Source organism: Prochlorococcus marinus str. MIT 9302, from assembly GCF_000759975.1.
Taxonomy (GTDB): Bacteria; Cyanobacteriota; Cyanobacteriia; order PCC-6307; family Cyanobiaceae; genus Prochlorococcus_A; species Prochlorococcus_A marinus_M.
The window spans coordinates 1-57,468 of record NZ_JNAM01000014.1 but is presented as its reverse complement, the minus strand read 5'-3'; the positions used below and the strand labels follow the sequence as shown (position 1 = coordinate 57,468).

Below are 57,468 nucleotides of genomic sequence, written 5' to 3'. Positions count from 1 at the left end.
TTGCAAATCAAGAAAATTACCTATCAATTGAAACTTGGCAAAAAGAACTTGTTTGGCGTGAATTTTATCAACATTGCTTATTCCATTTCCCAGAGCTGGAGAAAGGTCCATATAGAAAAAAATGGGATCACTTTCCATGGCAAAACAATAAAGAATGGTTTCAATATTGGAGCAACGGAGAGACCGGAGTACCTATAGTTGATGCTGCAATGCGTCAACTAAATAGTACTGGTTGGATGCATAACAGATGTAGGATGATAGTCGCTTCATTTCTGGTAAAAGATCTTATATGCAGTTGGCAAATGGGTGAGAAAAAATTTATGGAGACGTTGGTTGATGGCGACTTAGCTGCAAATAATGGGGGATGGCAGTGGAGCGCCAGTAGCGGTATGGATCCAAAACCACTTAGAATTTTCAATCCATATACCCAAGCAAAAAAATTTGATCCTATTTGCGAATATATAAAATATTGGATTCCTGAATTATCTAAAGTGTCAAATTCAGAATTATTAAATGGGGAGATATCTAATTTAGAAAAAAATAATTATTCAGGCCCTATTGTCAATCACAACATACAACAAAGATTATTTAAATCACTTTATGCTGAAATTTGAATTTCCTCTATACAATTCTTTAAAACTTTATTTAAATTTTCTGCTACATAAACTTGCTCTTCATAAGAAATTTCAGGAAACATTGGCAGACTAAGGACTTCTGTACAAATTCTCTCTGTATTTATGAGTTTTGTTCTAGAAAAATTTTTATTTTTGTAAGCTATTTGTGCGTGTATTGGAATTGGATAATAAATAATTGAATTAATACCTTTTTCAAAAAGTTGTTGTTTTACCAAATTCCTTAAAGAATAGTATTTTTTGCAATCAGTATCAAATAAATTTGAAAAATCTTCATTTAAGAAATATTTATCGTTTCTTAATTTGATGACAAATTGATTCCAAGAATGGAAAATTGAATCAGAGCTAATTTTTGGAAAACTAATAAATGGATTTTTTTCTAATAAATCAAGGTAATCATTAGCAATTTTTTGGCGATTATTAATCCACTTAGAAATATATTTAATTTTTATGTTTAATATGGCAGCTTGAATGGTATCAAGTCTGCTGTTATATCCAATTTGGGTATGGTGATATCTTATTGGGCTGCCATGAACAGCCAGTTCTCTAATTTTTTTGGCAATCTTCTGATCTGAAGTTGTTACTGCTCCACCATCTCCAGCAGCTCCTAAATTTTTAGTAGGGAAAAAGCTAAAACAACCTATATCACCTATACTACCAACTTTGGAATTTTCCCACATTGTGCATGTTGCCTGAGCACAATCTTCGATTACTTTTAAGTCATATTTTTTGGCCAAAGATTTTATTAAGGTCATATTCACTGCATTCCCAAATAGATGAACTGGCATAATTGCCTTGGTATTAGAATTTATTTCTTGTTCTATTAGTTCAGTATTAATAAGATAAGTTTCTGGATCTATATCTACCAAAACAGGATTAGCACCAACTGCACTAATAGCCTCTGCAGTTGCAAAAAAGCTAAAAGATGAGGTAATAACTTCATCACCCACACCAATATCTAATGCGCGCAAAGCTAATACTAAAGCATCAGTTCCACTATTACATCCAATAGTATTTTCAACACCAATCAGACTAGAAAAACTCTCCTCAAATTTGGCAATTTCTTGTCCTCCAATATACTGGCCCCCTTTTAAAACTTTAGAAACCTCACTCTCAATTTCTGAGCCAATTTCTTGGTACTGCCTATTTAAAGTAAATGGAGGTATCTGCATAGTGAATATATTAACCCTAAACCATATTTCTATGGGTAAAAAAAATTTTAATTCATTTAAACCAACTTGGTTCTTTACCAGGAGTCCATTTTATATTGCAACCTAAAGAAGGCATCTGATTTGAAGGATAATAATTATCTTGATTCAAATCTTTTACAGCAGAGCGCAAATCTTTTCCAGAGAGAGGGATATTATTACCTAGTCTACTATCGTCTAATTGGCCATGATAAAACAATAAAAAATCACCATCTCCTTCATTTGAAAAAAGATAAAAATCTGGGGTGCAAGCCGCTTTTAATTCCTTAGCAAAATTTTGATTTTCATCATATAGATAAGGGAAACTCCATCCCTGTGATTGTGCTTGTAATCTCAAATTTTTAGGAGAATCTGAAGGATGAGTGACAATATCATTGCTAGAAATTGCAACTGTTTGAACTGTATTTTCAATTTCTTTACTTAAGGTGAAAATTTGATTCTCAATATATTTAACAAATGGGCAATGGGCACAAATAAACATTAAAAGTAAATGCCGATTATCTAGATTATGAGAATTAAAATATTCATTTTTTGAAGAATTAGCATTTAACATTTCGAAATTAGGTAATTGAAAGCCTAATTCCAAAACCATAGAATTTGTTCTTACCATGTTAAAGTTAAAAAATTCATTAATATTTGAAAATTATTGTATATTTTGCAGTAATCCGTAAAGATAGGTACTTTTATATAGGAGAATAATAGAAATAATAAACAAAATGCTTCTAAATCTAACTGGCAAAAAAATTCTTGTTACAGGAATTGCCAACAATCGTTCGATAGCATGGGGTATCGCTCAACAACTTTCAAAAGCTGGCGCAGAACTTGGAATAACATATTTGCCTGATGATAAGGGAAGATTCGAGTCTAAAGTTAGAGAACTAACTGAACCTTTAAACCCATCGTTATTTTTGCCTCTTGATGTTCAAAATCCAGTTCAAATTCAAGAAATCTTTAAAAATATAAAAGACAATTGGGGGCAAATTGATGGATTAGTTCACTGCCTAGCATTTGCAGGACGCGATGAATTGATTGGAGATTATAGTGCTACCACTTCAGAGGGTTTTGATAGGGCTCTTAATATAAGTGCTTATTCGTTAGCACCTTTATGTAAAGCAGCAAAACCACTTTTTAGTGATGGTGCTGGAGTTGTCTCATTAACTTATTTAGGATCAGAAAGGGCTATCCCTAACTATAACGTGATGGGAGTTGCTAAAGCAGCTTTAGAAGCTTCAGTAAGATATCTTTCTGCAGAACTTGGTCCCGAAAAACAAGTCAGAGTTAACGCAATAAGTGCTGGGCCTATAAGAACACTTGCGAGTTCTGCTATAGGTGGCATTTTAGATATGATTCACAATGTTGAAGAAAAGGCTCCTTTACGCAGAACAGTCACTCAAACAGAAGTAGGTAATACAGCTGCTTTTTTATTAAGTGATCTCTCTAGCGGCATTTCAGGCCAAACAATTTATGTTGATGCGGGTTACTGCATTAATGGAATGTAAACTAAGTTTTTTGCATAAAAATGTCATCTCTAAGGCAATCTGAAATAAAAAGAAAAACGAATGAAACAGATATTTCTGTATTTATAAACTTAGATGGAAATGGAATTTCTGAGATTGATACCGGGATACCATTCTTAGATCATATGCTTCATCAAATATCCAGTCATGGTTTGTTTGATTTAAAAATAAAAGCAATTGGAGATACCCATATTGATGATCATCATACAAATGAAGATGTAGGAATCGCATTAGGCAAAGCATTTTCAAAAGCCTTGGGAGAGAGAAAAGGAATAAGCAGATTTGGTCATTTCTTTGCCCCATTAGATGAAGCATTAGTTCAAGTCACTTTAGACTGCTCTGGTAGACCACATCTATCTTATGATCTTCAATTAAAAGCCCCTAGAATAGGAAATTATGATACTGAACTAGTAAGAGAATTTTTTATTGCCTTTGTAAATAACAGCGGTATTACTCTGCATATTAATCAAATACGAGGTAGTAATTCACATCACATAGTTGAAGCGTGCTTTAAAGCTTTTTCAAGAGCCATGAGAATGGCTACCGAAACAGATCTAAGAAGATCTGATTCGATTCCAAGCAGTAAAGGAATGTTAGAAAATCAATAAAATAGGAATTTTTTCGAATCAGCCACAATTCAGTTGATTTTTGGCGAAAATAGATAAAGTGATTATTTTGTTGTGACTAATTTACAAGATAAAAAAATTGATAAATTTAAAATTTTTAATAAAGAAGATTGGTCAAGTGCGTATCAAAATGTAGAAAAGGAGCTAACTAAAGCGCCTCTAAGAATTAGCAAAGGTAATAATATTAAAAATTTAAATGGAACATTATTAAGAAATGGACCAGGAATATTAGAGAGAGGTGGACAATGGGTTCATCATCCATTTGATGGTGATGGAATGATAACATCCATAAAATTCGAAAATGGTCAGCCATTCTTAACAAATAGATTTGTTAAAACTAAAGGCTATTTGGAAGAAGAAAAAATAAATAAATTTATTTATAGAGGTGTTTTTGGCACACAAAAAAATGGAGGAATTTTAAATAATGCATTAGATCTAAAATTCAAGAATATCGCTAATACTCATGTCATTAAATTAGGAGATGATATTCTTGCATTATGGGAAGCAGCCGGTCCACATGCAATGGATCCTGATAGTCTTGACACTATTGGTTTAACAACATTAAAAGGGGTACTCAAGCCTAACGAAGCATTCAGTGCTCATCCCAAAACAGACCTAAACTCAAATGCATCTTCAGAACTTTTAGTCACTTTTGGAGTACAAACCGGGCCAAAAAGTACCATTAGATTAATGGAATTTAATAATGCTGGTACAAATTCTGGAGAGCTCATTTTTGACAGAAAAGATACTTTTAATGGCTTTGCATTCCTTCATGATTTTGCAATTACAACTAATTGGGCAATATTTTTACAGAATGCTATTGATTTCAATCCTCTTCCATTTGTAATGGGTCAAAGAGGAGCAGCACAATGTCTAAAGTCAAACCCAAATAAAAAGGCAAAGTTTTTTATCATCCCCAGAGAAAGTGGATTATTTAGAGGTCAGCCACCGTTAACAATAGATGCTCCAGAAGGATTCGTTTTTCATCATGTAAATGCATTTGAAAAAGATTCCAAAATCGTATTAGATAGTATTTTTTATGATGATTTCCCATCAGTTGGTCCAGACGAGAATTTTAGGAATATTGACTTTGATAAATATCCAGAAGGAAAACTGAAAAGATCAATTATCGATCTAAAGAAAAAAACTAGTGAACTTGAAACTTTAAGTGAACAATGTTGTGAATTTGCTGTTGTTAATCCTAAAAACTTAGGATTAAAAGCAACTTTTAGTTGGATGGCAAGCACATCTCAAAAGCTGGGGAACGCTCCACTTCAAGCAATAAAAAAAATAAATTTAACTTCTAAGGAAGAGATTTCTTGGTCAGCAGGCCCAAGTGGATTCGTAAGTGAACCAATTATGGTTCCATCAGAAAACTCTTTAAAAGAAGATGAGGGATTTTTATTTATACTTCTATGGAACGGAGAAAGAAGAGGAAGCGATTTAGTGATATTAGACGCAAAAGACTTAAAAGAATTAGCTATTTATGAATTACCCATTTCAATTCCTCATGGCCTTCATGGATCTTGGGTTAATTGAATTTAAGAAAAAATTTCAATTAAATCTGGAATCATTTTTTTTAATGCTTTACCTCTATGACTACAAGAGTCTTTAATATCATTATTCATTTCTGCGAAAGTTAATCTGGTAGAACTCTCCTCAAAAATTGGGTCATACCCAAAACCACCTTTCCCTCTCGGGTTTAAAATAATATTGCCATGACATTTGGCCTCAGATTCAATAATCACTTCACCATTTGGGGAACAAACACAAATATTAGCAATAAAGAAAGCTCTTCTATTTTGAACTCCATCAAGTTCTTTTAAAACTCTCTCAATTCTTTTTTTATCATTTTCTGCATATCTTGATGAGTAAATACCTGGTTTTCCGCCTAATGCTTCAATACAAATTCCAGAATCATCTGCTATTGAGAAATTATTTGTTTTTCTGGAAACTTCACTAGCTTTTTTAATTGCATTATCTCTAAATGTCAAACCATCCTCTTCAACTTCTAATGTTTCTGGTTGAAGTAATAATTGACAATTAACTATTGCAAGCAATTTCTTATATTCTTCAATTTTTCCATTATTCTTACTTGCTAAATATAAATTTTTCATAATTATTTTCTCGCCAAATTTATAAATTTTTGGCCCCACTCTAATAACTCACCTAGATAAGATTCTTTTGGTGCCTCACAATACAACCTTAAAAGAGGTTCAGTTCCTGAAAACCTAAAAAGAAGCCAAAAACTTTTATTGATTCTCAACTTTATTCCATCAATCTTTGAGATATTAATTATCTTGTGATTATTAATCTTCTCAGGAATATTATTTATTATAAATTCTTGAACATAAGTTTTTTCTGTCTGATTTGGGAACTTAATATCAATTCTTTTATAGAAACTTGGTCCAAAATCTTTTTGGATTTCATCTAAAGTTTCACATAAATATTGAGATTTTTTAGCAATTCCATTTAGTAAAATCATTGCTGCATATAAAGCATCTCTTTCAGGCATAAAGTCACCAAAACCAACTCCTCCAGATTCCTCTCCTCCAATAAATATTTTCTCTTTAATCATTTTTTCTGCAATATATTTAAAGCCAACTGGCAGTTCAAAAACATCTCTATTTTGACTTTCTGAAATATTTTTAATAACATCTGAACCACTAACTGTCTTTAAAACTGGATAAGGATTATCTTTAATTTCTCCCAAATAGCTAATGAAGTATGGGATTAAATCTTGCGTACTACAATATCGCCCTTTTTCATCAATTACCGCAATTCTATCACCATCTCCATCAAAAATAATTCCTAAAGTTTTAACTTCATTGTTTGAATTTTTAATAAGTATTTGATTTAAATCATCTAAATAATTTAATAGAGGTTCAGGAGGTTTTCCGCCAAAAAAAGGATCAGAATCTTTTCTGATTTCTGAAACTACTTCTGAATCATTAAAAGCAAAAATCTCAGCCATGCAATTTGCAGCCGCACCATGCATAGAATCCACAAAAATTCGTATTTTCTTTTTTTTCAGTTCTTTCGCAATATATTCAATATCAAAAAGAGATTTAATTTTATCCAAATGAAACTTCTTAATATCTGCCTGCTCATATGAACCCTCTATTTTGTCAATTGAATTACCAAGCATTAATCTTTTTTCAATTTCACTTGTAAAAGATTCATCAACAGAACATCCATTAAAGCTCTTTATTTTAAGACCTAGCCAATTATATGGATTATGACTTGCTGTAATTACTAATGCTCCTAAACAACCCATTTCTTTAGCATAGAAACTACAAGAGGGTGTAGTAACAAAGCTATTAGATAAGATCGGCTCAAAACCACAACCTTTTACAAAAGGAACTATTTGCTTTGCAAATTCACTTGCCATAAATCTACGATCATATCCAATTAAAATTTTCTTTGAATTAACTGCTGTATAGTATTGATAATGCAATTCCTGGCATGCAGCCACAACAACTCTTGAAAGATTGGAAAGATTAAAATCAAATCCAATTATTCCTCTCCACCCATCAGTTCCAAATTTTATTTTATCTAATGTGTCACCTGGCAAATTTAAGAGTTCCTTGATTTATATTAATTATCTATATTAATTTATATGAGTAAAATTTAAAACACCTTTAAAAAAAATTTGAATACTATTTATTTAAAAAGTTTTATAAGATGTAAAAGAAAAGCATGGCTAGATTTCAAGGGTAATAAATCTTATGAAGTTTGGTCTCCGCATAAAGCCATATATAAAATTAAACAGTATCAAATTTTCTCTGAATTATGTAATGGTGAAATATATACAGGATTAAAAGCCTGCGAAAGGGGTTCTCAGGGTGTGATTGGATTAAAAATCAAAGGGAATTTCTTCCAAAATATTAACGCTGAAATACATCCTCAATTACTTTTAAAGACTAAAGGTATAAGCAAATGGGGATCATATAAATATTTACCTGCTGTTTATAGATTAGGCCACAAAACCACTAAAGAACATTTATTCGACTTAACTTTTAGTTCTATTCTATTAGGGACTTTTCAAGAATCTAAAATTGAAAAAGGATTAGTAATTTCAAGTTATGGTAATAAAGTAAATGTCGAAGAGGTTTATTTTAATAAAAAATTAATAAATAAAGTTTTAAATGTTTTATTAAGTTTGCATGAATCCTTGGAGGGATTTATTCCAGAAATAACTCACGATAGAAAAAAATGTACTATTTGTTCATGGCAAAATTTCTGTGACAAAGAGGCAAAAGAAAATGGATATCTAACAGATATAGATGGAATAGGATCTAAAACGGCCTCATTACTCAAAACAAATGGGATATCTAATACTCAAAAATTAGCGTCATATAACGAAAAAGAACTTGGAGATAAATTATCAATATTTAACGAACAAAAGCATGAAAAAGCGTCGAAATTTATAAAACAAGCACAAGCATATATTTATGGAGAAACATTTTGCATTTCTAATAATAATTATTCTGACGATCTTTTAGAAAAAACAGCTTCAGGATTTTATGTCTTTGATATTGAGTCAAATCCAGACGATAAGCATGATTTTTTATATGGATTTTTAAAAGTAAATAATTTACTTCAAAAGAAAGAAGAACTTATTTATGAACCTATTTTAAATCTCAAAAACAATAAAGAGGAATCTTACAGGCAAATTATTAAAATACTTTTTTCACAAAAGGAATGGCCAGTCTTACATTATGGAGAGACTGAAAAAATAGCAATAATTAATATTGCTAAAAACCTAAATTTTAGTTTTGAAGAAATTGATTCACTTACCTCAAGATTTATAGACTTACATACCTTAATAAGAAAGTCTTGGATATTACCGCTAAAAAACTATGGCTTAAAAACCGTTTCTAATTGGCTTGGATTTGAATGGGTGCAGAAAAATGTAAGTGGATCGAAAGCCCTTTACTGGTGGATTCAATATCAAATTACAGAAAACGAAATATTTTTAAAAAAAATTATCCAATATAACAAAGATGATTGTTTGGCTACTCTAAAAATTGCAGAATATTTAACCAAAAATCAATCAAAGAAAAATTGATCCTACAGATTTATTTATAATAATTTTTCCTATAATTTCTGAATAAAAATAACTTCCTTCTTCTAAATATTTTCTTTTTATCATTGCTAAGCCTTTTATTTGAGAATCTGATTTAAAAATACTAGTGATTTTGCCTACAGAAATATCTTTGGCAGAATTTATGTATAAATTTTTATCTTCAACGTCTAAATTCAAATTAGATTCAAATGATTTCCAAATTCTTATTTCCTGTTTTAAAGAAGAAACATTTTTTATTTTTGACATTGTTTCTTGTCCTAAATAGCAACCTTTATTAAAATCAATAAGATCTTTTAATCCCAGCTCAAGAGGATTATTTTTTCCGTCTATTTCCATGTCTAAAGAGGGTATTGCCTGATTAACCTTCCAAAGTTTTAAATCATTGGAATTCAGTAAATTTAGTTTATTTTTATATATTTCAAATTCTTTATCTTCTGTTTTAAAGAAAATAGGCTGGCAAGTTCTCCATGATCTAGATTCATCAATTTCCTGAATTCTATTTATCAAGAAAGGTTCACTTAAAAGTACATCATCCGCTGGAAAAATAATTTGATTAAAATAATCAATTATTTCATGAGTGTTACCCGCCAAGATAATGACTTCTAAGTTTCTTTCTAAAAAAATAATTTCAATTAATGACCTCAGAACTCCATTTGGCGTTAACCAACAAGTTTTGATAACTTTATTTTCTGAATTTAGAATATTACCAGTTGTTATTCCATTCAAAAATTTTCTGGCATCTTTTCCAGTAATAGAAAAACAATCAAATTTTTCAAGCCAAAACTTTTTTTTTATATCTTGCATTTTGAGATAATTATAAAAAGTCTTTGATTTCAAAAAGACTCTTTAATTTAACATTTTCATCGTTAAGGGCTTCACATCCCCCTTCTTGCCTATCAACTATAGACAAAACTTCCTCAACAACATAATTATTTTCTCGTAACTTTTTTATAGCTTTTATTACTGAACCAGCAGTTGTAACAACATCCTCTAAGACAGTTACCAAAGATCCTTCTTCTAATATAGGCCCCTCTATTCCAGCTTTGGTACCGTATTTTTTAATTTCTTTGCGAATGATCAAACCATTAAAGTCTATACCTTGAGAAGCTGCTTTGACGATTAATCCACTTACAAGGGGATCTGCACCTAATGTCAATCCTGCTACAGCTTTTGACCTTGAGTCCTTTAACTCGAAAAATAAATCACTTATTAAGTTTAGGCCTTCGCCATTTAGTGACACCGGTTTACAGTTCAAGTAATGAATGCTTTTTTTTCCTGAAGATAAAGTGAAGTTTCCTTTCTTATAAGATTTTTCAATTAACTGTTTTAACAATTTTGCTTTATTTAAATCATACTTTTCCGAAAAATTGCCCATTAGTAAAAGTTAAATTTATATTTAAAGATTAGAAGAAAAAAAAGAAATCTCACAAAAACTTCCTAATGAGGTGTTTTTTGAAATATTATTTTTATATTGTATATTTAAATTCAATGTAATTAAAATTACACAAACTCCCTTGGGGGTGTAGCAATCTGGTGAATGCACCAAACTCATAATTTGGCTAAGGCGAGTTCGATCCTCGCCACCCCCATTATTCATTTGTCATTGAATGAAAATAACTCTACTTTTATTCCTTTTATTTTTTCCAGCTTTTTTCGCAGCGAGTGAACTCTCTTTTTTATTAATAAGGCCAAGTAAAGTTTTAAGGTTAATAGAAGAAAAAAAGAAAGGAGCATTTTCAATTTTAAAAATTCAAAAACGCTTTAGATCTTCCTTAATTGCTTCTCAATTTGGAGTAACAATTTCATTAATTGCAATTGGATGGCTCAGCAATAACCTGGCTAATGATTATTGGAAAAGCAATGTTTTGTCAAATAGATTTTATGATCTTCTATTATTTTTATTTGTTGTTTTAGTTGTTACACTTGTTTCTGGACTAATTCCTAAAGCCCTAGTAATTAACAATCCAGAATCTGCTGCATTAAGGTTAACCACAATATTCGATGCCGTTAGAAAAGGTATGAATCCTATAGTTAGGATAATAGAATTCTTTGCTAGCGCCTGTTTAGGCTTTTTCAATTTAAATAACAAATGGGATTCTTTAAATTCGGGTTTATCCGCAGGAGAATTAGAAACTCTTATAGAAACAGATAATGTAACAGGTTTAAAACCAGATGAGAAGAATATTCTTGAAGGAGTTTTTGCTTTAAAAGATACACAGGTTAAAGAAGTAATGATTCCAAGATCTGAAATGGTAACTTTGCCAAAAAACATAACCTTTTCAGAACTTATGAAACAAGTAGATAAAACTCGCCATGCGCGCTTCTTTGTGATTGGTGAGTCTTTAGATGATGTATTAGGTGTATTAGATTTGCGTTATTTAGCTAAGCCAATCTCAAAGGGTGAAATGGAAGCCGATACATTATTGGAGCCCTTCCTTTTACCAGTGACAAAAATAATAGAAACATGTTCATTAGCTGAAATATTACCAGTAGTAAGAGACTACAATCCTTTCTTACTAGTAGTTGATGAACACGGTGGAACAGAGGGACTCATAACTGCAGCTGATCTAAATGGCGAAATAGTTGGAGAGGAAATGCTCAACAATAGAATTTATTCAGATATGAGAATGTTAGATAATTTATCCAAAAAATGGTCAATAGCTGGAAAATCAGAAATTATAGATATCAATAAAAAGTTAGGATGTTCTATTCCAGAAGGTGCAGACTACCATACCCTTGCTGGATTTCTGCTAGAAAAATTTCAAATGGTTCCACAAATTGGTGACGTTTTAGATTTTAATAACATTAAATTTGAAGTTATTTCTATGTCAGGTCCAAAAATTGATCGTGTTAAAATAAATCTTTCCTAAAGCTAAATGTTGCTCACTATAGAGGATAATGATAATTAATATATGGATTTAAAATAATGAAACCAACCTCATCACCCGTAAAGGTTGGAGTTATAGGTATAGGGAATATGGGTTGGCATCATGCTCGAGTACTTAGTTTACTTAAAGATGCAAATCTCGTTGGAGTTGCAGATCCAAATGAAGATAGAGGCAAATTAGCCATTGAGCAATTTCAATGTGAATGGTTTAAAGACTATAAAGACTTGATTCCTAAAGTTGATGCTATATGTATCGCTGTCCCAACACTACTACATCAAAAAGTCGGACTAGATTGTCTTAAGGGAGGTACCAACGTACTCATTGAAAAACCAATTGCAGCTAACGAGTCAGAAGCAAAATCATTAATAGAAGCCGCTAATGAAAGTAATTGTCTCTTACAAGTTGGGCATATTGAAAGATTTAATCCCGCTTTTAGAGAGCTAAATAAAATAGTTCACAATGAAGAAATAGTTGTTTTAGAGGCAAGGAGGCATAGTCCTAACGCAGATAGAGCAAATGATGTATCAGTAGTAATGGATTTAATGATTCATGACATTGATCTTGTTTTAGAGCTAGTAAACTCAAAAATACAAAAATTAGCAGCTGTTGGAGGTAGAAATAGTGAAGGCTTAATAGATTATGTCAATGCTACTCTAGTTTTTAAAAATAATGTCATTGCAAGCTTAACTGCGAGCAAAATGAGTCACAAAAAAATTAGAAGTTTAAGTGCTCACTGTCAAAATGGGCTAGTAGAAACAGATTTCTTAAATCACTCTCTACAAATCCATAGAAAATCTCATGAATCATATACAGCCGAGCATGGCGAATTAGTTTATAGGAATGATGGGTATGTCGAAGAAGTTAGCACAACTTCCATTGAGCCTCTTTATGCAGAATTAGAGCATTTTCTGAAATGCGTTCAAGGCAAAGAAACTCCTGAAGTAGATGGTGAGCAAGCCTCAAGAGCTTTAAAAATAGCTGATTTTATAGAATGTGCTGTAGAAAATTCTGGAGATGCGATTTTACTTGAAAATCCCTTCTAAGGCTAACTATCTAAACGAAAATAATTTTATTTAAATCCAACTGCAGCTTGCCAAACAAATACCAATAAAAAGAAAAATAAAGGTATTAGTGGAAGAACATCAACAGTTGGAGCAAAAGCCTTGTAAGCCTCAGGCAATTCAGCGAATGTATTAAATAGAATGAGCACCTTTTTAATAATTTAATTAATTATGATAAGACGTTACCACGTATGGTGAGCAATAGAGGATGTTTTCCAAGGAGCGAAATCAATTGTAAAACAATTATCTTTAATTGCAGTAGAAATAGCATTGGTGAATCTTATTAAATGAGCGATATTATGCAAACTTATTAGGGTGAGTCCTAATATCTCATCATTTCTAATTAAATGATGCAAATATGCACGAGAATAGGACTTACAGGTTTCGCATTTGCAAGTTTTGTCAATCGGAGAAAAGTCATTTTTAAATCGAGCATTTCGCAAATTAAATCTTTCATCATTAAAAAATGCAGTCCCGTGTCTTCCAAGTCTTGTAGGCAAAACACAGTCAAATATATCGAATCCTTTAGCAACAGCTAAAGAAATTTCTCTTAGAGAGCCAATTCCCATTAAATATCTTGGTTTATTTATTGGTAAGAATTTAGGGACATAATTAATTACACTATGTATGTCTTCGATTGCCTCTCCAACACTTACACCTCCTACCGCTATTCCAGGAAGATCAAAAGAACTTGTAAATTTTGCACTATATTCTCTTAATCTCGGATACTTACCACCTTGAACTATTCCGAATAATGCTTGATTTGATTTTTGATGAGTCTGAACACATTTTTGTAACCATGCATGAGTTCTTTGTAAGGATTCCTCAACATCATTTTCGCTAGCTGTGTGCGGTGGACAATGATCAAAAGCCATCGCAACATCCGAGCCAAGATCCATTTGAATCTGCATTACTTTTTCAGGTGATAAAAATACATGACTACCATCTCTTGGATTTCTAAATTCCACACCTTTATCGGAAATATTATTTAATTTGGCCAAACTAAAAACTTGATATCCACCTGAATCAGTCAGAATAGGCTTAGGCCAATTCATGAATTTATGTATTCCACCAAATTCTTTAACTAGTTTTTCTCCAGGTTGTAGATGAAGATGGAAGGTATTTGAGAGAATCATTTCTGATCCTGTAGAGGTTAACTGCTTAGATGAAATTCCTTTAACCGTTGCCAAAGTACCTACAGGCATAAATCTCGGAGTGTTTACCTGACCATTTGGAGTATGAAATATACCAGTTCTTGCCTCTGTATTACTACAATTCGATGAAATTTTAAATTCGAACACGATAAATTATAAGATTTTAATCCTTTTCTATTAATCTACCCTATTATTTAATATTGAATCTTATTTTAATCTTATCAAAAAATATTTAATAAAAAATTTGGCTGGATCTTGGATTTTCTACACGACATTTCCAAAGATACCTTTAATTAATCCCGAATTTAAAAATATTGCACAATTTGCGCCGCCTTTAGGATTTTTTATTGGAATAATACAGAGTTATATTTTTATTTTTTTAAGATCAAACTCTTGGTCCATTTATGCATCTACATTAATTTGTTTAGCTTCAGGATATTTAATTACTGGTGGTCTGCATATCGATGGTTTAATGGATACTTTCGATGGTATTTTTGCTGGCAAAAAGAAACGTTTAAAAGCTATGAAAGACAGTAAAGTTGGTTCATTTGGGGTTCAATCTTTAGTTTTTATAACTTTAATTCAGATTGCTTGCATACTCAAAATTAAAACCCAAATAATTTTTGTTTTGCCAATATGCTTATTTTGGGGAAGATTTTCAAATTTATTTTTTATAGAAAAATTTAAATATAAGAGTTATAAGAAAAAATCTATTAGTCATAAAAAGTTTTGGAATGGATTCAAAAGAGAATCTTTGATTTCCATCATTTTTCTTTCAATTTTCATAGCATGTCAATTAGTTTCAATTACATCCCAAGCAATATTAATTAAATTTTTATTTCTTATTTTGATTGGCATTTTTTTAAGTTATTCTATTCCAAACATGCTAGGGAATAAAATTGGAGGATTCAATGGAGATGCTTGCGGTGCGAGTGTTGTACTTGTCGAAACTGTAATGTTATTTATGAATGCAATTCTTTTATAGGAAGTTCTAAATAGAAAATATTTCTCTTCTTAAGATTTTTTAATTCCTCATCATGATTAATTGAGGAATTTTCAATCAACTTCAAGTCTCCCCCAATTTGCTGTGCTAATTGTCTTGCTAAAAAAAGTCCTACTCCAGTGCCGTCCTTTTTCTTAGCCGCAGATCCTCTAAAGCCTTTTTGAAAAATTTTCTCATTTTCATTTTTAGTTATTTTTTTGCCATTATCAAAGATGCCCAAACCTTTACTCGTAATTGTGAGTCCAATCTCAGCATCTTTATGGGCGTATTTAAACGCATTTTCTAATAAATTTGCCGCAATTTCAGCTATTACAGCATATTTTGCCTTTAATGGCGATAAAGTCCAATCCGGCCAAAAAGAAGGTTCAGCCCAATCTCTATTCTCTAATTTCGCATTAGCTTTCCCCCTTTCTAAAATTGGCCTCAATAAACTCTGAACAGTTATTTCCTTTTTATTATCTAAATTTGGTGGTAATAATAATCTTTCTTCTCCAATTTCTAGAGGAAATTGGATAGGTGAATTTAATTGAGCAAAAGAGTCAACGTATTGATTAATTTGTTGTTGCTCTATTATCATACGTTCGACTAATTGAATAGAGTCATCATCTGAACCAAGTCTTTTTATTAGTAATTTTGCATATGTCCTAAGAGCAGCCAATGGATTCCTCAATTGATGGATTATCACATTGACCTGATTTTTTAAATAATTTATTTCTTCATTTTTATTTTGACGTTCTAATTCGATAGAAACGCATTTAGCTAAAGATATTGAAAGCGCTTTTAATCTAGTATCAAGAGAGACTGGCCAATCCCCCCCTGTCAAATCAGTTTCTACCCTAAGGACACCAAGCAGAATATCGTTTTCTTGAAGCGGATACCATCTTCTATTTGGAGAAGAAAATTTTAGTGAAGGATCATCTTCCATTGATATTAGAAGCCTATCCTTTTTTGGCCATTGACCAATCATTTCAAATGATGCTTTAGTTCCATGCTTAGCTGAAGCAAGATACATAACTAAATGAGTCACTCCCATTGAGCAATCAAAACTCTCTAGCTGTTTTATGACTAGTTCTTCAAATTTTTTAGAGAGGTTCATCATAAATGAAATTTTGAGTAATTTTTAGAAAAAATTTCAAAAGGGCTTGAAAAATATGAAAAAAGTATTAAGATATATAAAGAGGTCTGACTTAAGCCAGCCTTAAATATGAACATTTAATCATATTTTAAGCTACATCAGGGGTTGATGGGTCCTCTATGTAATTTGAAGTGAATCAAAAATCACAGATATAAGATTAGTAAAAATAAACAAGACTAATCTCTTTAATAATTTCAGGAGTCCCGATCAATGTCAAAAAAAAGAAAAAGAATCAGCAGAAGAAGATTAGCTGGCCAAAGAGTAATGGCACATGTACCTATTTATCATATCGAAACTGGTAAACATAAACCAGTTACGGCAGCAAGAAGATTCATAGCTGAAAATGGTCTATCTGCTCCTTCAGTTTTCAACGTTCGCAGAAATGAACATACCACTGATAGGTTTTTTTGGGGTGAAAAAGGTTTATTTAGCGCTCAGTATGCTGAAGAAAATCATTTTTTGTTTCCATCATTAAAATTCGTAGTTGAAGGAATAGGTGAAGAAAAAATATTTGAAGGTCTAGAACTTACTGCAGATGATTGGGAAGAGATTGAAGAATACGAATATGCTTTCGTTTAAAAAATTTTACTTATATTTGAACTTATCAAATTAATTAAATTTAAATCAATTTGATGGAATCCATCGAATTCTAAAAATTCGCAAAATTCAGAAGACTTAGTTTTTACCTTTTCAAAAATAATCCTAGAAGCATCTATAGGCACAACGTCATCAAATAAACCATGACTAATAATCAATGGTGGGGGATTTTCTCCTGGGGCCCATTTTGGGTGAGGATAACCACTACAAGCGACAATTAATCCAAAATTTAATTTAAATCCTGCATCTATTGCCATTGCTGCTCCCTGAGAGAAACCCAACAAAATTGTTTTTTTAAGTGAAATCTGATCAGTATCAAATTTTTTTAATGTAACTAAAAGTTTATTTACCTCAATCTGAGCTCCATTCCAATCATGTGGATATAATCCATACCACTGTCTTCCCTGACCACTTGGGTGTAATCCAGGAGCTCTCAATGAAATTACCTCGAAATCAAAATTTATTTTATCTATAATCTCCTTTCCAAGAGTTAAAAGATCATCTGCATCTGCTCCCCAACCATGTATCAAAATAATTCTATGAGTTGCAGTTTGAGAGCTAATCGAGACAAATTCATGATTGATATCGTATTTCATGTGTATATTCTTAAGTAAGTAAACTTTCCCATAATGTCACCATTAGCCTTAGTAAGTGTCTCTGATAAAAAAAATATAATCCCATTTTGCAAAGAATTGGTTGAACAGTTTAATTATAAAATTCTATCAAGTGGAGGAACTGCCAAACATCTAGAGGAGGCAAAAATTCCAGTTATTAAAGTTACAGATTTTACTAATTCTCCAGAGATCCTTGGAGGAAGAGTTAAAACTTTACATCCAAAAATACACGGAGGAATATTAGCTAAGAGAAATGATGAAGAACATAAAAAAGATATAGAAGCTAACGATCTTGAATTAATTGACTTGGTAGTTGTTAATTTATATCCTTTCAAAAAAACTGTTGAACAAGGATCTAAGTGGGATAATGCTATTGAAAATATTGATATCGGAGGGCCATCAATGATTCGTTCTGCAGCTAAAAATCATAAAGACGTTTCAGTTTTAGTAGATCCTAGTCAATATCAAGAATTTCTCGAAGAAAGAAATAAAGGGAGATTAAATCAATCATATAAAGCAAAATTAGCCTTTGAAGCTTTTCAACATACAGCTGACTATGACACTGCAATATCTAATTGGATCAGTAAAGAAAGAGATTTACAGTCTTCGCAATATCTTGAATCTTATCCACTAATCAAAACCTTAAGATACGGGGAAAATCCTCATCAAAAAGCTTTTTGGTATGGTTTAAGTAATATTGGATGGAACTCAGCAGATCAACTACAAGGTAAGGATTTAAGTTATAACAATTTATTAGATCTTGAATCTGCACTCTCAACAGTTTTGGAATTTGGCTACGAAGAAAAAGATATTCTTACCAAAAACAAATACGCCTCTGTAATTTTAAAACACAATAATCCTTGCGGTGCCTCTATAAGTAATTCCTCGTCTCAAGCATTTTTAAATGCTCTAGAATGCGACCCAGTTAGTGCATTTGGAGGAATAGTTGCTTTTAATTCAAATGTTGATAGTGAAACCGCAATTAACCTCAAAGATATTTTCTTAGAGTGTGTAGTCGCTCCATCGTTTGATGAAGAAGCTTTAGAAATTTTAAAAATCAAAAAGAATTTAAGAGTTTTAAGATTATCAAACGATAAACTTCCAAAGAAGAACCAAACTTCTACTAAATCAATAATGGGAGGATTACTAGTTCAAGAAACTGACGATAGTAAAGATAAAACTGACAGTTGGATTTCAGTCACGAAAAAGAGTCCGACTAGTCAAATGAATTTAGATCTAAATTTTGCATGGAAAATTTGTAAACATGTAAAATCAAATGCCATTGTTATAGCAAAAGACCAAAAAACTATTGGAATTGGAGCTGGACAAATGAATAGAGTTGGATCTGCAAAAATTGCATTAAAAGCAGCTAAAGCATTAGCTTCTGAAGCTGTTTTGGCCAGCGATGGCTTTTTCCCATTTGCAGACACAGTAGAAATTGCAAATGATTATGGAATAAAAGCTATTATCCAGCCAGGAGGAAGTTTAAGAGACCAAGAAAGTATTGATATGTGTAATTCAAAAGGAATATCAATGTTATTTACACAAAAAAGGCATTTTTTGCATTGATTTATGATGATTTTGGATAATATGTAATCTTGTTAGTCTTCCTAAATAAAGAAAGCCTTCCAGGACCTGCGCATAGAAAATATAGAGAAATAGCACCATATATAAAGGACAATTCAAATGCATAGTTGTGAGCTTCCACTACTGCAAGAGGAAAGCCTTCAAGTCCGGTATCGAGGAAATGAAAATAAACCGCAAATGCCATTGTGGAGAATAGTCCAAAAGAAGAAAGCCTTGCAAAAATTCCTAAAGCCAATCCTACAGGGCAAACTAATTGAGTAATAGCTGCTCCAAAAGTCCAAATAACAGGATCGCCTGGCAAAAATGGGAAATACTTACCAACTACAAACTCTGCAAAACCCTGCGGATCTTGAAGTTTCTCTAGGCCGTGATGAATCATCAAAGCACAGAAACCGATCCGTAAAATAAAAATTGATAGTTCTCCAAGGATATTTACTTCTGACCCGGACGATGAATTAGCAACTACAACTTCAACCTTTTGGGGAGCTTTAGTTCTTTTCATGCTGGCTGTTTGAACCTGATTAGTTTGTGTTTTGTCTTCCATACTTCAAAATTTTTTAATTATTCTAGTTAATAAAGTAGATCTTTTGGAAAAATATGATTAATAAATTAAAAAAACTAAGCAAATTTATAGATAACATTGCAAATTCAGGAAGCAATATTAATCAACTTTTCTATAACATCCGCGACAACCTTATCAGGTGTAGATGCACCTGATGTGATTCCAACATTAATATTTCCACTAGGTAAAAAATTATTTTCCAGTTCCAAATCTGATCCTAGTGGTTTATGTAATATTGAGTTTTCTTCAACAGATATCCTTTCTGGCGTATCTATGTGAAAAGAAGAAATATTCTTAGTAATTGCTATTTCTTGTAAATGAGTAGTATTTGAAGAATTGAAGCCTCCTATAACGACAAGAATATCAAGGTCTTCATCAACCAAAGAAAACATAGCCTCTTGTCTTTCTTCAGTCGCATCACAAATTGTATTAAACGCTAAAAAGTGACTATTTAGTTTTTCTGGTCCGAATTTTTTTAACATCGTTCTTTCAAAAATCTTTCCAATTTCTTCGGTCTCGCTTTTAAGCATAGTTGTCTGGTTAGCAACTCCCACTCTATCTAAATCTTTATCGGGGTCAAATCCATCAGAACAAGCTTTAGCAAATTTGTTAATAAACTCATTTCTGTTTCCTCCGCCCATGATATATTCAGATACATAATTTGCTTCTTCTAAATCAAGTACAACTAAATACTTACCTGCAAATGAGCTTGTAGCAAGCGTCTCTTCATGCTTAAATTTTCCATGAATTATGGATGTGAAAACATGTTTTTTATGTTTCTCAACAGTATGCCAAACTTTAGAAACCCAAGGACAAGTTGTATCTATAATATGGCATCCTTTCTCATGAAGGAGTTTCATTTCTTGAACAGTAGCACCAAAAGCAGGCAATATAACTACATCCCCTTTAGAAACTAATGAGAAATCCTTAATTCCATTTTTAGCTGAAATGAACTTTACATTCATTTTTCTCAAATGATCATTAACTGAAGGGTTATGAATTATTTCGTTTGTAATCCAAATATTCTCATTAGGGTAATGTCTTCTAGTTTCATAAGCCATTGCTACAGCTCTTTCAACTCCCCAACAAAAACCAAAGGCTTTGGCCAATTTAATTTTTAGTCTACCTTTAGTGTAGGTAAAATCATTATCTCTTATAGAACTTATCAAATCACTTTGATAAGCTTCTTCTAAAGCTTGAGCTCTTTTTGTTGGAGAATCGAAACCCCTTCGATTATATCTGGCAGAATGATGAAGGGATCTTCTAAAGGCTTGAGTATCCATTTTAAGATATTACAACATTTTAAATAATTTTTAGTAAAAAAAAAGAAACCTGACATAAGTCAGGTTTCTAAAAATCAGTTTAAGTTAGATTATTTAGCAGATGCAAAGTCTGGATATGCTTCCATTCCATGCTCTCCTATATCTAGACCTTGAGTCTCTTCCTCTTCAGATACACGAATTCCTCCGAATAATCCTCCGATAACAGACCAAGCGATCCAACAAGTAACAAGAGTCCAGATAGCGTAGGCTGCTGCACCAAGTGCTTGAATAAGAAGTGGCTCAATACCACCACCATTAAACAAACCAATACCTGCTCCATCGCCTTGAACACTTGTTCCCCATAAACCAATAACAACGGTACCCCATACACCACAAACTCCGTGAACAGAGAATGCGCCTACAGGATCATCGATCTCAGCGGCATCAAGAGCTGCAACAGAGAATACAACGATAATACCGCCAACAAGTCCAGCAAACCAAGCGCCTACAAGAGTCATGTCACCACAACCTGCAGTAATACTTACCAAACCAGCAAGAATACCATTAATGATCATTGTAAGATCAGGCTTTCCTGAAGTTAAAGTGGAAACAATAGTTGCTCCAATAGCACCAGCTGCAGCTGCAAGAGTAGTTGTTACTGCAACATAGGGAACCCATTCATCCATAGCAAGTTGAGAACCAGGATTAAATCCATACCAACCTATCCATAGAACTAAAGCTCCTAATGTAGCAATAGCCATATTATGGCCAGGCATGGCTTGTGGTTTTCCGTCAGAGTATTTACCGATTCTTGGCCCAAGAAGCATAGCTCCTACTAAACCTGCCCAAGCTCCAACTGAGTGAACAATTGAAGAACCAGCAAAATCAATAAATCCAAGTTCTGAGAGCCAACCACCATTCCATTGCCAACTTCCAGCAATAGGATAAATGAATGCTGTTAAAACAATTGCAAAAACAACAAATTCACCAAATTTAACTCTTTCAGCAACAAGTCCTGAAACAATTGTTGCTGCAGTTCCTGCGAAAGCAGACTGGAATAAGAAGTCTACAGTTGGAACTAATGCCCCATCAGTAACCATATCCGCAGTTACAGTCGGATCAAAAAATAGGCCTCCAAAATATAGCCATCCGCCAGCTACGCTATCTCCATACATAAGCTTATAACCGATAACCCAATATGCGGTTACAGCTAAAGCAAATACGAATAGGTTTTTAGCAAGGATGTTTACTGCGTTCTTAGAACGGCACATACCTGCCTCAACCATAGCGAAACCAGCGTTCATAAAGATCACTAGGATAGTAGCGATCAAAAGCCATAAATTGTTAGCAAGAAAAGCTGCATTCAACTCAGGTAAATCAGCTGCGTGAGCTGAAAGATTAAAAATACCTAAACCAAACAAAGCTAAAGGAACAGTTGCAAGCCACAACATGGAGCGGTTTGAACTAAATCCTCGAATGCTCCTCAAAAGGAGCATAGGTCCATTAACAAGACTTGCATCTTGTAATCTGGACCTAGAGCGCCTTTGAGGCGTTTGCAAAGCAGTGGTCATAAAAAAAAATTAGATCTGCAAAAAAACAGTTTTTGCTGTTTCCTTTCATATTCAATTTTGCTCAAAAAACTTATTAGTGTCTAGTAGTCGTTGCTACCAATTTTATAGTTGCATCCTAAAATTATATTTGTTAAATTAAAAAATTTTTTTTATAAATATCAAAGTATCAATTTTTTAATTTATTTTAAAGGTTTAATTCCATTCCATGTTACGTGGTCTTTGTGAAATTCAAACGAGCATGGGATTGGTATCATTCCTGCACTAAAAGATTCTCTAAAAAGATTGCCATATAAGGGATCTGCATCATCTCCAGGTGAAAAGAAACAAGCGTCTTTTCTCGTAATACAAAGTACTAAAATGCTTTTACTTTCAGGAATTAATTCCTTTAATTCTATAAGGTGTTTTTGGCCTCTTTTCGTTACTGTATCTGGGAATAGAGCTACATTTCCTTTCATCCAGGTCGTATTTTTAACCTCTATGTAAATGTTACGTTTATCAGGATTTGAAGATTTTGGAGTTAAAAAAAAGTCAATTCTGCTTTTTTTATCTTTTCCATAAGGTACTTCAGATTTAATTGTCTCTATTTCTCCAATTATTTCGTTTAACAAATTTTTCTCAATAACCTTTTTGATCAACTTATTTGCGAATAGAGTATTAATTCCAACCCAAACCTCCTCATTTTTTGCATCTACAACACATATCTGTTCCCAAGTAAAAGGTAATTTTCTTTTAGGAGAAGGGGAAACACTTATTCTTACTTTTGCTCCCTCGGTCAAAAGTCCTTTCATTGGTCCTGTATTAGCACAATGAGCAGTAACTACCTCTCCAGTTTCTAATTCAATATCAGCAAGAAACCTTTTATATCTATTAATTAAAACCCCTTCAATTAATGAATCAAATTCAATTATCCGATCATTCATAAAATATGTCGTTATTTAAAAATCAAATATAATTGAAACTTAATCTTATTGAAAAATTTTTGATAAAGCCAAATGCATTCATTTTTTAAAAATAATGTTTTTTCAATTTCATTTGGTACTAGTCTTAGTAAATTAGCGGGATGTATAAGACAAATATTTATAGCTGCTGCTTTTGGGGTTGGGGTAACTTACGACGCATTTAATTATGCCTATATAATCCCTGGTTTTTTGCTAATAATTATTGGAGGAATTAATGGCCCTTTACATAATGCAGTAGTAGCAGTTTTAACTCCTCTTAACAAAAAAAGTGGAGGGATTGTTCTTACTCAAGTAAGCATAAAACTTTCAATAGTATTATGCAGTTTAGCTATATTGATTTACTTTAATTCCAATTTATTAATTGATTTATTAGCCCCCAATTTAAGTTACGAAGCTAAATCTATTGCCACTTACCAATTAAGAATACTTACACCTTGTATACCATTATCTGGCTTTATAGGTTTAAGCTTTGGCGCCTTAAATTCCCAAAGAAAATTCTTTTTATCAAGTATCAGCCCAGCAATAACAAGCATAACTACAATTCTTTTTATTCTATTTAGTTGGATATTCAACCAAGAAAATTCATCTTCAAATTTCCTCACTTATTCGGGATTACTAGCTTTTGCAACTTTGACAGGAACTTTTATTCAGTTTGTTGTTCAAATATGGGAAATAAATAAAATCGGTCTCTTGAGATTAGAGTCAACTTTCCAATTGTTTAAAGATGAAGAGAGAAGAATTTTCAAACTAATTTTTCCAGCATCTATCTCATCAGGTCTAAGTCAAATTAATGTTTTTATTGATATGTTTTTTGCTTCCAGTTTTCAAGGAGCAGCATCTGGACTAGCTTACGGAAATTTTCTTATACAAGCCCCATTAGGCATATTATCCAACTCTTTAATTCTGCCATTACTTCCAAAATTTTCTAAATTAAGAAGTTATAAAGACTCCAGAGGATTCCAAAAAAAATTAATCTCTGGAATAGAGCACTGTTTCTTGACAACTATTTTTTTAACTGGATTTTTCATAACCTTCAACAACCAAATTGTTCAATTAATGTTTCAAAGAGGAGTCTTTGATTATTCAGCTACCTTAAAAGTGAAGAATATATTAATTGCTTATGGATTTGGCATACCTTTTTATCTTTACAGAGATTTATTAGTAAGAACTTACTATTCAATAGAAAAAACAAAATTTCCTTTTAAGTTGTCATTTGCAGGGATAATATTTAACATCTTTTTTGATTGGTTTTTAATTGGTGCACCAATTAAGAACTTTGGAAATCTTTCACCATATAATTTTGGAGTTGTAGGAATAATCTTATCTTCAGTAATAGTAAACTTTATAGTTTGTATTTTGCTTTCTTTAAATCTGCGAAATGAAGATATCCATTTGCCTAACTTAGATTTATTGAAAAAAATTACTCTGATGTCATTAGCATCATTTTTAGATAGTACACTTTGTTTGACTATTTTCAAAACTAAGAATTCCTTTAATTCAGATTTTGGAGGATTTTTATTATTAATATTTGGATCTCTAACTTTTTTTGTAATTTATTTTTTACTTACAAAATGTTTGCACGTAAATAATTTTAAAATTTATCAAAAAAAGATTTAGTTATTAAAAAAACTTTCCAAAATCTCCTCTAATTCAAGAATTTGTGCGGAAGTTATGAAATTAATAAGTGGAATACTTTTAAGTCCATCTCCTACTTTTACATTAATTGCTTTCAAACTTATTTTTGCAGCCTCTAATGTGCCTTGATCTTTATTGCTTATACATTCAATAGCAAGATTTCTAGCTAGGCCAGCATCTCCAAGATATAAATTCCACTTTTCTATTTTTATATAAACCTTTTCTGAAATACTATTTTCTAGATCACTTATGCTTATCTGAGAGTCCATAAATAAAAATTGATTTAAGTTGATTGTTTTTCTAAATCTCTGGGTTTTTTTATAATTACAAAAAGTAAGTGGGAAGCTAAAATAATTGACCAGAAAATAGCAAAATTATTAAAAAAAGCTATTTCATATTTAATTTCTTTTAAAAGCCAAGTACCACTTACAACCGAAGTGAATATCATGCAGTGAATCACAAAATTTACTATTCGAGAAAAATGCTTGTATGTCGGATCTTCTAAATCGCCGTTTCCGTACCACTTTATGGGCATATTAATAATTAAATTGTTAATAATAGATATTTTACCTGAAATCTAGTTGACTAAGATACCCTGAAACAGAGATATTACAAATTATGCGCCTGTAGCTCAGTGGATTAGAGCACCTGACTACGGATCAGGGTGTCGGGAGTTCGAATCTCTCCAGGCGCGTTTAAAATTATGAAATATTCTTTTTATATTTTTCTAATAAATATCGTCTATATTAGTTAGTATTACTTATCAAATTTAATGAATATTCTTCAAAATCTTAAAGAAAGTGATCCAGTAATATCCAATTTTATTAACTCCGAAAAAAATAGACAGGAAACTCACCTTGAATTAATAGCAAGTGAGAATTTTGCATCAATTGCTGTCATGCAGGCTCAAGGATCTGTCCTTACTAATAAATACGCGGAAGGATTACCTCAAAAAAGATATTACGGGGGATGTGAATTTGTTGATGAAATAGAAGAATTAGCTATTCAGAGAGCGAAAAAATTATTTAATGCAAATTGGGCTAATGTTCAACCTCACAGTGGGGCTCAGGCAAATGCTGCCGTTTTCTTAAGTCTTCTTAAACCTGGCGACACAATCATGGGAATGGATTTATCTCACGGCGGGCACCTTACTCATGGATCTCCAGTCAATATGAGTGGTAAGTGGTTCAATGCAGTTCACTATGGTGTAAATAAAGAAACTAGTGAGCTGAATTTTGATGAAATAAGAGATATAGCATTAGAAACAAAACCAAAATTAATCATATGCGGATATTCTGCTTATCCAAGAACAATTGATTTTGAATCATTTAGAAATATTGCAGATGAAGTTGGTGCATTCTTAATGGCGGACATTGCACACATCGCGGGGCTAGTAGCAAGTAAACTTCACCCAAATCCATTACCATATTGTGATGTAGTAACTACAACTACTCATAAGACATTGAGAGGGCCTAGAGGTGGACTTATCTTATGTAAAGATGCAGAATTTGGAAAGAAATTTGATAAATCTGTTTTCCCAGGAACTCAGGGTGGTCCTCTAGAACATATTATTGCCGCTAAAGCAGTTGCATTTGGAGAAGCTTTAGAACCCGATTTCGTTAATTATTCCCAACAAGTAATAAAAAATGCCAAAGTTCTAGCTTCAACTTTAATAAGTAGGGGTATTGATATTGTTAGTGGAGGCACTGATAATCATATTGTTTTACTCGATTTAAGAAGTATTAATATGACTGGTAAAATTGCCGATTTACTAGTAAGCGAAGTGAATATCACAGCTAATAAAAATACTGTCCCATTTGATCCTGAATCACCTTTTGTGACAAGTGGACTAAGATTGGGTACTGCTGCTTTAACTACCAGAGGCTTTAACGATAGTGCTTTTGCTGAAGTTGGGGAAATTATTGCTGATAGATTACTTAATCCAAGTGATTCACCAATTGAAAGTCAATGTAAAGAAAGAGTATTAGCCTTATGTAATCGTTTTCCTCTTTATGAAGGCAAACTTGAACCATCAATTAAATAATCCTTCTTCCAAGGAAGTTGAAATTCTATCTATAGGAACAGAATTACTTTTAGGAAATATTGTAAATACAAATGCTCAATGGATTTCTGAGCAATTATCTCAATTAGGCTTAAATCACTTTAGGCAATCAACTATAGGAGATAATTTTGATCGAATAATAAAAGTAATTCAAGAAATATCTCAAAGAAGTAATCTTCTTATTACAACAGGTGGATTAGGACCCACTCCAGATGACTTAACTACTAAAGCAATAGCCAAGTCTTTCAATGTGTCTCTCTATGAGAGAACTTACTTATGGGATGAAATCAAACAAAAACTTTCAAATTCAAAGCTGCAAGATAATTCTTCTAGCTTACGGAAACAATGTTTATTCCCAAAAAATGCGCAAATAATTAATAACCCTAGGGGTACTGCCCCAGGAATGATATGGGAACCAATCAAAGGTTTTACTATTCTTACTTTCCCTGGAGTACCTAGTGAAATGAAAACTATGTGGGAAGAGACTGCAGTAGATTACATTCAAAACAAATTCTCAGATGGTTATTCCTTCCTTTCAAATACTCTAAAATTCTCAGGCATTGGAGAATCACACGTCGCAGAGAGAATTAACGATCTTTTAAACCTTAAAAACCCTACTGTTGCGCCATATGCAAACTTAGGGGAAGTTAAACTCAGAATTACAGCTAAAGCCAAGAGTGAATTAGAGGCAAATAAATTAATTAAACCTGTAAAAGAAAAAATAAAAAATGAGTTTTCGAAATTTATTTTTGGAGAAAATGATGATACTCTTCCTAGCGTTTTAATAAAAAAATTAGCCAAAAGAAAGGAAACTATCGTTTTTGCTGAATCCTGTACAGGAGGTCTACTATCTTCATCAATCACATCCATATCAGGCTCATCTCAAGTTTTTCAAGGTAGTATTGTTTCCTATAGTAATGACCTGAAAAACTCATTATTAAATATTTCGGAAGATAAACTTAAAAAATATGGAGCTGTTTCTAAAGAAGTTTGTGAGGCTATGGCAATTAATGTCAAGAAGAAATTAGGAGCAGATTGGTCCATAGCTATTAGTGGAATAGCTGGTCCTAATGGAGGATGTAAAGAAAAGCCTGTTGGATTAGTTCATATTTCGATTTCAGGACCAAATAATCATATTACTAATATCAAAAAAATATTTAACTCAACCAGAAACAGAACAGAGATTCAAACACTAAGTGTAAATCTGTGTTTAAACAGCCTCAGATTAATCCTATTATCTAAGAGTTAGTAACTTTTTTACAAATTGAGTCAAGATACCTTATTTGATAAAGTTTGGGATTTACACAAAGTTTCAAGTCTCCCTGGAGGCTCAGATCAAATTTTTATTGGTCTTCACCTCATTCATGAAGTGACAAGTCCTCAAGCATTTGGTGCTTTAAAAGACAAAAACTTAAAAGTAAAATTTCCTAGCAGAACAGTCGCCACGGTTGATCATATTGTCCCAACAGATAATCAAAGCAGACCTTTCAAAGATAATCTTGCAGAACAAATGATTGACACACTAGAAAGGAACTGCTTACAACATAAAATAAATTTTTTTAATATTGGTAGTGGCAATCAAGGGATAGTGCATGTAGTAGCTCCAGAATTGGGGCTAACGCAGCCTGGGATGACTATCGCTTGTGGCGATTCACACACTTCAACCCATGGGGCTTTTGGTTCAATTGCCTTTGGAATAGGAACTAGCCAAGTAAGAGATGTTCTTGCTACCCAAACCATAGCCATGAACAAACTGAAGGTAAGACAGATTTGGTGTGACAATAAATTATCTAGCGGCGTTTACGCTAAGGATTTAGTGCTTCACATTATTAATAAACTTGGTGTAAAGGCTGGAGTAGGTTTTGCTTATGAATTCGCAGGCCCTGCGATCGATGAATTATCAATGGAAGAAAGGATGACAATATGCAATATGTCTATTGAAGGGGGAGCGAGATGCGGCTATATAAACCCTGATGAAAAGACCTTTAGCTACATTAAAAATAAATTATATGCTCCAAAAAATGAAAATTGGGATAAAGCGCTCTTATGGTGGAAATCATTAAAAAGCGATGAAAATTCTATTTATGATGATGTAATTAAATTAGATGCTTCAAAAGTAGAACCAACTGTAACCTGGGGGATTACTCCCGGTCAAAGTTTAGGAATCAATCAACAGATTCCTCAATTAGCTGACTTGTCACCAAATGACCAATTTATTGCTGAAGAGGCTTATGAATATATGGGTTTCAAACCAGGACAATCAATAAAAGATACTCCAGTAGATGTTTGTTTCATAGGCAGTTGCACAAATGGGAGAATTAGTGACTTAAGAGTTGCAGCTAAAGTATTGAAAGACAAAAAAGTATCTGAAAAAGTAAAAGCATTTGTAGTCCCAGGTTCAGAGAAAGTGGCCACAGAAGCAAAAAAAGAAGGTCTTGATGAGATCTTTAAAGATTCTGGATTTCAATGGAGAGAGCCAGGCTGCTCTATGTGTTTAGCAATGAATTCAGATAAGCTAATAGGTAATCAAGTAAGTGCTAGTTCTAGCAATAGAAATTTCAAAGGCAGACAAGGATCTCCAAGCGGAAGAACACTGCTTATGAGTCCAGCAATGGTTGCTGCTGCTGCAATTAATGGCAAAGTAAGTGACGTTCGAGAATTTATAAACATATGAAATCAGAATTCACCCCACCATTTGGAAAAATTACGCAAATAGTTGGGCAATGCATCTCATTGATAGGTAACGATATTGATACGGATCGAATAATTCCCGCACGTTTCTTGAAGTGTGTTAATTTTGATTCATTGGGAAAATCTGTATTTGAAGACGATAGAGAAACATTAAAGGGACAGCATCCTTTCGATTTAGAGGAAAACAAAAATGCTTCAATATTAATTGTTAATAGCAATTTTGGATGTGGTTCCAGCAGAGAACATGCTCCCCAAGCACTTATGAGATGGGGTATAAAAGCAATAATAGGTGAGAGTTTTGCAGAAATTTTTTATAGCAATTGTATTGCAATTGGAATTCCATGTTTCACACTTCCTAAAAAATCAATACAAGATATTCAAAAATATACCGATAACAAGAGTTTATTCTTAGAAATTGGAATCAAAAATTCCTTAGCAAAATCAAAAGATTTAAATTTTAATCTTGAGATCAAGGAAAGCTCAAGAAAAATGTTTTTATCAGGAGAATGGGATGCAACTTCAACACTACTTGAGAATGAAAATCTAATTGAAAATAAATTTAATAATTTACCCTATTTAAAATTTTAATTCTTATTTCTTGTAGTTATTTAAATCCAAACAAATTAAACAAAATTCCGCCCGCTTGATTATGAGGTTGATAAAAAATACCAAATTCATAGGATCTTTTTTTCCAATTTAATGAGATTTTTGAATTTATGAATTCTCCATAATCATTAGAATCACTATCTAAGTTTATTGTTCCACTACTTTTGAGCATAATTGGGCCAAAAAGTTGTTGGTCAAAACCAATATCCAAGGTGAATTTGTCAGAAATTTGGTCAAATTTAAATATACTATCTCCGTTTTTTAATTTAAAATAAGGGAAAATACTAATTCTTGTGTAATCGAAAGTCTTTGTTTTGAAATTTCCTAAGATTAACTCTGGGCCAAAACCGAAACCAATATATTCTTGATGTTTTCCATCATCATATAGAGAATATGATGCTGCTAGTCTCGTATTTAGACTTAGTCCTTTTTTAATAGGCTCATAAATATACTCATAAGAACTATCAATCATTTTACTCTTAGGTTTATCAACACTTATTGGGATATTTTGATCTAAGGAGTAAAACAAATTACCTTTAGGACTATCAACTAAGTTTTTACTAAATAAGGCCTCTCCTTTTAAATGTGCCAGACCTAAAGATAAAACTTCAGTTTTATTTATACCCTTGACTTCCCAAGTATGTTTTTTTTCTAATTTTGAACCATATCCTGCATAAATTTCAGTTTCCCCCAATGAACCATTCCATACTCTATCTCTATAAACTCCGTAAAAACTTTTATCCCATTTAGCATTTAAAAAATTGATTTCTTTGTTCAAAATAGATTTAAATCTGAGCGCATCAGAAAATTTATTAGTATCAAAGGAGTTTATTTGGTTAACTATTTCCAAATCCCAATTATTAACTTTACCTTTTATTTCTGATTTAACTCCAAAATAATCAGCAAATTCAGCATCTCTTTCTACTTTTTCTCCAGTTATTAAATCTCCTTTCTTTACGAAACTCTTTGTCTTTCCATTGATTGAACGTTGAATTAAAAATTGTGGTTCTAAATTAATAATAAAATCATCAGATAAGTTAAAGGAATTAAGTTTTCTACCAATAAACAAACCATCCTTATCAAGCTTGTCATAACCAATGGACCAACTACTTTTTAAATCATTTTGTGCGGATTTATTAAACGCTCTGCTACCAAACCAAAATGGGATTGAAACATTTTCATCCAAAACTAAATAATTTAAAGATGATCTAAATCTTAATTCTTCCTTCAACGAATAAGCTTCCAATGAATTAATCTCTAATTTTACTTGTTTAGATTGCAAGATATCATTAGAAAATATTGCTTTATTACTCTTCCATTTTTTCCCATCAATAGTGATTCTTTGCGTAGAAAAAATCCAATTATTAACCTTATCAGGAGTATTTAAAACTTCATTTTTTTCTAATTTAAGTAAACCTTCAATCTTATTTGAATCTGATAAGCTGAAATTTGAGGACAAGTCCTCCATCAAGGTATTGGAATTAATATATCCCTGAACATCTAACAAATAACCTTTTTTACTAATAAAGCTGTACTCTAATTGTGAAACTTTAAAGATTTGATCCCCAAATATTAAGAGAATATTTCCTTTAGCACTAATTTCTTTATTTAACTTATCGTAAGTTAAATTATCAGCTTTAAGAAGTTTTCCTCTATACGACACATATACGTTGCCTTCTGCATAAATAACATCATTTATTTCAGATTGTTTATCTGATTGGATAACTATCTCATTTTCCTTTTCGCTAATAACAGCTAATAGTGACTCTGATTGATTTAACAAATTCTGTGAGTATTTAATATTAGATATTTTTAAACTACTTAATTTAGAATCTAGATTATTTTCGCTTGAAATAATTTCCTCAAAGTCAGCAGATTTTGATGGCTGTATAAAATTAATAAATAAAAGAAAAATAAATATTACTTTATTTGATATCCCTGAAATCAAAATCAACAAATTAAATTAAAGGATTAATCTTGAGGACTCTCTAAGTCTTTCCTGTTTGGTGTTCTTGTTGGGTCACTCGCCAAGAATCCAAAGAGAAAGATTCCAACAAAGAAAAAGACGATTGTGTAAACAGAAATTTTTAAGGCAAGCATGGAAATAGGTGTGCTGACAGATTTATATCCTATTAAATTTATATTTAAATTATGGTAAAAGGTTTACTTTTTGTATTTTTGGAAAATTTTGAAATACTTTATAGAGATTAATCATCATGGTCATCCCAAGGATCTGTAAGCTTTGCAGCTTTGGGTCCAAATGCAGTCCAAAGACCAAAACCAGTTAAAGCTAGAAGTATTGCCAGAATTGTTACGGCTATGGAAACTGCAGGATCTGGCGCAGATGATAAAGTTTGCATCAATTTTGCTAAGTTTGTAAACAATTTATGTATAAGTTCTTATACAATAGCGAAATAATATACGATTTTGTGAATTCAACATGGGTCAAAAAACAGCCTTAGGAAGTCTTTTAAAAGCAATTGGCAATTCAGGTCAAGGAAAAGTTGTACCTGGTTGGGGAGCAGTTCCTGTTATGACAGTCATAGGATTACTACTTCTGGTTTTTTTAGTTATTCTTCTACAGATTTATAATCAATCTCTACTTTTACAAGGTTTCTCAGTAGATTGGAATGGAAACTAATTTTCTGAAAGTCTTTAAAAAAGTTATTTAATTAATCTAAAATTACTAAATAAAATTTTATTGGAATTTTTGTTTTCATTAGATAGGTGTAAGTTTTTATATATTTATAATCCTCAATGAAAGGAGACTTAGAGATACCTCATGAATGAAATATATTTAATTGGATTGGGAAATCCAGGTAAAAAATACTCAAACAGTAGACATAATATAGGTTTTTTGCTTCTTGAAAATCTCTCGAAAAAATATAATTCAAATTTTTTATTAAAGGATAAACTTAAAAGTTTCTGCTCAGAATTCAAAACCAATGATTCCACTTACAGGTTATTCTTACCCAATACGTTTATGAATAATAGTGGTGAGGCTGTCCAGGCAATAGTAGATTGGTACAAAATTAGTTTAGATCAAATTTTTGTAATAGTAGATGATAAAGATCTTCCCCTTGGAAAAATAAGATTTAGAAAAAAAGGGAGTTCAGGAGGACATAATGGTCTTAAAAGCATCATTGAGAAATTGCAAACTCATAACTTTAATAGAATAAGAATTGGTATTGGTTCTCCTCCTTCAAGTAAAGAAGGAACCAATAATTTCAATACAATTTCTCATGTATTAGGCAATATTTCTCTAGAAGAAAAATCAATATTGGATAAAGTATATCTCAGGGTAATAGAGTCCCTCGAACAATTAAATACTAAAAAAGAAGAATACATAATAAATAAATTAAATTCTTTTGATAAAGACCAAATATAAAAATGAGTTCAAAACCAGAAACAATAGCCAATGTAAGTGTTAAAGAATATTGCTTCGCAAAAAAACAAATTAAGGGAGTTGTAGAAGCTAGTCAATTTAAATGGACTTTTATATGGTCTTTTAATAAAGGTTTGTTATTAGTGAATCCTCCTTTGGGAAGAGCATTAATTGAGAATGCCCTATTAAGATTTTTATTGAAAAAAGATTATGAACTAGAAGCTGGTAATGAATATAAATTTACTATTTCAGCCAAGTTTTAATTTCGATATGTTCAGGCAAAGTGAATTTATAATTACAATAATCTTCCAAAATTATTAAGGCTGAGACAGCATCCAAGTTTTTATTCATGATAAAAATTTCTTTTGGGAGGAAAGTTTTTAAACCTCTAATTGGGAAAAGTTCAAAATATCTCTTTTTAGCTCTGAAAGTTGTATTTTTCTCTTCAACAATAATTAGATCTTTCTTTATAAATTCAAGTTTTTCTATATTTTGTCTACTAGTTGTCCCATTACCTATTATAACTTTTGATATATTTTCATTACTATTTAAAGTTTTTACATAATTTGGTAGAAATTCAGTATTGAGGACTATTGCTTGATCAACTTTTTTTTGATGCAAATCAACCAATACCAAACCGCATTTACATTTTCCAGGATCAATAGATATCAATTTAAACATAAAGGATTAAAGTCTAGTAACATTCAACTCAACTATTATTGACTCTGCAGTTTTACTATCTTTTAAAGAGACAACCTCTAAAAGATATTTATTTTTTTGATTTATCTTTATAGAGTCTCTAATTTTTTTAAGAAAGTCCCCTTTTGTCTTAATTTCGTTGACGACAGATCCTCTTGACTTGATTTTGTCTCTAGTTTTTTTCAACAAAGTGTTGATTGTTGAATTGATGTTTTCAATATCCAGATCTTTTTTTTCAAGAATTGAGCTAGTTATAACTTCCCCTCTTCTAACAATAATTTGATTTTCCAGCAATTCTGGATATACAAAAACAAAATTATCTCCTTTCAAAACATTTGTTGCTGCTTTAATCAATATGATCCAATTACCCCCTTTTGCCGTTGCTCCTTCAATTTCATTAATATCACTAGATCTCCACAAAAGAATATTTTTTATTTCTTTTTTACTAGGAATTACAATTTTCTGAACATATCTATCTGCACTATTGTAAATCTTTCCTAGATCTAATTTTATATTTGGATTAGAAATAACTTCTCCAATAAATAAAGTTTGTCCTCTTTTAATTACTACATTTCCTCTTCTAAATTCTTTAATATCACTTTTTAATTGATTTAATTCCTTTTCTTTATTATTAATCTTATCTTCAAGCTTCTTTCTTTCTTGCTGCAAAGGAAGAAGCGCCTTTTTACTCTCATCCAAAGTTTTTTGTAAAAAAGGAATATCAACAAAAAGTCTTTGCCTAAATTCTTCACTAACTAAAATCAATAATCCTATAGATATTGCACTAATAAAACCTCCAGTTATTATCGTTACAATTGTAGCTGTTTTCTTTGGTCTTAATTTTAAAATACTAAATCTTGCTTTACCAATCTTTGTACCAAGCAGGTCCCCAAATGGTGCAATTAATCCTCCAAGTAATATTAAAAAAGCAATTAAAATCCAGGCCACACTATTTCATGCACTCAATACATCATAATTAATGATGAATCAATTAAATTTTTTTGCAAGAGCTATTGGGTCAAATACTGTAATCTTTTTTCTTTCAATATTAAGGAGTCCAGAATCCTTTAAATCACCCAATAATCTTGTAATCGTTACTCTTGTTGAACCAATAGCTTCAGCAATAGCTTGATGTGATAGTCTCAAATCTATTGTAATACCTTTTTCACTGGCGACTCCAAAGTCTCTACAAAGAACCATTAAAAAGCTTACCAAACGAGAAGACATATCTCTATGAGTTAGAGTTTCTATCATTGTTTCTGTCTGTAAGATCCTGCTTGAAAGGCCCTGTAATAATAATAGGCCTACTGATGCATCTTCCTCTATTGCTCTTAAAACAGAATTCGCAGGCGCTGTTATCATTTCCACTCTTGTGAATGCTATGGCATGATAAAAACGATCAGATCTATGGCCTGTTAGAAGAGATAAAACACCAAAGAGACTATTTTCTCTTAATAGAGCAACAGTTATCTCTTCACCTGACTCATATACTCTTGACAATCTTACTGCTCCTCTCCTTATCAGATAAACCCTCTCGGCAGGATCCCCAGGGAAAAATATTGTTTTAGATCTCTCAACCATTTCTGTGCTTGCACCCTCCAGACCTCTAATTACTTCCATTAAAGTTCTATTGATTGGGAAACGTTCTCCAACAGAGTTGATTTTACTTTGTCCGGATTGTTGCGAATTAAAGCGGCTGAATCCTCGAGAAGAAGGTATCATAAATATCTTGACTATTAAAAAACTTAAGAAGACACCATAAAATATCTTGTATCAACAGTAACAATTTTCAATTCTTATTTATTTCTCTATGAAATTCTCTCGGTTAATTTCAACTTTTTAAAAGTTTTTTTTAAGTAAAATTACACTATATGCAGTGTAAATAAATTCAAATTATACTGCATGTAGAAAATAATCTAAATTAATGCTAATTAGTTCATCTAATAGTTATTCTCAAAGTAATTCTGATTTAGTAAATATAAGTTCTGCTAAAAAAATAAACTTAAAAAAATTTACACAAAATGGGCAAATCCAAATATATCAATCATCCTATAGAGGAAGCTATTCTTCTATAATTAGAGATTCTCTAAGAAATGCAGCTCTAGGCAGGAAAGTACTTTTAGTACAATTTATGAAAGGAGGTGTTAAACAAGGAATTACTAATTCAGTAAAGCTTTGTGGTAATTTAACTTGGTTAAGATCAGCACATTCTTTTGATCAATATCATTCTGAAGAAATTGAAAATAATCCAAATATAAAAAAATCTATTCATGAATCTACTTATGAATTATGGAATTTTTGCAAGAAAGAATTACTTTCTGGTGAAAATGATCAAATCATACTAGATGAAATTTTTCTTGCAATTGAGATGAAAATCATCGATAAGGATGATTTGATTTCAACACTTGAAAACCGATTTATATCAGGAGATGTAATCCTTACTGGTACAGATATCCCCAAAGATTTATTATTAATGGCCAACCAAATCACCGAACTTCGCTCATAAACCAATGCTTAAAAACGATCTCTGGATAAATCAAAAAGCATCTGAGGGAATGATACACCCCTTCCAATCAAATTTGATAAGGCATCTTGAACCTAATAATCAACAAAAGCCAGTTTTGAGTTACGGATGTTCATCTTATGGATATGATTTAAGACTCTCATCAAATGAATTTCTAATATTTAGACATATCCCTGGTACTGTGATGAATCCCAAAAGGTTTAATCCTGATAATTTAGAAAAAACTATTCTTCACCATGATGATGATGGAGACTTTTTTATTTTTCCTGCACATTCCTATGGTTTAGGGGTGGCTTTAGAAAAAATGAAAGTACCAGATAATATAACTGTGATTTGCATAGGAAAAAGTACTTACGCAAGACTTGGAATTATAGTTAATACAACACCTGCAGAAGCAGGATGGGAGGGCCACCTAACTTTGGAGTTTAGTAATAGTTCAGGTGCAGATTGCAGAATTTATGCTGACGAGGGTATTTGTCAACTACTCTTTTTTGAAGGTGATCCTTGCTCCACCACCTATGAAGATAGAAGAGGTAAATATCAAAACCAACCAGAAAAAGTAACTCTAGCAAAGATATAAAATGAGTAAAGTCGAACTGATTTCATTAACTCCTGATGCAGAAAAAACAATGGCTTACATTGCAAGAGTTAGTAATCCAAAAAATCAGAAAAACGAAGATTATTCGAAATTATTGAGTTATTGCATTAAGAATGAACATTGGAGTGTATTTGAACAGTCATTTATGACCTTACAAATAGAAACCAACCGAGGAATTGCAGCTCAAATTTTAAGACATCGATCATTTACTTTCCAGGAATTTTCACAGAGATACGCAGATAGTTCTCAATTGGGGAATATTCCTTTACCAGAGTTGAGAAGACAAGATTTTAAAAATAGGCAAAATTCAATTCCTGATCTACCTGATGAGTTAAAAAATAAATTCAATGCAAAAATTGCATCACACTTTAAAGCTGCTTCAGAATTATATGAAGATTTACTTGCTGAAGGAATAGCTAAAGAATGTGCGAGATTTATTTTACCATTAGCAACTCCAACGAGAATCTACATGTCTGGATCATGTAGATCATGGATACATTACATTCATTTAAGATCAGCTCATGGTACTCAAGAAGAGCACATGTCTATTGCCCAAAATTGCAAGTCTATTTTCAAAAAAAGTTTTCCGATTGTATCAAAATCCTTAGATTGGTAATAATTATCCATGACTACGAGGATTAACTTTATTTTTATTATTTCCTTTTAATATTGAAAAGTCATTATTAATAATTTCTTCGTGAGATTTTGCTTTTTTTTCTATTTGATCAATAGAATCTCTTATTGTAAATTCTTCTTGTTTACCAATAAAAGTAGATATTAAATTACCTTTTTTGTCAAAAAGATTAACTTGAGGAATCCCATTAACATCAAATTTTCGGATGTAATTATCCCATTTTTGATTATCAACATTTAAAAAAACAAAATTAAAATCTTTCTCGTATTCCTCTTTTAATGAAGATACTTTTGGAGCCATTTCTTTGCAAACTTCACACCATTCAGCATAAAATTCAAGGAAAGTGGGCTTATTGTTTTTAAAAGCTATTTCAGGATCAACAGATAATTCTCCAAAACTCTTAAGAAGATAAGTTGATTGAAAAATAAAATTTCTAAATAAAACCACAGCAATAATAACAACAGCAATAAGTAAAACGAGTATTGCTTTAAAATTTGGGTTTAATAGTGGCTCTCTACTCTCAGATTGCATTATAAATTGTTACTCACTAAAGACATTTTAAATAAGTTAGACAAATAAAGAGAATTTAAATCGGTTACCTTTTAATCAACTGATAAAATAAGAACTAAATAATGATCAAAATATATTTGATTCCTGAAATCTAATTATGCAATCAATCTTTGGAACTGATGGGATAAGAGGAAGATTTAATAAAGAGATAACTTATTCTCTAGCCTATAAAGTTGGATATGCTTTAGGTTCAAATTTAGAAAATAATAATCCAATATTAATTGGAAGAGATACAAGGATTAGTGGAGATATTCTGCTTCAGGCAATAACAAAAGGTATAAATGCAAGTGGCAGAAAATTCATAAATCTTGGAATATGCCCTACCCCAGCTATCCCTTTTTTAATCAAAAAAGAAAAAATGAGTAGCGGGATAATGATATCTGCTAGTCATAATCCACCAGAATACAATGGCATAAAAATCTTTGATCATAATGGTCAAAAAATTACTAAAGAAGTTGAAAATAAAATTCAAAAATTAGTTGAAGAACAAAATCAAAATCAATCAGTTCCTAGAAAAGAGTTCTCTTTAAAAACAAATAAAGAACTTATGGATATTTATATGAAAAGCTTAACCGACACAATGGGCGGAGAAAATTTAAGCGGCTTGAAAATAATATTAGACACATGCTATGGATCAGCTACAACCTGCGCAAAAAAAATTTTTAAGAATCTTGGAGCTGATGTAAGAGTTATCAATAACTCAAAAAATGGTTTAAAAATTAATATGAACTGTGGTTCTACTAACCTTGAACCAATAAAAAAAGAATTAGAAGAAAATCCTGCAGATATGGGATTTAGCTTCGATGGTGATGCCGATAGAGTAATTGGATTAGATTCTAAAGGCAATGTATTAGATGGAGATCATATTCTTTTTCTTTGGGGGAGAGAACTTATGGAACAAAAGATTCTTACAAATAATTTACTAATATCAACTCAAATGGCAAATTTAGGTTTTGAAAAAGCCTGGAACAAAATTGGTGGGATTTTACATAGAACTGATGTAGGAGATAAATACGTTCATGACGCAATTAAGGAAAAAAGAGCTGTTTTAGGAGGTGAGCAGTCAGGTCATATACTGTCAAAAATTAATAACTTTTCTGGAGATGGGATACTGACTGCACTTCAAATTGCTAAATACTGTAAAAAGAAAAATATTACTTTAAATGATTGGTTTAAAAGCAGTTTCGACCCTTTTCCTCAGAAACTAACCAACATCAATTTAGATTTTAATATTAATAAAATAAACCCAAAAACCAGAATCTTAATTGATCGAACTATAGAAATTTACCAGGCAAATAATTCAGATAATTTTAGAGTTTATATAAGACCTAGTGGAACAGAACCCTTAATGCGAGTTCTTGTTGAGGCCAAAAATCATACCAAAGTCAATTCTTTATCAAGTGAAATAACAAACAAACTCTCTTTGGAAATTAATAAAATAATGAATTAATTATGAATCAAATTTTTATATAAATCCTCTCAAAAATATGAAGTTGGTTAAGAATAACATACTTCTCCCTATTAGTTTTAAATTTATTTGGATTAAAACTTTCGGAATAATTAAAATCCTTTTTATCCATTTTTTTAAAATTAGAATTTCTTGATATAGTGCAATCCATATAATCGAATAAATCCTTTACATCAGTTTTTATAAAAATTAGTGATCCTTTTTGCAATGAGTTTGAGAGAGTATCAATAAATTCTTTCTGGATTACTCGCCTTTTATAATGTCTCTTCTTAAACCAAGGATCTGGAAAGTTAAAAGAAATACTTTTTACATTCTCTATAAAAAAGTTACTCTGGACATCATTAAAAATATTATTAGCATTGCCAAATACAAAATATAAATTTTTAATTTCTCTATCTCGCACTTTTAATTTAGCAGTTTTAACTAATTTCTCACGTATTTCAATTCCTAAATAATTCCAACTGGTATTAACTAAAGCTAAATCAAATAGAAACTCACCCGCAGCACAACCTATATCCAAATGCAGATTCAATTTAGGATCACCAAACATTTCAATCAAAGAAGGTATTCTCTCAATTTCATTGAAATTTTTACTAAGCGGATTAACATGCTGTCTCATACAAGTATTAATCTATTCCTCGGCAATAATATAAAAATTTATAATATTCATAACTATGACAATAGTAAGTTAAAAAGTAACAGTTTGATGTTTAATTATTATGTATGTAAAAAAGAAAAAGTTTTGAACGTTTTTAATCAAATTTCTATTTGGCTATCTTTTCAACTTTCAATAATTTTCCTTGTTGGTATTCCTATTACTTTATTCTTTTGGTCAATTAAAAAAAGAAATCAAGCTGTTAATAAACTTCTATCAATTTATTGGAAAATATCCCTTTTATTTTTTATAAGCCTTTTACTTTTAATAGGTAAGTTTAATTATGCTCTTCTAGTAACAAATATTTCAACATTATTAATGACAATTTCAGTTTGGTTTTGGAACGATATAAATGATGAATTAAAAGAATATGACTTTACTTACCCCCTTACTACAACGACAAAAGTGTGGAGATGGTCTCTTACTTTTATATCTCTAAATTTCTTAATCCAAAGTTTGCAAAACTTTAACTGCTTTTCTTCTATTAATTCTGCTGCATGTGAGATATGGCTTCAGCCTTCTTCAAATTTATATATTATTATCAAAAATTTATTTAATTTTTTCTTCGGAGCTAACTTTACTCAGCCCATAGCAAAATTTTTAGGATTATTTTCATTATTAATTTATACTTTAGGATTGATTCAATGGTCAATAATTAAATTACCTAAAAATGGAAGAAACTCTTCTTTCTCCGAAAATGGCAGATATTAATTTATTAAATAACTTAGAAAAAATAAGTTCCTTGATACCTAATAGGGTACTTAAAATAGAGGGTTAGACTCTAAAAGAAAATCATAAAGAACAGTTAGAAATAATTATTTTCAAAGGTTTCAGTAGCTCTACCACTCATCCAACTGAAATAGATTTAGAAAAAAAGTTATTCAATTTAGATATATACTTACAAAGTTTAAATTTTTTAAAGCACCTTTAAAGGAAACAAAAAACTTTATAAGAGAAAATTAAAACTTAATTTTCTTTTTGAATCAAAAAAATTGTATTTAAGGAAATTCAAGATTAATAATATTTGAACATCTTTTGCATAATTTTGTATTTTGAATTCCACTAACAGTTTCTTTTTGATAATGCCAGCATCTATCACATTTTTCACCATCAGCCTTTAAGATTTGGATCTTTCCAAGTTCATTTTTATCGATAATTAGAGAATTATCAACCAAATCGGATACCACTTGGAAATTTGAAACGATAAGCCAATCCCTAAATAAATCTACATCTGCATTACCAAATCTTTTTAGCCAAGTAAGAGAATCTTTTACAACTTTATCTTCAGGTAAATAATTAACTTCTGTTTCTAAAGCTGCTCCAATTATTTGTTTGTTTCTACATCCTTCTATAGCTTTGTTAATTTCAACTCTCAAATTTCTCAAATTTGTGATGTGTTCATTAAGAGTTTCATTTTTCCAGGACTCTGAAAAAATTGGCCATCCTCTTTGAAATACAGATTTTTCTTTAGTTGAATATGGAATATTTTGCCAAATATCTTCAGCCATATGACATAGTACTGGAGAAATAAGAACAGCTAAATTTTCAACAACTTTAGACATTACAAACTGACATGATCTTCTCCTAAATTGTGATTTAGAACTTACATATAACCTATCCTTAGCAATATCTAAATAGAAATTTGATAGATCTACAACGCAAAAACTTTGTAAGATTTGAAAAAATTTTGAAAACTCATAATTTTCATAAGCATTTGATATTTGATCTGTAACCTCAACTAGTCTGCCTAACATCCATTGATCTAAGAGCGGCAATTGATCAATTTCAAAACTATCAATATTTGGGTCATAATCATGAATATTGCCTAGAAGATATCTTGCTGTATTACGAACTTTTCTATAAACGTCTGATAGCTGCTTGAGTATATTTGAACCAATTGGAACATCTACTGAATAATCTACCGAGCTTACCCAGAGCCTTAGAACATCAGCTCCATAAGCAGGGTCGGTTTTTTTATTATTACCTCCATTAATAATTATATTTGGATCAACAACATTACCTAAAGATTTACTCATTTTTCTTCCGTTTTCATCTAGTGCAAAACCATGAGTTAAAACTTTCTTATATGGAGGTTTATTATTAACTGCAACAGATGTGAGCAAAGAAGACTGGAACCAACCTCTATGTTGATCTGAGCCCTCTAAATAAAGATCTGCTGGATATTTTAATTCACTTCTTTGTTCACACACTGCGGCCCAGCTAGATCCTGAATCGAACCAGACATCCATTGTATCTGTTCCTTTTTTCCATAAATCAGAATCTTTTGCATAATTTTCTGGCAATAGATTCTTAACATCCCAATCCCACCAAATATCTGCTCCATGTTCACTAAAAAGTTCTTGTATATGATTAATTATCTCGCTGTTTAGGAGAATTTCATTACCATTTTTTTTAAAAAAAACTGGAATTGGAACACCCCAAGACCTTTGCCTGGAAATACACCAATCCCCTCTACCAACAACCATAGAATAAATTCTTTTCTTTCCAGTTGCTGGCATCCATTCAACATCTTCAATCGCCTTTAATGCAGATGATCTGAAGCCATCTACAGATGCAAACCATTGTTCTGTTGCTCTAAAAATAGTTGGTTTTTTGGTTCTCCAATCATAAGGGTATCTATGCTTATAATTTTCTTGTAATAGGAGCAAATTATTTCCCTTTAAATATTCAATAATTAAATCATTTGCATCTTTAAGGACATTTGATCCTTTGAATTGGCCTGAATATTCATTTAAATTCCCTTTTTCGTCAACAACACATGTGGTAGGTAGATCATATTTCTGCCCCACATTAAAATCATCTATCCCATGACCTGGTGCAGTATGAACAATTCCAGTACCTGATTCTGTAGTGATGTAATCACCCCCAATCAAAATTCTGCAATTTTTATTTTTGGTAGGATGTTGATATTCAATACCTTCCAAGGAAGTCCCTTTAACCTCAAAAAGAGTCTTTAGATCTTTTTTAAATTTGTTACTAATTTCAGAAGATAATTCTTTTGCAAAGAGGTATATTCTTTTCTCTTCATCAATAGCAAAAACATATTTTATTTTTGGATTTACGGTAACTGCTTCATTTGCGGGTATGGTCCAGGGTGTGGTGGTCCAAATAGTTATGAACGAATTACTTAGAAAAACATCCTTTTCAATATTGGGATTTTCTTGACAGAATTCTAATAGAATTTTTTCGGGTACTTTAGTGATTTTTAAGGAAACATAAATACTTTTTGAATAATGTTCATCAGGATATTCTAATTCTGCTTCTGCGAGTGCAGTCCTCGAACTTGGACTCCAATGAACAGGTTTAAGACCTCGATATATATAGCCATTTAAAAACATTTTCCCAAATACTCCAATCTGAGCAGATTCATAACTTTTCTTAAGAGTTAAGTAAGGATTATCCCAATCTCCCCATATGCCCCACCTTTTAAAACCCTCCATTTGATTGTTTATTTGTATGTACGCATAATCTGTTGCTTTTTTTCTTAGATTTAGAGTATCTAGATTCTTTCTTTCATCAGATTTTAAATTCTGAAGTACTTTTAATTCAATAGGTAATCCATGGCAGTCCCAACCAGGAACATAATGTACTCTGAATCCTCTCAAGGTTTTGTATTTATTTATTATGTCCTTTAAAACTTTATTAAGAGCATGACCCATATGCAGCGCTCCATTTGCATAAGGTGGGCCATCGTGCAATGTAAATGTTTTTCCTGAGTTGTTTGAACCTAATTCGAAATCAATATTATTATTAGCCCAAAAATCTTGAATCTCAGGTTCTCTTACAACTGAGTTAGCACGCATTGAGAAGTCAGTTTTAAGTAAATTTAAAGTCTCTTTATAAGAAAAGTCTGATTTTTTTTCTTTGCTATTTTGAGATTTCATACAACGGTAAAGGCGATATTGGTGATCAATAGAATTGTTTGAATAGATCTAATTTACTATATTCTTTCTTATATTGACCTGTATTTTTTTTTGCATGTTGAAAATAACCAATTGATTTGGTTTCAGATTTTTATATTATCATTTTTATCATTTCTTACCCACTTTTTTGGGCTTGTATTTTGATTGTTGCTACCAAAATTAAATACATTTAAAGGTTTTGCAAAATTCCTAAATCCAAGATTAATAGCCTCTAATATTTTCGAAAGATTATTTTTGAATTCCAGAAAGGTAGTTAATTTATTCTTTTCTTTATCTGTCAATTGATTCCATCTAAATACAAAAATCTCTATTAGGTAAAAGATAACTAGTACGGTTAATAAGAGGAAAATTACATAAAATGAAGCATCTATAGTTTTATTTTTAATTATTAATACTAAACCAATTAATAAATTCAAAAAAGCTTTTATTAAGTCTTTTGGTCTGCCTAGCTCAAGATAAATTAAAGGTACTATTAAAAATAAAGCCCCAATTAAAATATAAAAAGATCCCAAATAAACTATCAAACTACTAATTTATACATTTTCATTTCATTATAAGGAGTTAATAATAATAAATAAATATCCTATTAGAATTTCCTTAAATGCGGTCGGGGAGACTTGAACTCCCACACCCGAAGATACGAGTACCTAAAACTCGCGCGTCTACCAATTCCGCCACGACCGCTCAAATAAAATAATAATTGAAAGTGGATTATTTTAAAAATATTTTTAACTTAAGATGATTAATTTGACACATAAAAATCAAATTAAATATGTCTTTAAAACTTTTTTTAGATCTAAACATGCAATCATATAAAAATTTTAGGTATATTATTTAGAGAATATAAGAAACGATTTCAAACTTAACGAATAAAAATACAACAAAAATTACTAATTCTTCAAAAACATTTAATTGGCAAAAGGAGATAAAAAATTATGTAGATCCGCCAAGTTTTTGGAATCCAACATTAGGTCTTTTTTTTGGCGGTTATTTTCTTGCTTTTCTAAGCATATGGCAATGGTATAGGGGTGTTTGGCCTTTACCTTTACTTGTAGCAACTGCTTTTTTAGCTTTACATATTGAAGGTACTGTAATTCATGATGCATGTCATAAAGCTGCCCATCCAGTTCCTTGGATAAATCAAGCCATGGGTCATGGTTCAGCAATTATTTTAGGATTTAGTTTTCCAGTTTTTACAAGAGTACATTTACAACATCATATTCACGTAAATCATCCAAAAAATGATCCAGATCATATCGTCAGTACTTTCGGTCCAATATGGCTAATTGCTCCAAGATTTTTTTATCATGAAGTATTTTTCTTTCAAAGAAAACTTTGGCGAAAATATGAATTACTTCAATGGGGTATTGAAAGATCTATCTTTATAACAATAATCTTGGCAGGTATAAAGTTTGACTTCATGAATCTAATCTATAATCTATGGTTCGGACCAGCATTAATGGTGGGAGTTACTTTAGGAATATTTTTTGATTATCTTCCCCATAGACCTTTTCGATCAAGAAACAAATGGTTGAATTCTCGAGTTTATCCAAGCAAATTTATGAATTTATTAATAATGGGCCAAAATTACCATCTAATTCATCATCTTTGGCCTTCGATTCCTTGGTTTGAATACAAAGTAGCATATGAAAAAACTAAGCCATTATTGGATATGAAAGGCTCCCCTCAAAGAGTTGGTATATTTGAAACCAAAGAAGACATTTATAACTTTATTTATGATTTATTTATAGGTGTAAGGAGTCATAGCAAAAAGAGGGGGAATATAAGAAAAATCATAAATTTATATCCAGGATATAAAATAAAAAAATTTTTACTAAGGCTTGTTAATAAAACATTTATAGGAGGCAACTAACTTATTGATTTAAAATTTTTGGTACTTTAAAGTATTTATCTTCTCTAGATGGCCCCAATTCTAAAATCTCTTCAGTGCAATCAGAATTTTTCTTTTCGTCTTTTCTAAAAACATTAAAAACCTCTATTGCTCTTGTTGTACATGGCACATCATTTGTATCAATTTTTTCAAGTTGTTTTATATATTCCAATATATTTTCTAATTGTTTTGCATGATTATTAATTTCATCCTCGTTGAGTTCCAATCTAGCTAAATGAGCAACTTTTTTTACTTCCTGTTTAGTTATTTTTGTCATACCTTTAATGTTTTCCTTAGTTAAATTATAGTTTACTTAGAACACTTATATATATCATTTGAATTTCAAATATTCATAAGATAATATACATTTCTCTTTGAAAATCAATATCAATTAATAGCCTTAATTATCTTTCTCAGCTAAATATAATATTAGATAAATACTGAAAAATAGAAGAAAACTTATTTCCAAAAAATTTCTTTAATCGGCACTCTAAGCTTGTTGCCCCTGATTTAATAGGCTGTTACCTAATAAAAAAAAATAATGAGAAAGATCAAGTTAAGGGGATTATTGTTGAAACTGAAGCTTATTCACAGGAAGAAGAAGCCTGTCATGGCTTCAGGAAAATAACTGAATCAAATAAATCATTATTTGGCAAACCTGGAACATTTTATATTTACAAATCTTATGGCATTCATCATTGTTTAAACATAGTGACTGATAAGGAAAATTTTGCGAGTGGTGTATTAATCAGGGCAGTTTTTATCTCTAAAAAGAATGAAAGATTAGCTTCTGGACCTGGCCTAGTTACTAAGACATTCGGTGTTGACGTATCATTCAACTCACTTGAAGTTCTTAAAAACAAATCTTTATGGATTTCTCAAAAAGACTCAACTCTAGAAGAAAAAGATCTTATTCAAACTACAAGAATTGGCATATCAAAGGCAAAAAATATAAAATGGCGATGGTATCTCAAAAATAGTAGGAGTGTAAGTAAAAGATTAAAAGGTGACAGAACACCTAAATTAAATAATCATTTATCTTTTTAAGCGTAATGCAAATTTGGCCTCATAAACATATCCACACACTCGCTAATTTTTCAATTCAAGATTATGAGTCAGTATTTGAATTAGCTAATAGATTTGATGCATTAAAGAACGCAGGGACAAAAAAGATACCAGCCTTACAAGGCACTTTGGTAACGTCTTTGTTTTTTGAAGCTAGTACAAGAACAAAAAATAGCTTTGAACTTGCAGCAAAAAGGCTATCAGCGGATGTACAAACGTTTGCTCCATCCTCTAGTTCTTTAACAAAAGGTGAAACAATAATTGATACAGCCATAACTTATTCTGCTATGGGAGCAGATACATTAGTTATAAGACATTCATCAAGTTACATAACCTTTGAGATCGCTAAAAAACTTGATGCAATAAATTCCAAGACTTCGGTTCTTAATGCGGGCGATGGATTACATAGTCACCCTAGCCAAGGATTGCTTGACATCTATACACTAATAAAATTCTTTTCAAAAAAATCACTTAATCCAGAGGTTTTAAATTCCAAAAAAATTTTAATAATTGGAGACGTAAATCATTCAAGGGTTGCAAGATCAAATCTTTGGGCTTTAAGTGCATTCGGCGCAGACATAATCTTATGTGGTCCTAAAACATTAATACCTGATGAATTTATCAATTTTTTAAAAACCCCTGTGCCAAATCAAAAAGAAGATCCTGTTCGATCAAGAGGCTGCATAACAATTTCTAGATCATTGGAAGAATCAATAAAAATTGCAGATGCAATTATTGTTTTAAGACTACAGAAAGAGAGAATGATGGAAAATTTACTAAGCAGTATTGATTCATATAGTTTGGATTATGGCTTAACCCCAGAGAAATTATCTTTTAATACTAAAGAAATTCCAATTCTTCATCCTGGACCTATTAATAGAGATATTGAAATAAGTAGTAAAATAGTAGATGAATATCCTAATTGCTTAATCAATAATCAAGTTGCGAATGGCATACCGATAAGAATGGCTTTACTTTATCTATTACAGAAATACAACAAATAAATTTATAGCAACTTAAGACTTTCAGTAAAGAAGCCATAAAATAATCCTAATCTTAGAGAATCCAACAAAAGTACCAAAAATTTCTTTTTCCTTTTAAATCGAAAATTTCTTCTTAGAACTATTAAAATTTCAATAAAAACTACTGATAAGAAAGCAGCTACAGGATCCATTAGTTCCACAACGGCACTTACCATGCCAAGAGAACTTCCCAAAAAGTAGCCAACTAAAAGTGTAATTAATGATATTGAATATCTTCGCCATGGATTATTAGCCCAAATACTTAATGTCTGAATATTTTCTACAATCTTAATTTGAAATTTTGTCTTTTGAGGTCTAAAAACCATTTTGCTTTAAACTAAGCCGCTTCAGAGTTTGATTGAATTTTAGTATTACCATCTACTAATTCAAGTAATGCCTCCAACTGAGCAATTATTCCTCTTAGTTCTCCTGGTTCAGGGAAAAGGTCATCTTCTTTAATGCTGAAATGCATTTCTCTTAGTTCTTGCCTTAAATAGCGAATATGACTAATAACTTGCTCTCTCTTGATTTGCGACATGATTTAATTTAAGACAAACTTATTTTAAGAAAGAATATTTTTGATAAAGGGAGTTTGCATATTTATGACTGAGAATGAAGATAAATGACTTCATAAGAATTTACAAAGATAATGTATTTAAAAATTTTTCATATTCTCGAAATATGTAATTAATACTTCCATCAATTTTAAATAATTACTTGAGGCTTTATTATTAAAATATATTGGTTGCATTCAATATGGAATTTATTTCTGAAAATAAAATAAATGAGGAACTAGTAAATTCTTTTGATGAAAAAATGACCCTTGAGCTTGCAACAAGACTAGAAGAGGATAATTACAAGACACCATTTGATGGTTTAAAAGACTGGCATTTACTGAGAGCCCTTGCAATCAATAGACCTGAATTAACATCAGATTATATCCATCTCCTTGATCAGGAACCTTTCGATGAAAACTAAAACTGAGGACTCCAAAATAAAGGTTCTTTTATTAATAACAGGGAGTATTGCAGCTGTAAGAATTCCATTATTAGTTAGCCAATTAGCGAAAGAAAATTATGAAATAAGGTGCGTTTTGTCTGAAAATGCAGAAAAATTAATAAAGCCGCTTTCCCTTTCTATCTTAAGTAGAAACTCTTGCATTTTAGAAAATGATCAATGGTCAAATATTCAATCCACACCTCTTCATATAGAACTATGCAATTGGGCAGATATCTTAATCATTGCCCCTTTAACGGCGACAACATTATCAAAATGGGTAACTGGAAATGCAGAAGGATTAATTCCAAGCATTTTAATGGCAAATATTAAGCCGATTATTGTTGCGCCAGCAATGAATACACAAATGTGGCTAAATGAAGCTGTCCAAAAAAATTATGAGAATTTACAGAATTACGAAAATGTTTTATCTTTGCACCCAAGTGAAGGTCTCTTAGCATGCGATGCTATTGGCATCGGTAAGATACCTCCCAATGATCTAATTCAGCTAGCTCTCGAATTTATAATTTCACACAATCAAAATCCTTATCGCAAAGATTTACTTAACAAAGAATTTTTAATAACTGGAGGCTGCACCTCAGAAAAAATTGACGCGGCAAGACATATTACTAACAAGAGTTCTGGAGCTATGGGCTTACTCATTTCGCAAGTAGCAAGGTTCAGAGGAGCACAAGTAAAATATGTGCATGGGCCTTTGAAGATCAATAAAGATCTTACTGATGGAATAAAAAGATATGAAATTGAGACTAGTGTTGATTTAATTAGGGCTATTAAGAATGAAATTTCAAATTGTGATTATTTTTTCATGAATGCAGCAGTATCTGATTTCAAGATAATCTCTAATACTTCAGGTAAAATTCCCAAAAATAAAATTAATGATTATTTAAATAAAAATTTCGAACTAGTCCCAGATATCCTAAAAACAATAAGTGAATCAAAAAAAGATAACCAAGTTTTTGTAGGCTTTTGCGCTTTTACAGGATCTATTGAAGAAGCAAGAATAATAATTAAAGAAAAGATTTTTCAAAAAGGTTGTGATTATCTATTCGCAAATCCAATTGATCTTGAAGGTCAAGGATTTGGTTTCTTAGCACAAAATGAAGGTTGGCTATTCGATACAAAAAAGATGGAGTTTCATATCAAAAAAACATCAAAAATTGATTTAGCAAATCAATTAATAACTCAAATTATTTCAGAAAAAAAATAAAAACAAATTTCAAATTTGTATTTTTTTGTAATCTTAATCATTAAAAATAATGTGATAGCTTACAATAATTCCAGTTTTTTTAATATCTAAAAAGCTACGGGTTGTTTCGAGGATTTAAAAGTCCTATCTTTTATGGTCCTTTCCCTTGTAATATCCGTACTGAACTATTTAGATGACCTTTAATCAATCGTCACAGAACTTTACTGCAACTTTAATTATGAGAATTCGTTCTTTCTTAGCTTTTGTTATTTCAATTTGTATAACTTTTGCTTTCGTACCTGTTAAAACATTTGCTTTTTCTGAAAGAGGAAATGCACAATTTACAGATGTTGTTAACACAGGTAAAGCTAATGACTGTCCTACATTAGACACATCTCTTGTAGGATCAATATCCTTAGGGAATGGAGATAGCCTTAAAGGAATATGCATGCATCCAACAGAAGTTTATGTAAAAGTGCCAGGGACGAAAAGAAAAGCTGCAGAATTTGTTTCTACAAAAATTATTAGTCCTAGAAATAACACCACAGTTACAGAAGTTTATGGAGATATAAATTCAGGAACTTTCACCGAAAAAGGTGGTATAGATTTTCAGCTTATTACTGTCTTAACTCCTGGTGGCTTAGAGGTTCCGTTTGCATTCTCAGCAAAAGACCTTACAGCTGATTTACCTTCATCTATTGAACCAGGTACCGAGGTTAGTGGTTCAACATTTACACCCAACTACAGAACTGGTGATTTTTTAGATCCTAAAGCAAGAGCTAAAAATACAGGTGTTGAATATGCTCAAGGTTTAGTTGCATTAGGAGGAGATGATGAAGAACTTGCTAAAGAAAATATTAAAGTTGATGTGAATGGTACTGGCGTTATTACTCTTTCAATCAATAATGTAGATTCTGATACAGACGAATTTGCTGGTACTTTTGAAGCTATCCAACCTTCAGATACTGACATGGGCTCAAAAGATCCACTTGATGTAAAAATAATCGGAGAGCTATACGGAAGAAAAGCATAAATGCTAGTGAAGAAATAAAAGGGGGGTCAACCCCTCTTTTTTTTTCAAAATTTTTATTTATCAATTCAAAAAATGGAATTACAACAAAAAACAAACACAGACTCTAATGGGCTAATACCGCCTTATGGAGGGGAACTAAAAAATTTAATTATCAAAGATAATATCCTCAAAAATGATCTTATCTCTAAAGCTAATTATGAGTTTGAATGTAGCGAGAGAAATGCATGTGATGTAGAACTTTTGATGGTTGGTGCTTTTTCTCCATTGGAAGGTTTTATGGATGAAAATAACTACAAATCGGTTATCAAAAATAATAGAGATACAAGCGGTTTACTTTTTGGCTTACCTATTGTATTTGATTCAAACAATGAAGAAGTAAAAGCTGGAGAAACAATCTTGCTTACCTATAAAAACCAAAAAATAGCAGTTTTAGAAGTAAGTTCTATATGGGAGCCTGATAAATCCTTAGAAGCTGAACTTTGTTATGGCACTAATTCTTTAGATCATCCTGCTGTTAAGATGATTTTTAATGAGAGGGGAAGATTTTATATAGGAGGGAGAGTTTATGGTTTCGAATTGCCAATTAGAGAGTTTCCCTGCAAAACTCCTGCAGAAGTAAGAGCTACGCTACCATCGAATTATGATGTAGTTGCATTTCAATGCAGAAATCCAATTCATAGAGCACATTATGAATTATTTACTAATGCCTTACTCTCAGATAATGTCTCTCCTAATTCAGTTGTTTTAGTACATCCAACTTGTGGGCCAACACAACAAGATGATATCCCTGGAAAAGTTAGATATTTGACCTATAAAGAATTGGAAGAAGAAATATCTGATGAAAGGATAAAATGGGCTTTTTTACCTTATTCAATGCATATGGCAGGGCCAAGAGAAGCTCTTCAACATATGATAATCAGAAGAAATTATGGCTGCACCCATTTTATTATCGGTAGAGATATGGCTGGTTGTAAGTCATCATCAACTGGTGAAGATTTTTATGGCCCATATGACGCACAGAATTTTGCAAATAAATGTGCAGGCGAGTTAATGATGCAAACTGTTCCTTCAAAAAATTTAGTTTATACCAAGGAAAAAGGGTATATTACAGCTGAAGAAGCTAAAGAATGTAATTATCAAATTATGAAACTTAGTGGTACAGAATTCAGGAAGAAATTGAGGAGCGGCGAACCAATTCCAGAATGGTTTGCATTCAAAAGTGTAGTAGATGTTCTAAGAAACTCTTAATATTGTTTTATTATTAGTATTATATATTTATTAAAGATTATTTATTGTGAACAAACGTTGGAGAAACGTAGGACTTTATGTCCTAGCTGTAATTACTGTAATTTTCATTGGTACTTCTGTTTTTGATAAACCTAGTATCGAAAATGCTACAAAGACTTTAAGGTATAGTGATTTTATAGAGGCAGTTCAAGATAAAGAAATCAGTAGAGTCCTAATATCTCCAGACAATGCCACAGCTCAAGTTGTTGAAAATGATGGAAGCAGATCTGAGGTCAATTTAGCCCCTGACAAAGATCTATTAAAAATCCTAACTGAGAATAATGTAGATATAGCTGTAACTCCCACAAAATTATCTAATCCATGGCAACAGGCTTTAAGTAGCTTAATTTTCCCAGTACTTTTAATTGGAGGACTATTTTTTCTTTTCAGAAGATCCCAAAGCGGGAATGCTGGAGGTGGCAACCCTGCCATGAGTTTTGGCAAGAGTAAAGCCAGACTCCAAATGGAACCATCCACACAGGTAACTTTTTCAGATGTTGCCGGTGTTGAAGGTGCAAAATTAGAATTAACTGAAGTTGTAGATTTTCTTAAAAGCCCAGATAGATTTACTGCAGTCGGGGCAAAAATCCCAAAAGGTGTCCTACTTGTTGGCCCTCCTGGCACAGGAAAAACATTACTAGCTAAAGCAGTTGCTGGAGAAGCAGGGGTACCTTTTTTCTCAATATCAGGTTCAGAATTTGTAGAAATGTTTGTGGGTGTTGGTGCTAGTAGAGTTAGAGATCTTTTTGAGCAAGCCAAAAAGAACGCTCCCTGCATAGTTTTCATCGACGAAATCGATGCAGTGGGAAGACAAAGGGGTGCTGGTATGGGTGGAGGAAATGATGAAAGAGAACAAACTTTAAACCAACTCCTTACCGAAATGGATGGTTTCGAGGGTAATTCCGGAATAATAATAGTTGCAGCTACCAATAGACCCGATGTTTTAGATTCAGCTTTAATGCGTCCCGGAAGATTTGATAGACAGGTAACCGTCGATAGACCTGATTATGCTGGAAGATTGCAAATACTAAATGTTCACGCTAAAGATAAAACACTTTCCAAAGATGTTGATCTAGATAAAGTTGCTAGAAGAACGCCAGGCTTTACTGGTGCTGATTTAGCTAATCTGCTCAATGAAGCAGCAATACTTGCAGCTAGAAAAGATCTTGACAAAGTAAGCAATGATGAAGTTGGCGATGCTATTGAAAGAGTTATGGCTGGTCCAGAAAAGAAAGATAGAGTCATAAGTGATAAGAAAAAAGAATTAGTTGCTTATCACGAAGCTGGTCATGCGCTTGTAGGAGCATTAATGCCTGATTATGATCCTGTAGCAAAAGTTTCAATAATTCCTAGAGGTCAAGCTGGAGGTCTAACATTCTTTACCCCAAGTGAAGAAAGAATGGAATCAGGTCTTTACTCTCGTTCTTATCTTCAAAATCAAATGGCTGTAGCTCTAGGGGGAAGAGTTGCTGAAGAAATAGTCTATGGAGAAGAAGAAGTTACAACTGGAGCCTCAAATGATTTACAGCAAGTTGCTAATGTAGCAAGACAAATGATCACTAAATTTGGTATGAGTGATAAAATTGGTCCAGTTGCTCTAGGGCAGTCTCAAGGTGGAATGTTTCTAGGAAGAGATATGAGCTCTACTAGAGACTTCTCTGAAGACACTGCCGCAACAATTGATGAAGAGGTTTCGGATCTTGTTGATATTGCATATAAGAGAGCTACAAAGGTTTTATCAGATAATAGAACTGTTCTTGACGAAATGGCTGAAATGCTTATTGAAAGAGAAACAATAGATACTGAAGATATTCAAGATTTGCTCAATCGATCAGAAGTTAAAGTCGCAAACTATATCTAATTTTAAAAATTTAAATTTTTTAATGAATATTAAAGAAGATTCTTTTTCTGAGCTACTGAAAAAAGAGTCTTTTTTTTTAATGATAAAACCTGAAAAAAATATTTACTCAAATACCTCTATAAGGAATTCATTTTTTGAAGAATTAGAAACATTAGTAAAATTAGGATTAAAGAATATTGAAATAAGTTGGTCTAACAACGAATATTGGTTAGATTTTGTATCAGATATCAAAATCAAATATCCAAGAATTAATTTAGGCTCTGCCTCCGTAGTTAATAAACAATCAATAAAAGATTCTTTAAAAATTGGATTAAATTTTTCGATGATGAAATTTTGGGATAAAGATCTTTTAAATTATGCGAAGTCAAAAAATTATTTGTTAATTCCAGGAATTAAAAATTTAAAAGATCTTGAGGAAGCGATAAATTTAAAGTGCAACATTATCAAAATTTATCCAATAAAAAGTAAAGATAGTTCAATAAATATACTCAACTATAAAAATATTGATTTCATTGCTGCTGGAGGACTATCAATCAATGATTTAAAAACTTATAAATCTTTAGGATATAAAGCAATCGTAATTGGAGATAAAGGTATCAAAAATAAAAAATTTGATCCAAAAATACGTGAATGGCTCAAAAATAATTAAATTAAGGATAAATATAATTTATTTAACAAAACTACTAATTATTCGTTAAGCCACATTGAGCATGATTCAGAAGCAAATGATCAGCAAGTACTAAAGCGACCATAGCATCAACCATAGGAACTGCTCTTGGTAGAACGCATGGATCATGTCTCCCTTTTGCTTTCATCAATACTTCTTTTCCTTCAGCATTTACTGTTTTCTGTTCTTTCCCTATGGTTGCTGTAGGCTTAAAAGCTATCTTCATCTCAATATTTTCGCCATTACTTATTCCGCCCTGTATACCTCCTGAATTGTTAGATGTTGTTCTTAACTTACTAATATCATCAGACTTAATGAATGCATCATTATGTTCGCTTCCCTTTAAATAAGTTCCCGAGAAACCTGAACCTATTTCAAAGCCTTTCGTCGCAGGCAAAGACATCAAAGCCTTTGCCAAATCAGCTTCTAATTTATCAAAAACAGGCATCCCAAGACCAGACGGAACATTTCTTACCAAACATTCAATAACACCACCACAAGAGTCTCCTTGATGCCTTAATTCCTTAATTCTCTCGATCATTTCTGTTGATACCTTTTCATCAGGACATCTAACAATATTAGAATCTATTTTATTTATAGAAATATTCTCTTTATTTATATCAGAATCAATATCATGTATACGCTTTACCCAAGATAGTATTTCAGTGTTACACAAGTTATTTAATAATTGTTTTGCAATAGCACCAGCTGCTACTCTTCCAATGGTTTCTCTTGCAGAGGCTCTTCCACCACCGGAACTAGCCTGAATTCCATATTTCAGATGATATGTACCATCCGCATGAGATGGTCTAAATACTTGCTCCAAATTATTATAATCTCCTGGTCTTTGATCCTTGTTTCTTACCAACATCGCTATTGGAGTTCCAAGTGTTAACCCTTCCTTTATCCCACTTAATATTTCAATTTTATCTTCTTCATTTCGGGGTGTTGTAATGTCACTTTGTCCAGGTCTACGCCTATCTAATTCATTTTGTATTAGCTGTATATCTATTTTTAACTTTGGAGGACATCCATCAAGGATAACTCCTACTGCACCACCATGTGATTCTCCAAAAGTACTCACACGAAAAATTTTTCCAAAACTACTACTCATGGAAATATCAAATGTTTTATCTATATATAAACATTATATGAAACCAATTGAAAATTAAACAAAAAAAAACCCCCAAAAAGGGGGCTTGTAAAATTAAGAACTTTAGCTTAACCGATAGCTGGAGCTGAAAGAGCTACTGTTGTAGACTCAGCTGCTGCTAGATCAAGTGGGAAGTTGTGAGCGTTACGCTCGTGCATTACTTCCATACCTAGGTTTGCTCTGTTAAGAACGTCACCCCATGTAGGAACAATCTTACCGTTTGCATCAACAACTGACTGGTTGAAGTTGAAACCGTTAAGGTTGAATGCCATTGTGCAGATACCCATTGAAGTTAACCATACACAAACAACTGGGAATACAGCTAGGAAGAAGTGAAGACTTCTGCTGTT

The 57,468-nt window shown here is 31.7% G+C and carries 63 protein-coding genes, 3 tRNA genes and 1 pseudogene (1 of these 67 only partly in view); 35 read left to right on the top strand and 32 right to left on the bottom strand.

Features of this window, described 5'->3' with window-relative positions; genetic code table 11:
- Positions 1-614, top strand: partial view of a cryptochrome/photolyase family protein gene (locus EU96_RS00270; RefSeq protein WP_032527576.1) — the final stretch only. The gene continues 823 nt to the left of window position 1, outside the view; 614 of the gene's 1,437 nt are visible here — the last part of the coding sequence; its start codon lies off the left edge, out of view; the stop codon is at positions 612-614.
- Here EU96_RS00270 and EU96_RS00275 read toward each other — a convergent pair.
- Positions 599-1,804 carry a DegT/DnrJ/EryC1/StrS family aminotransferase gene (locus EU96_RS00275; RefSeq protein WP_032527575.1) on the bottom strand — a complete coding sequence of 402 codons (1,206 nt, stop codon included), beginning with the start codon at positions 1,802-1,804 and terminating at the stop codon, positions 599-601. The genes EU96_RS00270 and EU96_RS00275 overlap by 16 nt on opposite strands.
- A 52-nt stretch (positions 1,805-1,856) precedes the next feature.
- Entirely contained in the window at positions 1,857-2,450 is a 594-nt protein-coding gene (locus EU96_RS00280; protein ID WP_032527574.1) for a thioredoxin family protein, read from the bottom strand.
- Between the two features lie 106 nt (positions 2,451-2,556).
- On the opposite strand from EU96_RS00280, the gene fabI reads away from it, so the two are divergent.
- From fabI to EU96_RS00295, 3 genes are all read left to right on the top strand, one after another.
- Positions 2,557-3,339 (top strand): enoyl-ACP reductase FabI, encoded by a 783-nt coding sequence (gene fabI, locus EU96_RS00285; protein WP_032527573.1) that lies wholly within the window; start codon positions 2,557-2,559, stop codon positions 3,337-3,339.
- A 20-nt stretch (positions 3,340-3,359) separates the two neighbouring features.
- Positions 3,360-3,965, top strand: coding sequence for an imidazoleglycerol-phosphate dehydratase HisB (gene hisB, locus EU96_RS00290; protein ID WP_032527572.1), 606 nt, complete (start codon positions 3,360-3,362; stop codon positions 3,963-3,965).
- Positions 3,966-4,037: 72 nt separating this feature from the next.
- Positions 4,038-5,522: a carotenoid oxygenase family protein gene (locus EU96_RS00295; RefSeq protein ID WP_032527571.1), complete on the top strand. Its 1,485-nt coding sequence runs from the start codon at positions 4,038-4,040 to the stop codon at positions 5,520-5,522.
- A 2-nt stretch (positions 5,523-5,524) separates the two neighbouring features.
- On the opposite strand, the gene rdgB is transcribed toward EU96_RS00295, so the two are convergent.
- A complete protein-coding gene (gene rdgB, locus EU96_RS00300; RefSeq protein ID WP_032527613.1) occupies positions 5,525-6,100 on the bottom strand; it encodes an RdgB/HAM1 family non-canonical purine NTP pyrophosphatase in 576 nt (191 codons plus the stop codon).
- 2 nt (positions 6,101-6,102) lie between these two features.
- Complete coding sequence (locus tag EU96_RS00305) at positions 6,103-7,557, bottom strand: phosphoglucomutase/phosphomannomutase family protein (RefSeq protein WP_032527570.1); 1,455 nt, start codon at positions 7,555-7,557, stop codon at positions 6,103-6,105.
- Between the two features lie 78 nt (positions 7,558-7,635).
- On the opposite strand from EU96_RS00305, the gene EU96_RS00310 reads away from it, so the two are divergent.
- Positions 7,636-9,054 (top strand): TM0106 family RecB-like putative nuclease, encoded by a 1,419-nt coding sequence (locus tag EU96_RS00310; protein WP_032527569.1) that lies wholly within the window; start codon positions 7,636-7,638, stop codon positions 9,052-9,054.
- Here EU96_RS00310 and ygfZ read toward each other — a convergent pair.
- Together ygfZ and pyrE are read right to left on the bottom strand one after the other, a co-directional pair.
- Positions 9,040-9,876 (bottom strand): CAF17-like 4Fe-4S cluster assembly/insertion protein YgfZ, encoded by an 837-nt coding sequence (ygfZ, locus tag EU96_RS00315; protein ID WP_032527612.1) that lies wholly within the window; start codon positions 9,874-9,876, stop codon positions 9,040-9,042. The genes EU96_RS00310 and ygfZ overlap by 15 nt on opposite strands.
- 10 nt (positions 9,877-9,886) lie before the next feature.
- Positions 9,887-10,447, bottom strand: coding sequence for an orotate phosphoribosyltransferase (gene pyrE / locus EU96_RS00320; RefSeq protein ID WP_032527568.1), 561 nt, complete (start codon positions 10,445-10,447; stop codon positions 9,887-9,889).
- A 141-nt stretch (positions 10,448-10,588) separates the two neighbouring features.
- On the opposite strand from pyrE, the gene EU96_RS0109545 reads away from it, so the two are divergent.
- The 3 genes from EU96_RS0109545 (at position 10,589) to EU96_RS00330 (ending at position 13,003) form a co-directional block, all read left to right on the top strand.
- Positions 10,589-10,661, top strand: a tRNA-Ile gene (locus tag EU96_RS0109545).
- Positions 10,662-10,679: 18 nt separating this feature from the next.
- Positions 10,680-11,942: a hemolysin family protein gene (locus EU96_RS00325; RefSeq protein WP_032527566.1), complete on the top strand. Its 1,263-nt coding sequence runs from the start codon at positions 10,680-10,682 to the stop codon at positions 11,940-11,942.
- A gap of 56 nt (positions 11,943-11,998) precedes the next feature.
- Positions 11,999-13,003, top strand: coding sequence for a Gfo/Idh/MocA family protein (locus EU96_RS00330; protein WP_032527564.1), 1,005 nt, complete (start codon positions 11,999-12,001; stop codon positions 13,001-13,003).
- A 26-nt stretch (positions 13,004-13,029) separates the two neighbouring features.
- On the opposite strand, the gene EU96_RS00335 is transcribed toward EU96_RS00330, so the two are convergent.
- Both EU96_RS00335 and tgt read right to left on the bottom strand, forming a co-directional pair.
- Positions 13,030-13,170 (bottom strand): photosystem II reaction center protein K, encoded by a 141-nt coding sequence (locus EU96_RS00335; RefSeq protein ID WP_011375837.1) that lies wholly within the window; start codon positions 13,168-13,170, stop codon positions 13,030-13,032.
- 33 nt (positions 13,171-13,203) lie between these two features.
- On the bottom strand, positions 13,204-14,322 hold the full coding sequence (tgt, locus tag EU96_RS00340; protein ID WP_032527562.1) for a tRNA guanosine(34) transglycosylase Tgt: 1,119 nt from the start codon (positions 14,320-14,322) through the stop codon (positions 13,204-13,206).
- A gap of 97 nt (positions 14,323-14,419) precedes the next feature.
- On the opposite strand from tgt, the gene EU96_RS00345 reads away from it, so the two are divergent.
- Entirely contained in the window at positions 14,420-15,160 is a 741-nt protein-coding gene (locus tag EU96_RS00345; protein WP_032527561.1) for an adenosylcobinamide-GDP ribazoletransferase, read from the top strand.
- On the opposite strand, the gene EU96_RS00350 is transcribed toward EU96_RS00345, so the two are convergent.
- A complete protein-coding gene (locus EU96_RS00350) occupies positions 15,138-16,274 on the bottom strand; it encodes a sensor histidine kinase (protein WP_032527560.1) in 1,137 nt (378 codons plus the stop codon). The two genes, EU96_RS00345 and EU96_RS00350, sit on opposite strands and share 23 nt — an antisense overlap.
- A 249-nt stretch (positions 16,275-16,523) precedes the next feature.
- On the opposite strand from EU96_RS00350, the gene EU96_RS00355 reads away from it, so the two are divergent.
- Positions 16,524-16,892 (top strand): DUF3155 domain-containing protein, encoded by a 369-nt coding sequence (locus EU96_RS00355; RefSeq protein ID WP_011375833.1) that lies wholly within the window; start codon positions 16,524-16,526, stop codon positions 16,890-16,892.
- Here the strand turns inward: EU96_RS00355 and EU96_RS00360 are convergent.
- Complete coding sequence (locus tag EU96_RS00360; protein ID WP_032527559.1) at positions 16,889-17,506, bottom strand: alpha/beta hydrolase; 618 nt, start codon at positions 17,504-17,506, stop codon at positions 16,889-16,891. The genes EU96_RS00355 and EU96_RS00360 overlap by 4 nt on opposite strands.
- Before the next feature lie 33 nt (positions 17,507-17,539).
- Here EU96_RS00360 and purH point away from each other — a divergent pair, with 33 nt between their 5' ends.
- Positions 17,540-19,093: a bifunctional phosphoribosylaminoimidazolecarboxamide formyltransferase/IMP cyclohydrolase gene (gene purH, locus EU96_RS00365; RefSeq protein ID WP_032527558.1), complete on the top strand. Its 1,554-nt coding sequence runs from the start codon at positions 17,540-17,542 to the stop codon at positions 19,091-19,093.
- Position 19,094: 1 nt separating this feature from the next.
- Here purH and EU96_RS00370 read toward each other — a convergent pair whose 3' ends face one another.
- The 4 genes from EU96_RS00370 to sfsA form a co-directional block, all read right to left on the bottom strand.
- Positions 19,095-19,655, bottom strand: a complete 561-nt coding sequence (locus EU96_RS00370) for a DoxX family protein (RefSeq protein ID WP_032527557.1) — start codon at positions 19,653-19,655, stop codon at positions 19,095-19,097.
- 104 nt (positions 19,656-19,759) lie between these two features.
- Entirely contained in the window at positions 19,760-20,956 is a 1,197-nt protein-coding gene (locus tag EU96_RS00375; RefSeq protein WP_032527556.1) for a 4-hydroxy-3-methylbut-2-enyl diphosphate reductase, read from the bottom strand.
- An 89-nt stretch (positions 20,957-21,045) separates the two neighbouring features.
- Entirely contained in the window at positions 21,046-22,506 is a 1,461-nt protein-coding gene (locus EU96_RS00380) for an ammonium transporter (RefSeq protein WP_032527555.1), read from the bottom strand.
- Positions 22,507-22,685: 179 nt separating this feature from the next.
- Positions 22,686-23,426 (bottom strand): DNA/RNA nuclease SfsA, encoded by a 741-nt coding sequence (gene sfsA / locus EU96_RS00385; protein ID WP_032527554.1) that lies wholly within the window; start codon positions 23,424-23,426, stop codon positions 22,686-22,688.
- Positions 23,427-23,498: 72 nt separating this feature from the next.
- Here sfsA and murJ point away from each other — a divergent pair, with 72 nt between their 5' ends.
- Complete coding sequence (gene murJ / locus EU96_RS00390) at positions 23,499-25,082, top strand: murein biosynthesis integral membrane protein MurJ (protein WP_032527553.1); 1,584 nt, start codon at positions 23,499-23,501, stop codon at positions 25,080-25,082.
- Here murJ and EU96_RS00395 read toward each other — a convergent pair.
- Positions 25,079-25,369 carry a DUF3181 family protein gene (locus EU96_RS00395; protein WP_032527552.1) on the bottom strand — a complete coding sequence of 97 codons (291 nt, stop codon included), beginning with the start codon at positions 25,367-25,369 and terminating at the stop codon, positions 25,079-25,081. The genes murJ and EU96_RS00395 overlap by 4 nt on opposite strands.
- A gap of 14 nt (positions 25,370-25,383) precedes the next feature.
- Positions 25,384-25,635, bottom strand: coding sequence for a hypothetical protein (locus EU96_RS00400; protein ID WP_032527550.1), 252 nt, complete (start codon positions 25,633-25,635; stop codon positions 25,384-25,386).
- 85 nt (positions 25,636-25,720) lie between these two features.
- Between EU96_RS00400 and EU96_RS00405 the strand changes: the two genes are divergently transcribed.
- The 5 genes from EU96_RS00405 (at position 25,721) to leuD (ending at position 30,441) form a co-directional block, all read left to right on the top strand.
- A tRNA-Arg gene (locus tag EU96_RS00405) sits at positions 25,721-25,794 on the top strand.
- Positions 25,795-25,872: 78 nt separating this feature from the next.
- Positions 25,873-27,144: a serine hydroxymethyltransferase gene (gene glyA, locus EU96_RS00410; RefSeq protein WP_032527549.1), complete on the top strand. Its 1,272-nt coding sequence runs from the start codon at positions 25,873-25,875 to the stop codon at positions 27,142-27,144.
- On the top strand, positions 27,113-28,411 hold the full coding sequence (locus EU96_RS00415; RefSeq protein WP_032527548.1) for a competence/damage-inducible protein A: 1,299 nt from the start codon (positions 27,113-27,115) through the stop codon (positions 28,409-28,411). Before glyA ends, EU96_RS00415 begins: the two co-directional genes overlap by 32 nt.
- A gap of 15 nt (positions 28,412-28,426) precedes the next feature.
- Positions 28,427-29,836, top strand: a complete 1,410-nt coding sequence (gene leuC, locus EU96_RS00420) for a 3-isopropylmalate dehydratase large subunit (RefSeq protein WP_032527547.1) — start codon at positions 28,427-28,429, stop codon at positions 29,834-29,836.
- Positions 29,833-30,441 (top strand): 3-isopropylmalate dehydratase small subunit, encoded by a 609-nt coding sequence (gene leuD / locus EU96_RS0109540; RefSeq protein ID WP_032527546.1) that lies wholly within the window; start codon positions 29,833-29,835, stop codon positions 30,439-30,441. The genes leuC and leuD overlap by 4 nt, the downstream gene beginning before the upstream one ends.
- A gap of 16 nt (positions 30,442-30,457) precedes the next feature.
- On the opposite strand, the gene EU96_RS00425 is transcribed toward leuD, so the two are convergent.
- The 3 genes from EU96_RS00425 to psbN form a co-directional block, all read right to left on the bottom strand.
- Positions 30,458-32,407 (bottom strand): DUF3769 domain-containing protein, encoded by a 1,950-nt coding sequence (locus tag EU96_RS00425; RefSeq protein WP_032527611.1) that lies wholly within the window; start codon positions 32,405-32,407, stop codon positions 30,458-30,460.
- Positions 32,408-32,430: 23 nt separating this feature from the next.
- A complete protein-coding gene (locus EU96_RS00430; protein ID WP_002805124.1) occupies positions 32,431-32,559 on the bottom strand; it encodes a photosystem II reaction center protein I in 129 nt (42 codons plus the stop codon).
- 107 nt (positions 32,560-32,666) lie between these two features.
- Positions 32,667-32,819 (bottom strand): photosystem II reaction center protein PsbN, encoded by a 153-nt coding sequence (psbN, locus tag EU96_RS00435; protein ID WP_025900277.1) that lies wholly within the window; start codon positions 32,817-32,819, stop codon positions 32,667-32,669.
- 80 nt (positions 32,820-32,899) lie between these two features.
- On the opposite strand from psbN, the gene psbH reads away from it, so the two are divergent.
- The 3 genes from psbH (at position 32,900) to EU96_RS00450 (ending at position 34,107) form a co-directional block, all read left to right on the top strand.
- Complete coding sequence (gene psbH / locus EU96_RS00440) at positions 32,900-33,100, top strand: photosystem II reaction center phosphoprotein PsbH (RefSeq protein WP_002805661.1); 201 nt, start codon at positions 32,900-32,902, stop codon at positions 33,098-33,100.
- Between the two features lie 141 nt (positions 33,101-33,241).
- Positions 33,242-33,847: an aminoacyl-tRNA hydrolase gene (gene pth, locus EU96_RS00445; protein WP_032527545.1), complete on the top strand. Its 606-nt coding sequence runs from the start codon at positions 33,242-33,244 to the stop codon at positions 33,845-33,847.
- A 2-nt stretch (positions 33,848-33,849) separates the two neighbouring features.
- A complete protein-coding gene (locus EU96_RS00450; RefSeq protein WP_032527544.1) occupies positions 33,850-34,107 on the top strand; it encodes a DUF3146 family protein in 258 nt (85 codons plus the stop codon).
- Here EU96_RS00450 and EU96_RS00455 read toward each other — a convergent pair.
- Genes EU96_RS00455 through ntcA form a run of 3 tightly spaced genes read right to left on the bottom strand, consistent with a single transcriptional unit; the run spans position 34,088 to position 36,265 of the window.
- Complete coding sequence (locus EU96_RS00455; protein WP_032527543.1) at positions 34,088-34,525, bottom strand: hypothetical protein; 438 nt, start codon at positions 34,523-34,525, stop codon at positions 34,088-34,090. The genes EU96_RS00450 and EU96_RS00455 overlap by 20 nt on opposite strands.
- 6 nt (positions 34,526-34,531) lie before the next feature.
- Positions 34,532-35,491, bottom strand: coding sequence for a DUF3084 domain-containing protein (locus tag EU96_RS00460; protein WP_032527542.1), 960 nt, complete (start codon positions 35,489-35,491; stop codon positions 34,532-34,534).
- Positions 35,492-35,530: 39 nt separating this feature from the next.
- Positions 35,531-36,265 carry a global nitrogen regulator NtcA gene (gene ntcA / locus EU96_RS00465; RefSeq protein WP_032527541.1) on the bottom strand — a complete coding sequence of 245 codons (735 nt, stop codon included), beginning with the start codon at positions 36,263-36,265 and terminating at the stop codon, positions 35,531-35,533.
- A gap of 202 nt (positions 36,266-36,467) precedes the next feature.
- Here ntcA and EU96_RS00470 point away from each other — a divergent pair, with 202 nt between their 5' ends.
- From EU96_RS00470 to thyX, 3 genes are read left to right on the top strand one after another with little or no spacing between them, the layout of a single operon-like run.
- The gene (locus EU96_RS00470) at positions 36,468-37,049 is read left to right on the top strand and encodes a cob(I)yrinic acid a,c-diamide adenosyltransferase (RefSeq protein ID WP_032527540.1); all 582 of its coding nucleotides are present in this window, start codon (positions 36,468-36,470) and stop codon (positions 37,047-37,049) included.
- A gap of 4 nt (positions 37,050-37,053) precedes the next feature.
- Entirely contained in the window at positions 37,054-37,647 is a 594-nt protein-coding gene (gene dcd, locus EU96_RS00475) for a dCTP deaminase (protein WP_032527539.1), read from the top strand.
- A gap of 1 nt (position 37,648) precedes the next feature.
- Positions 37,649-38,281 (top strand): FAD-dependent thymidylate synthase, encoded by a 633-nt coding sequence (gene thyX / locus EU96_RS00480; protein WP_032527538.1) that lies wholly within the window; start codon positions 37,649-37,651, stop codon positions 38,279-38,281.
- Positions 38,282-38,284: 3 nt separating this feature from the next.
- On the opposite strand, the gene EU96_RS00485 is transcribed toward thyX, so the two are convergent.
- A complete protein-coding gene (locus EU96_RS00485) occupies positions 38,285-38,830 on the bottom strand; it encodes a thioredoxin domain-containing protein (RefSeq protein WP_032527537.1) in 546 nt (181 codons plus the stop codon).
- 136 nt (positions 38,831-38,966) lie between these two features.
- On the opposite strand from EU96_RS00485, the gene glmM reads away from it, so the two are divergent.
- Positions 38,967-40,319, top strand: coding sequence for a phosphoglucosamine mutase (glmM, locus tag EU96_RS00490; RefSeq protein WP_032527536.1), 1,353 nt, complete (start codon positions 38,967-38,969; stop codon positions 40,317-40,319).
- 7 nt (positions 40,320-40,326) lie between these two features.
- Here the strand turns inward: glmM and trmB are convergent, their stop codons facing one another.
- Positions 40,327-40,956, bottom strand: a complete 630-nt coding sequence (gene trmB / locus EU96_RS00495) for a tRNA (guanosine(46)-N7)-methyltransferase TrmB (protein WP_032527535.1) — start codon at positions 40,954-40,956, stop codon at positions 40,327-40,329.
- A 123-nt stretch (positions 40,957-41,079) separates the two neighbouring features.
- Here trmB and EU96_RS00500 point away from each other — a divergent pair, with 123 nt between their 5' ends.
- Together EU96_RS00500 and EU96_RS10720 are read left to right on the top strand one after the other, a co-directional pair.
- On the top strand, positions 41,080-41,703 hold the full coding sequence (locus EU96_RS00500) for a DUF3177 family protein (protein ID WP_032527610.1): 624 nt from the start codon (positions 41,080-41,082) through the stop codon (positions 41,701-41,703).
- Between the two features lie 100 nt (positions 41,704-41,803).
- Positions 41,804-41,923 carry a hypothetical protein gene (locus EU96_RS10720; protein ID WP_440589346.1) on the top strand — a complete coding sequence of 40 codons (120 nt, stop codon included), beginning with the start codon at positions 41,804-41,806 and terminating at the stop codon, positions 41,921-41,923.
- Between the two features lie 67 nt (positions 41,924-41,990).
- On the opposite strand, the gene ileS is transcribed toward EU96_RS10720, so the two are convergent.
- The 3 genes from ileS to EU96_RS00510 form a co-directional block, all read right to left on the bottom strand.
- Positions 41,991-44,897: an isoleucine--tRNA ligase gene (gene ileS, locus EU96_RS00505; RefSeq protein ID WP_032527534.1), complete on the bottom strand. Its 2,907-nt coding sequence runs from the start codon at positions 44,895-44,897 to the stop codon at positions 41,991-41,993.
- Between the two features lie 122 nt (positions 44,898-45,019).
- Entirely contained in the window at positions 45,020-45,448 is a 429-nt protein-coding gene (locus EU96_RS0109535; protein WP_241434587.1) for a hypothetical protein, read from the bottom strand.
- Positions 45,449-45,538: 90 nt separating this feature from the next.
- A tRNA-Leu gene (locus EU96_RS00510) sits at positions 45,539-45,620 on the bottom strand.
- A 202-nt stretch (positions 45,621-45,822) separates the two neighbouring features.
- On the opposite strand from EU96_RS00510, the gene EU96_RS00515 reads away from it, so the two are divergent.
- A complete protein-coding gene (locus tag EU96_RS00515; RefSeq protein WP_080735256.1) occupies positions 45,823-46,809 on the top strand; it encodes a fatty acid desaturase in 987 nt (328 codons plus the stop codon).
- 1 nt (position 46,810) lies between these two features.
- Here the strand turns inward: EU96_RS00515 and gatC are convergent, their stop codons facing one another.
- Entirely contained in the window at positions 46,811-47,104 is a 294-nt protein-coding gene (gatC, locus tag EU96_RS00520; RefSeq protein WP_032527530.1) for an Asp-tRNA(Asn)/Glu-tRNA(Gln) amidotransferase subunit GatC, read from the bottom strand.
- 170 nt (positions 47,105-47,274) lie between these two features.
- On the opposite strand from gatC, the gene EU96_RS0109525 reads away from it, so the two are divergent.
- Entirely contained in the window at positions 47,275-47,874 is a 600-nt protein-coding gene (locus tag EU96_RS0109525; RefSeq protein WP_072014710.1) for a DNA-3-methyladenine glycosylase, read from the top strand.
- Positions 47,875-47,879: 5 nt separating this feature from the next.
- Positions 47,880-48,896, top strand: a complete 1,017-nt coding sequence (locus EU96_RS00525) for an aspartate carbamoyltransferase catalytic subunit (protein ID WP_032527528.1) — start codon at positions 47,880-47,882, stop codon at positions 48,894-48,896.
- A gap of 2 nt (positions 48,897-48,898) precedes the next feature.
- Here EU96_RS00525 and EU96_RS00530 read toward each other — a convergent pair whose 3' ends face one another.
- Positions 48,899-49,240, bottom strand: a complete 342-nt coding sequence (locus EU96_RS00530) for a DUF565 domain-containing protein (RefSeq protein ID WP_032527527.1) — start codon at positions 49,238-49,240, stop codon at positions 48,899-48,901.
- Between the two features lie 11 nt (positions 49,241-49,251).
- Complete coding sequence (locus EU96_RS00535) at positions 49,252-49,452, bottom strand: hypothetical protein (protein ID WP_032527526.1); 201 nt, start codon at positions 49,450-49,452, stop codon at positions 49,252-49,254.
- A gap of 218 nt (positions 49,453-49,670) precedes the next feature.
- Here EU96_RS00535 and isiD point away from each other — a divergent pair, with 218 nt between their 5' ends.
- The 6 genes from isiD (at position 49,671) to EU96_RS00565 (ending at position 55,947) form a co-directional block, all read left to right on the top strand.
- Positions 49,671-49,892, top strand: a complete 222-nt coding sequence (isiD, locus tag EU96_RS00540) for a protein IsiD (protein WP_032527525.1) — start codon at positions 49,671-49,673, stop codon at positions 49,890-49,892.
- Positions 49,882-51,138 (top strand): bifunctional phosphopantothenoylcysteine decarboxylase/phosphopantothenate--cysteine ligase CoaBC, encoded by a 1,257-nt coding sequence (gene coaBC / locus EU96_RS00545; RefSeq protein ID WP_032527524.1) that lies wholly within the window; start codon positions 49,882-49,884, stop codon positions 51,136-51,138. The genes isiD and coaBC overlap by 11 nt, the downstream gene beginning before the upstream one ends.
- Positions 51,139-51,355: 217 nt before the next feature.
- Positions 51,356-52,150 carry a photosystem II manganese-stabilizing polypeptide gene (locus tag EU96_RS00550; protein WP_032527523.1) on the top strand — a complete coding sequence of 265 codons (795 nt, stop codon included), beginning with the start codon at positions 51,356-51,358 and terminating at the stop codon, positions 52,148-52,150.
- 72 nt (positions 52,151-52,222) lie between these two features.
- Positions 52,223-53,398, top strand: a complete 1,176-nt coding sequence (gene sat / locus EU96_RS00555; protein ID WP_032527522.1) for a sulfate adenylyltransferase — start codon at positions 52,223-52,225, stop codon at positions 53,396-53,398.
- Positions 53,399-53,444: 46 nt separating this feature from the next.
- Positions 53,445-55,298 (top strand): ATP-dependent zinc metalloprotease FtsH, encoded by a 1,854-nt coding sequence (gene ftsH / locus EU96_RS00560; RefSeq protein ID WP_032527521.1) that lies wholly within the window; start codon positions 53,445-53,447, stop codon positions 55,296-55,298.
- 22 nt (positions 55,299-55,320) lie between these two features.
- A complete protein-coding gene (locus EU96_RS00565) occupies positions 55,321-55,947 on the top strand; it encodes a bifunctional 4-hydroxy-2-oxoglutarate aldolase/2-dehydro-3-deoxy-phosphogluconate aldolase (protein WP_032527520.1) in 627 nt (208 codons plus the stop codon).
- 34 nt (positions 55,948-55,981) lie between these two features.
- On the opposite strand, the gene aroC is transcribed toward EU96_RS00565, so the two are convergent.
- The gene (gene aroC, locus EU96_RS00570; RefSeq protein ID WP_032527519.1) at positions 55,982-57,079 is read right to left on the bottom strand and encodes a chorismate synthase; all 1,098 of its coding nucleotides are present in this window, start codon (positions 57,077-57,079) and stop codon (positions 55,982-55,984) included.
- A 107-nt stretch (positions 57,080-57,186) separates the two neighbouring features.
- Positions 57,187-57,468: pseudogene (locus EU96_RS0109520) on the bottom strand (photosystem II q(b) protein); the annotation flags it as partial.

Excerpts from the sequence above, each read along its gene's own strand:
- EU96_RS00275 (WP_032527575.1), bottom strand. The coding sequence starts at position 1,804 with ATGCAGATACCTCCATTTACTTTAAATAGGCAGTACCAAGAAATTGGC.
- EU96_RS00280 (WP_032527574.1), bottom strand. The coding sequence starts at position 2,450 with ATGGTAAGAACAAATTCTATGGTTTTGGAATTAGGCTTTCAATTACCT.
- fabI (WP_032527573.1), top strand. The coding sequence starts at position 2,557 with ATGCTTCTAAATCTAACTGGCAAAAAAATTCTTGTTACAGGAATTGCC.
- hisB (WP_032527572.1), top strand. The coding sequence starts at position 3,360 with ATGTCATCTCTAAGGCAATCTGAAATAAAAAGAAAAACGAATGAAACA.
- rdgB (WP_032527613.1), bottom strand. The coding sequence starts at position 6,100 with ATGAAAAATTTATATTTAGCAAGTAAGAATAATGGAAAAATTGAAGAA.
- ygfZ (WP_032527612.1), bottom strand. The coding sequence starts at position 9,876 with ATGCAAGATATAAAAAAAAAGTTTTGGCTTGAAAAATTTGATTGTTTT.
- pyrE (WP_032527568.1), bottom strand. The coding sequence starts at position 10,447 with ATGGGCAATTTTTCGGAAAAGTATGATTTAAATAAAGCAAAATTGTTA.
- EU96_RS00325 (WP_032527566.1), top strand. The coding sequence starts at position 10,680 with ATGAAAATAACTCTACTTTTATTCCTTTTATTTTTTCCAGCTTTTTTC.
- EU96_RS00330 (WP_032527564.1), top strand. The coding sequence starts at position 11,999 with ATGAAACCAACCTCATCACCCGTAAAGGTTGGAGTTATAGGTATAGGG.
- EU96_RS00350 (WP_032527560.1), bottom strand. The coding sequence starts at position 16,274 with ATGAACCTCTCTAAAAAATTTGAAGAACTAGTCATAAAACAGCTAGAG.
- EU96_RS00355 (WP_011375833.1), top strand. The coding sequence starts at position 16,524 with ATGTCAAAAAAAAGAAAAAGAATCAGCAGAAGAAGATTAGCTGGCCAA.
- EU96_RS00360 (WP_032527559.1), bottom strand. The coding sequence starts at position 17,506 with ATGAAATACGATATCAATCATGAATTTGTCTCGATTAGCTCTCAAACT.
- purH (WP_032527558.1), top strand. The coding sequence starts at position 17,540 with ATGTCACCATTAGCCTTAGTAAGTGTCTCTGATAAAAAAAATATAATC.
- EU96_RS00370 (WP_032527557.1), bottom strand. The coding sequence starts at position 19,655 with ATGGAAGACAAAACACAAACTAATCAGGTTCAAACAGCCAGCATGAAA.
- EU96_RS00375 (WP_032527556.1), bottom strand. The coding sequence starts at position 20,956 with ATGGATACTCAAGCCTTTAGAAGATCCCTTCATCATTCTGCCAGATAT.
- EU96_RS00380 (WP_032527555.1), bottom strand. The coding sequence starts at position 22,506 with ATGACCACTGCTTTGCAAACGCCTCAAAGGCGCTCTAGGTCCAGATTA.
- sfsA (WP_032527554.1), bottom strand. The coding sequence starts at position 23,426 with ATGAATGATCGGATAATTGAATTTGATTCATTAATTGAAGGGGTTTTA.
- murJ (WP_032527553.1), top strand. The coding sequence starts at position 23,499 with ATGCATTCATTTTTTAAAAATAATGTTTTTTCAATTTCATTTGGTACT.
- EU96_RS00395 (WP_032527552.1), bottom strand. The coding sequence starts at position 25,369 with ATGGACTCTCAGATAAGCATAAGTGATCTAGAAAATAGTATTTCAGAA.
- EU96_RS00400 (WP_032527550.1), bottom strand. The coding sequence starts at position 25,635 with ATGCCCATAAAGTGGTACGGAAACGGCGATTTAGAAGATCCGACATAC.
- glyA (WP_032527549.1), top strand. The coding sequence starts at position 25,873 with ATGAATATTCTTCAAAATCTTAAAGAAAGTGATCCAGTAATATCCAAT.
- EU96_RS00415 (WP_032527548.1), top strand. The coding sequence starts at position 27,113 with ATGAAGGCAAACTTGAACCATCAATTAAATAATCCTTCTTCCAAGGAA.
- leuD (WP_032527546.1), top strand. The coding sequence starts at position 29,833 with ATGAAATCAGAATTCACCCCACCATTTGGAAAAATTACGCAAATAGTT.
- EU96_RS00430 (WP_002805124.1), bottom strand. The coding sequence starts at position 32,559 with ATGCTTGCCTTAAAAATTTCTGTTTACACAATCGTCTTTTTCTTTGTT.
- psbN (WP_025900277.1), bottom strand. The coding sequence starts at position 32,819 with ATGCAAACTTTATCATCTGCGCCAGATCCTGCAGTTTCCATAGCCGTA.
- psbH (WP_002805661.1), top strand. The coding sequence starts at position 32,900 with ATGGGTCAAAAAACAGCCTTAGGAAGTCTTTTAAAAGCAATTGGCAAT.
- pth (WP_032527545.1), top strand. The coding sequence starts at position 33,242 with ATGAATGAAATATATTTAATTGGATTGGGAAATCCAGGTAAAAAATAC.
- EU96_RS00450 (WP_032527544.1), top strand. The coding sequence starts at position 33,850 with ATGAGTTCAAAACCAGAAACAATAGCCAATGTAAGTGTTAAAGAATAT.
- EU96_RS00455 (WP_032527543.1), bottom strand. The coding sequence starts at position 34,525 with ATGTTTAAATTGATATCTATTGATCCTGGAAAATGTAAATGCGGTTTG.
- ntcA (WP_032527541.1), bottom strand. The coding sequence starts at position 36,265 with ATGATACCTTCTTCTCGAGGATTCAGCCGCTTTAATTCGCAACAATCC.
- EU96_RS00470 (WP_032527540.1), top strand. The coding sequence starts at position 36,468 with ATGCTAATTAGTTCATCTAATAGTTATTCTCAAAGTAATTCTGATTTA.
- dcd (WP_032527539.1), top strand. The coding sequence starts at position 37,054 with ATGCTTAAAAACGATCTCTGGATAAATCAAAAAGCATCTGAGGGAATG.
- thyX (WP_032527538.1), top strand. The coding sequence starts at position 37,649 with ATGAGTAAAGTCGAACTGATTTCATTAACTCCTGATGCAGAAAAAACA.
- EU96_RS00485 (WP_032527537.1), bottom strand. The coding sequence starts at position 38,830 with ATGCAATCTGAGAGTAGAGAGCCACTATTAAACCCAAATTTTAAAGCA.
- glmM (WP_032527536.1), top strand. The coding sequence starts at position 38,967 with ATGCAATCAATCTTTGGAACTGATGGGATAAGAGGAAGATTTAATAAA.
- trmB (WP_032527535.1), bottom strand. The coding sequence starts at position 40,956 with ATGAGACAGCATGTTAATCCGCTTAGTAAAAATTTCAATGAAATTGAG.
- ileS (WP_032527534.1), bottom strand. The coding sequence starts at position 44,897 with ATGAAATCTCAAAATAGCAAAGAAAAAAAATCAGACTTTTCTTATAAA.
- gatC (WP_032527530.1), bottom strand. The coding sequence starts at position 47,104 with ATGACAAAAATAACTAAACAGGAAGTAAAAAAAGTTGCTCATTTAGCT.
- EU96_RS00525 (WP_032527528.1), top strand. The coding sequence starts at position 47,880 with ATGCAAATTTGGCCTCATAAACATATCCACACACTCGCTAATTTTTCA.
- EU96_RS00530 (WP_032527527.1), bottom strand. The coding sequence starts at position 49,240 with ATGGTTTTTAGACCTCAAAAGACAAAATTTCAAATTAAGATTGTAGAA.
- EU96_RS00535 (WP_032527526.1), bottom strand. The coding sequence starts at position 49,452 with ATGTCGCAAATCAAGAGAGAGCAAGTTATTAGTCATATTCGCTATTTA.
- isiD (WP_032527525.1), top strand. The coding sequence starts at position 49,671 with ATGGAATTTATTTCTGAAAATAAAATAAATGAGGAACTAGTAAATTCT.
- coaBC (WP_032527524.1), top strand. The coding sequence starts at position 49,882 with ATGAAAACTAAAACTGAGGACTCCAAAATAAAGGTTCTTTTATTAATA.
- EU96_RS00550 (WP_032527523.1), top strand. The coding sequence starts at position 51,356 with ATGAGAATTCGTTCTTTCTTAGCTTTTGTTATTTCAATTTGTATAACT.
- sat (WP_032527522.1), top strand. The coding sequence starts at position 52,223 with ATGGAATTACAACAAAAAACAAACACAGACTCTAATGGGCTAATACCG.
- EU96_RS00565 (WP_032527520.1), top strand. The coding sequence starts at position 55,321 with ATGAATATTAAAGAAGATTCTTTTTCTGAGCTACTGAAAAAAGAGTCT.
- aroC (WP_032527519.1), bottom strand. The coding sequence starts at position 57,079 with ATGAGTAGTAGTTTTGGAAAAATTTTTCGTGTGAGTACTTTTGGAGAA.